Source organism: Kitasatospora sp. NPDC048286, assembly GCF_043201735.1.
Classification (GTDB): domain Bacteria; phylum Actinomycetota; class Actinomycetes; order Streptomycetales; family Streptomycetaceae; genus Kitasatospora.
Genome location: NZ_JBICZE010000004.1, coordinates 1 through 57,671, shown reverse-complemented (window position 1 = coordinate 57,671; position 57,671 = coordinate 1). Strand labels below are relative to the sequence as shown.

The 57,671-nt window shown below is 73.7% G+C and carries 37 protein-coding genes; 27 read left to right on the top strand and 10 right to left on the bottom strand.

Features of this window, described 5'->3' with window-relative positions:
- The first annotated feature begins 134 nt into the window (after positions 1–134).
- A complete protein-coding gene (locus ACGF13_RS10890; RefSeq protein WP_392871800.1) occupies positions 135–2,000 on the top strand; it encodes an ABC transporter ATP-binding protein in 1,866 nt (621 codons plus the stop codon).
- 109 nt (positions 2,001–2,109) lie between these two features.
- On the opposite strand, the gene ACGF13_RS10885 is transcribed toward ACGF13_RS10890, so the two are convergent.
- A complete protein-coding gene (locus ACGF13_RS10885; protein WP_392871797.1) occupies positions 2,110–2,778 on the bottom strand; it encodes a lysophospholipid acyltransferase family protein in 669 nt (222 codons plus the stop codon).
- A 176-nt stretch (positions 2,779–2,954) separates the two neighbouring features.
- Between ACGF13_RS10885 and ACGF13_RS10880 the strand changes: the two genes are divergently transcribed.
- The gene (locus tag ACGF13_RS10880) at positions 2,955–3,167 is read left to right on the top strand and encodes an EF-hand domain-containing protein (RefSeq protein ID WP_392871794.1); all 213 of its coding nucleotides are present in this window, start codon (positions 2,955–2,957) and stop codon (positions 3,165–3,167) included.
- A gap of 137 nt (positions 3,168–3,304) precedes the next feature.
- On the opposite strand, the gene ACGF13_RS10875 is transcribed toward ACGF13_RS10880, so the two are convergent.
- On the bottom strand, positions 3,305–5,506 hold the full coding sequence (locus ACGF13_RS10875; protein ID WP_392871791.1) for a CDP-glycerol glycerophosphotransferase family protein: 2,202 nt from the start codon (positions 5,504–5,506) through the stop codon (positions 3,305–3,307).
- A 795-nt stretch (positions 5,507–6,301) separates the two neighbouring features.
- Here ACGF13_RS10875 and ACGF13_RS10870 point away from each other — a divergent pair.
- Positions 6,302–6,568: a hypothetical protein gene (locus tag ACGF13_RS10870; RefSeq protein WP_392871788.1), complete on the top strand. Its 267-nt coding sequence runs from the start codon at positions 6,302–6,304 to the stop codon at positions 6,566–6,568.
- Between the two features lie 265 nt (positions 6,569–6,833).
- On the top strand, positions 6,834–7,295 hold the full coding sequence (locus ACGF13_RS10865) for a YjbQ family protein (RefSeq protein WP_392871785.1): 462 nt from the start codon (positions 6,834–6,836) through the stop codon (positions 7,293–7,295).
- A gap of 39 nt (positions 7,296–7,334) precedes the next feature.
- Here ACGF13_RS10865 and ACGF13_RS10860 read toward each other — a convergent pair whose 3' ends face one another.
- Positions 7,335–7,889: a DUF1990 family protein gene (locus tag ACGF13_RS10860; RefSeq protein ID WP_392871782.1), complete on the bottom strand. Its 555-nt coding sequence runs from the start codon at positions 7,887–7,889 to the stop codon at positions 7,335–7,337.
- A 227-nt stretch (positions 7,890–8,116) separates the two neighbouring features.
- Between ACGF13_RS10860 and ACGF13_RS10855 the strand changes: the two genes are divergently transcribed.
- Both ACGF13_RS10855 and ACGF13_RS10850 read left to right on the top strand, forming a co-directional pair.
- The gene (locus tag ACGF13_RS10855) at positions 8,117–8,302 is read left to right on the top strand and encodes a hypothetical protein (RefSeq protein WP_392871779.1); all 186 of its coding nucleotides are present in this window, start codon (positions 8,117–8,119) and stop codon (positions 8,300–8,302) included.
- A gap of 81 nt (positions 8,303–8,383) precedes the next feature.
- Positions 8,384–8,539 (top strand): hypothetical protein, encoded by a 156-nt coding sequence (locus tag ACGF13_RS10850; protein WP_392871776.1) that lies wholly within the window; start codon positions 8,384–8,386, stop codon positions 8,537–8,539.
- Between the two features lie 97 nt (positions 8,540–8,636).
- Here ACGF13_RS10850 and ACGF13_RS10845 read toward each other — a convergent pair whose 3' ends face one another.
- Positions 8,637–9,077, bottom strand: a complete 441-nt coding sequence (locus tag ACGF13_RS10845) for a nitroreductase family deazaflavin-dependent oxidoreductase (protein WP_392871773.1) — start codon at positions 9,075–9,077, stop codon at positions 8,637–8,639.
- A 350-nt stretch (positions 9,078–9,427) separates the two neighbouring features.
- Positions 9,428–10,339, bottom strand: a complete 912-nt coding sequence (locus ACGF13_RS10840; RefSeq protein ID WP_392871770.1) for a hypothetical protein — start codon at positions 10,337–10,339, stop codon at positions 9,428–9,430.
- Positions 10,340–10,669: 330 nt separating this feature from the next.
- Between ACGF13_RS10840 and ACGF13_RS10835 the strand changes: the two genes are divergently transcribed.
- On the top strand, positions 10,670–12,970 hold the full coding sequence (locus tag ACGF13_RS10835) for a heavy metal translocating P-type ATPase (protein ID WP_392871767.1): 2,301 nt from the start codon (positions 10,670–10,672) through the stop codon (positions 12,968–12,970).
- A gap of 220 nt (positions 12,971–13,190) precedes the next feature.
- Positions 13,191–13,730, top strand: coding sequence for a hypothetical protein (locus tag ACGF13_RS10830; RefSeq protein WP_392871764.1), 540 nt, complete (start codon positions 13,191–13,193; stop codon positions 13,728–13,730).
- 73 nt (positions 13,731–13,803) lie between these two features.
- Here ACGF13_RS10830 and ACGF13_RS10825 read toward each other — a convergent pair whose 3' ends face one another.
- Positions 13,804–15,666 (bottom strand): hypothetical protein, encoded by a 1,863-nt coding sequence (locus ACGF13_RS10825; RefSeq protein ID WP_392871761.1) that lies wholly within the window; start codon positions 15,664–15,666, stop codon positions 13,804–13,806.
- A gap of 251 nt (positions 15,667–15,917) precedes the next feature.
- Here ACGF13_RS10825 and ACGF13_RS10820 point away from each other — a divergent pair, with 251 nt between their 5' ends.
- The 9 genes from ACGF13_RS10820 (at position 15,918) to ACGF13_RS10780 (ending at position 28,471) form a co-directional block, all read left to right on the top strand.
- Positions 15,918–20,015 (top strand): hypothetical protein, encoded by a 4,098-nt coding sequence (locus ACGF13_RS10820; RefSeq protein WP_392871758.1) that lies wholly within the window; start codon positions 15,918–15,920, stop codon positions 20,013–20,015.
- 128 nt (positions 20,016–20,143) lie between these two features.
- Positions 20,144–20,569, top strand: a complete 426-nt coding sequence (locus ACGF13_RS10815; protein WP_392871755.1) for a hypothetical protein — start codon at positions 20,144–20,146, stop codon at positions 20,567–20,569.
- Complete coding sequence (locus ACGF13_RS10810; RefSeq protein ID WP_392871752.1) at positions 20,566–21,384, top strand: nucleotide exchange factor GrpE; 819 nt, start codon at positions 20,566–20,568, stop codon at positions 21,382–21,384. The genes ACGF13_RS10815 and ACGF13_RS10810 overlap by 4 nt, the downstream gene beginning before the upstream one ends.
- A gap of 37 nt (positions 21,385–21,421) precedes the next feature.
- A complete protein-coding gene (locus ACGF13_RS10805; protein ID WP_392871749.1) occupies positions 21,422–24,034 on the top strand; it encodes an Hsp70 family protein in 2,613 nt (870 codons plus the stop codon).
- Positions 24,031–24,390 carry a hypothetical protein gene (locus tag ACGF13_RS10800; RefSeq protein ID WP_392871746.1) on the top strand — a complete coding sequence of 120 codons (360 nt, stop codon included), beginning with the start codon at positions 24,031–24,033 and terminating at the stop codon, positions 24,388–24,390. Before ACGF13_RS10805 ends, ACGF13_RS10800 begins: the two co-directional genes overlap by 4 nt.
- Before the next feature lie 98 nt (positions 24,391–24,488).
- On the top strand, positions 24,489–24,728 hold the full coding sequence (locus ACGF13_RS10795; protein ID WP_392871743.1) for a chaplin: 240 nt from the start codon (positions 24,489–24,491) through the stop codon (positions 24,726–24,728).
- Positions 24,729–24,869: 141 nt separating this feature from the next.
- On the top strand, positions 24,870–26,501 hold the full coding sequence (locus ACGF13_RS10790) for an AMP-binding protein (RefSeq protein WP_392871740.1): 1,632 nt from the start codon (positions 24,870–24,872) through the stop codon (positions 26,499–26,501).
- Between the two features lie 103 nt (positions 26,502–26,604).
- Entirely contained in the window at positions 26,605–27,036 is a 432-nt protein-coding gene (locus tag ACGF13_RS10785) for an SRPBCC family protein (RefSeq protein ID WP_392871737.1), read from the top strand.
- Positions 27,037–27,202: 166 nt separating this feature from the next.
- On the top strand, positions 27,203–28,471 hold the full coding sequence (locus ACGF13_RS10780) for an APC family permease (RefSeq protein ID WP_392871734.1): 1,269 nt from the start codon (positions 27,203–27,205) through the stop codon (positions 28,469–28,471).
- A 62-nt stretch (positions 28,472–28,533) separates the two neighbouring features.
- On the opposite strand, the gene ACGF13_RS10775 is transcribed toward ACGF13_RS10780, so the two are convergent.
- The 4 genes from ACGF13_RS10775 to ACGF13_RS10760 form a co-directional block, all read right to left on the bottom strand.
- Positions 28,534–28,824, bottom strand: coding sequence for a YccF domain-containing protein (locus ACGF13_RS10775; RefSeq protein WP_392872742.1), 291 nt, complete (start codon positions 28,822–28,824; stop codon positions 28,534–28,536).
- Between the two features lie 249 nt (positions 28,825–29,073).
- Complete coding sequence (locus ACGF13_RS10770; protein ID WP_392871731.1) at positions 29,074–29,265, bottom strand: ferredoxin; 192 nt, start codon at positions 29,263–29,265, stop codon at positions 29,074–29,076.
- 62 nt (positions 29,266–29,327) lie between these two features.
- Positions 29,328–30,548, bottom strand: coding sequence for a cytochrome P450 (locus ACGF13_RS10765; protein WP_380458473.1), 1,221 nt, complete (start codon positions 30,546–30,548; stop codon positions 29,328–29,330).
- Positions 30,549–30,596: 48 nt separating this feature from the next.
- Entirely contained in the window at positions 30,597–31,826 is a 1,230-nt protein-coding gene (locus ACGF13_RS10760; RefSeq protein WP_392871727.1) for a cytochrome P450, read from the bottom strand.
- A 444-nt stretch (positions 31,827–32,270) separates the two neighbouring features.
- Between ACGF13_RS10760 and ACGF13_RS10755 the strand changes: the two genes are divergently transcribed.
- The 10 genes from ACGF13_RS10755 to ACGF13_RS10710 form a co-directional block, all read left to right on the top strand.
- Positions 32,271–33,194 (top strand): proline iminopeptidase-family hydrolase, encoded by a 924-nt coding sequence (locus ACGF13_RS10755; protein WP_392871724.1) that lies wholly within the window; start codon positions 32,271–32,273, stop codon positions 33,192–33,194.
- Positions 33,191–34,126 (top strand): ACP S-malonyltransferase, encoded by a 936-nt coding sequence (locus ACGF13_RS10750; RefSeq protein WP_392871721.1) that lies wholly within the window; start codon positions 33,191–33,193, stop codon positions 34,124–34,126. Before ACGF13_RS10755 ends, ACGF13_RS10750 begins: the two co-directional genes overlap by 4 nt.
- A 141-nt stretch (positions 34,127–34,267) precedes the next feature.
- Positions 34,268–34,519 (top strand): phosphopantetheine-binding protein, encoded by a 252-nt coding sequence (locus ACGF13_RS10745; protein ID WP_380458481.1) that lies wholly within the window; start codon positions 34,268–34,270, stop codon positions 34,517–34,519.
- Between the two features lie 33 nt (positions 34,520–34,552).
- Entirely contained in the window at positions 34,553–36,079 is a 1,527-nt protein-coding gene (locus ACGF13_RS10740; RefSeq protein WP_392871718.1) for an AMP-binding protein, read from the top strand.
- A 30-nt stretch (positions 36,080–36,109) separates the two neighbouring features.
- Positions 36,110–37,639: an AMP-binding protein gene (locus tag ACGF13_RS10735; protein WP_380458485.1), complete on the top strand. Its 1,530-nt coding sequence runs from the start codon at positions 36,110–36,112 to the stop codon at positions 37,637–37,639.
- Complete coding sequence (locus ACGF13_RS10730; protein WP_392871715.1) at positions 37,636–38,874, top strand: type III PLP-dependent enzyme; 1,239 nt, start codon at positions 37,636–37,638, stop codon at positions 38,872–38,874. Before ACGF13_RS10735 ends, ACGF13_RS10730 begins: the two co-directional genes overlap by 4 nt.
- Entirely contained in the window at positions 38,874–39,362 is a 489-nt protein-coding gene (locus ACGF13_RS10725) for a cobalamin B12-binding domain-containing protein (RefSeq protein ID WP_392871712.1), read from the top strand. The genes ACGF13_RS10730 and ACGF13_RS10725 overlap by 1 nt, the downstream gene beginning before the upstream one ends.
- Positions 39,359–40,744 (top strand): methylaspartate mutase, encoded by a 1,386-nt coding sequence (locus ACGF13_RS10720; RefSeq protein WP_392871709.1) that lies wholly within the window; start codon positions 39,359–39,361, stop codon positions 40,742–40,744. The genes ACGF13_RS10725 and ACGF13_RS10720 overlap by 4 nt, the downstream gene beginning before the upstream one ends.
- Before the next feature lie 95 nt (positions 40,745–40,839).
- Positions 40,840–51,606: an SDR family NAD(P)-dependent oxidoreductase gene (locus tag ACGF13_RS10715; RefSeq protein WP_392871706.1), complete on the top strand. Its 10,767-nt coding sequence runs from the start codon at positions 40,840–40,842 to the stop codon at positions 51,604–51,606.
- Positions 51,607–51,625: 19 nt separating this feature from the next.
- Positions 51,626–57,671 (top strand): SDR family NAD(P)-dependent oxidoreductase (locus ACGF13_RS10710; RefSeq protein ID WP_392871703.1); only part of this gene is annotated, 6,046 nt, incomplete at its 3' end.

The following is a 57,671-nucleotide window of genomic DNA, read 5'->3' as shown; positions in this document are numbered from 1 at the left end:
GGTCGATGGCCGAGGGGTGAGGGGCGAGGAATAGAGTCGCCCTCACTATTAGCTTGTCTAACTATGAGCTATCCTCGCTATGTCGACCCCAGCCCGCCCGTCCGCCCGACCGCCCCACCCAGGGAGGCCCGTCCTTGAGGCCCACCGCCATCGACTGGACCCCGCCCGAGCGCGCCGAGGGCGAGCCCCGCCCGCCCGCGCAGTGGCGCCGCATCCTCGCCCTCTTCCGCCCGTACCGGGGCCGCCTGGCCGTGGTCGGGCTGCTGGTCGCGGCGTCCGCCGTGGTCTCGGTCGTGTCGCCGTTCCTGCTGCGGGCCGTCCTGGACACCGCGATCCCGCAGGGCCGCACCGGGCTGCTCAGCCTGCTCGCGCTCGGGATGATCCTCACCGCCGTGGTGAACAGCGTCTTCAACGTCCTCCAGACGCTGATCTCCACCACCGTCGGCCAGCGCGTGATGCACGACCTGCGCACGGCCGTCTACGGTCACCTCCAGCGGCAGTCGCTGGCCTTCTTCACCCGCACCCGCACCGGCGAGGTCCAGTCCCGGATCGCCAACGACATCGGCGGCATGCAGTCCACGGTGACCTCCACCGCGACCAGCCTGGTCTCCAACCTGACCGCGGTGGTCGCCTCCGTCGTCGCCATGGTCGCCCTCGACTGGCGGCTGACCGTCGTCTCGTTGCTGCTGCTCCCGCTCTTCGTCTGGATCAGCCGCAGGGTCGGCCAGGAACGCAAGAAGATCACCACCGAGCGGCAGAAGCAGCTGGCCGAGATGAGCTCGGCGGTCCAGGAGTCGCTCTCGGTCAGCGGCATCCTGCTCGGCCGCACGATGGGCCGCTCCGACTCGCTCGCCCGGGAGTTCACCGGGCAGTCCGACCAGCTCGCCGACCTGGAGGTGCGGGCCAGCATGGCCGGGCGCTGGCGGATGAACACCATCCAGATCGTGATGGCCGCGATGCCCGCGCTGATCTACTGGGCGGCCGGGCTGACCTCCGCCGCCGGCGCGCCGATCGTCTCGGTCGGCACCCTGGTCGCCTTCGTCACCCTCCAGCAGGGCCTCTTCCGCCCGACCGTCAGCCTGCTCTCCACCGGCGTGGACGTGCAGACCTCGCTCGCGCTCTTCCAGCGCATCTTCGAGTACCTCGACCTGCCGGTGGAGATCGACGAGCCGGCCGACCCGATCACCCTGACCGACATCCGCGGCGAGGTCCGCTTCAAGGACGTCGACTTCCGCTACGACCCGACGCAGGAGCGGCCGACCCTGTCCGGCGTCGACCTGACGGTCCCGGCCGGGAGTTCGCTGGCCGTGGTCGGCGAGACCGGCTCGGGCAAGACCACCCTCAGCTACCTCGTCCCGCGGCTGTACGACGTGACCGGCGGACAGGTCAGTCTGGACGGCGTGGACGTGCGCGAACTGTCCTTCGACACGCTGTCCCGCGCGGTCGGCGTGGTCTCCCAGGAGACCTACCTCTTCCACGCCTCGGTCGCCGAGAACCTGCGCTTCGCCAAGCCCGGCGCCGACGACGCCGAACTGGTCGAGGCCGCCCGGGCCGCGCAGGTCCACGACACCATCGCCGCCCTCCCGGACGGCTACGACACCCTGGTCGGCGAGCGCGGCTACCGCTTCTCCGGCGGCGAGAAGCAGCGCCTCGCACTCGCCCGGACGATCCTGCGCAATCCACCGGTGCTGATCCTCGACGAGGCCACCAGCGCGCTCGACAACCGCACCGAGCGGGCTGTCCAGCAGGCCGTGGACACCCTGGCCGCCGGCCGCACCACCATCACCATCGCGCACCGGCTCTCCACCGTCCGCGCCGCCGACCAGATCGCCGTCCTGGACCGCGGTGAGGTGGTCGAACTGGGCACCCATGACGAGCTGGTGGCGCTGGACGGCCGGTACGCGGCGCTGCTGCGCCGGGAGGCGCCGGAGGCCGCCGGCCGGGCCGACGCGCCGGAGCCCGCCGGGCAGCACGAAGCGGCCGCGCCGGAGCCCGTGTGACGGACCGGCCACACCGCCGACGCCGCCGACGGACCGGCCAGGCCGACGACCCCGCCGACGGACCGGCCAGGCCGACGACGGACCGACGCCGCCGACGAGCGGCCGCCGGTCAGGCCGCCTTCGGGACCTCGTTGTAGCTCCCGGCGACCTCCTGGCCGGAGAGCCGCTGGATCGCCGCCATCACCTCGTCGGTCACCTGCCGACGGGCCTTCAGCGAGCGGGCCTGCCCGTGCAGCTCGTCGAAGTGCAGCGGCTCGCCGAAGCGCACCGTCACCTTCTTCAGCCGCGGCACCCGCTTGCCCACCGGCAGGATCTGCTCCGGACCCTCCAGGGCCACCGGTACCACCGGCACGCCCGCGGTCAGCGCGAGCCAGGCGACGCCCGTCTTGCCCCGGTAGAGGCGGCCGTCCAGCGAGCGGGTGCCCTCGGGGTAGATGCCGAAGGCCTTGCCGTCCTCCAGGATCTCCAGCGCCGACTCCAGCGAGGCCTGGGCGGAACGGTAGGTGCCGCGCTCGACCGGCACGGCGCCGATGGCCTCGAAGAAGCCCTTGGAGAGCCGGCCCTTGAGCCCGGTGCCGGTGAAGTACTCGGCCTTGGCCAGGAAGTGGACCCGGCGCGGGGCGGTCAGCGGGATCACCACGCTGTCGATGAAGGACAGGTGGTTGCTGGCGAGGATCACCCCGCCCTTGCGCGGCACGTTCTCGATTCCCTCGATGGCCGGCCGCCAGATCCCCCGTGAGACCGGTTTCAGCACCAACTTGGTGACGAGGTCGAGCACGATTCCCTCCCAGAACGAACGACCGCCCGGGAGGAGCCCGGGCCTGCAATCAGATCCGCAGACTACGACACCCACCCCCGCGCGCGTCCACTCCCGGCGACCGTGGCGCGCACCACGGCCGGGTAGGGTACGGCCGTCCGAACAGAGCAACACCGCGCAGTACCCAGGAGGGCACGATGGAGACCACCGAGGCGATCAAGGCCTTTTTCGACCGCTTCGACAAGGACGGCGACGGCAAGATCACGGCGGCCGAGTACGCCCTGGCCGCCAACGAGATGGGCGACCACGACGTCACCCTCTCGATGGCCGAGGCGCTGATCCACAGCATGGACACCAACCACGACGGTGTCCTGACCTTCGAGGAGTTCCTGGCCGCCCGCCGGCGCTGAGCCCGCGCCGACGGGGCCGGTCGCCGTACCGGCGGCACCGGCCCCGTCCGGAGGCCCGTCCTCGCGTGGGCCTACAGCTCCTCCGCCGCGAGCCGCTGCCCCTCCGCCGCGAACGGCTGCCCCTCCACCGCGAACCGCTACTTCTCCACCGGGAACACCCGGCGCACCACCCGCTCCGCGGCCCCGCCGTCGTCCCAGACGCAGAACCTCTCCCGGAACCGCGCCCGCGCGGCCGCCTCCGGGTCGCCCGCCAGCAGCGCCCGCGCCAGTCCGTCCGCGTCCACCGTGACCGCGCCCGGCGGCTCCGCGAACAGGTCGAAGTAGACGCCGCGCTCCCGCTGGTACTCCTCCCAGTCCGGGGCGAAGATCACCACCGGCCGGTCCAGCACCGCGTAGTCGAACATCATCGACGAGTAGTCCGTCACCAGCACGTCCGCCGCGAGGTAGAGGTCCTCGACGGTGGGGTGCGCCGAGACGTCCACGATCCGCGCCGACTCCGCCCCGGCCTCCGCCAGGTCGCCCGGACCACCGGTGTGGAAGTAGTGGGTGCGCACCAGCAGCGTGAAGTCCGGGCCCAGCCGCCGGGCCAGCTCCGCCACGTCCAGCAGCGGTACGTAGCCGCCCTTGCTGCCGCGGTGGGTCGGCGCGTACAGCACCGTTCGGGTGCCCGGCCGCAGTCCGAGCAGTTCGCGCATCGCCCGGACCTCGTCCGAAGTGGCGTTCGCCAGCCGGTCGTTGCGCGGGTAGCCGGTGTCCAGCATCTCGTACCGGCCGGGGAAGGCGCGGGCGAAGTGCCCGCTGGTGTGCGGGTTGGGGGAGACCAGGAAGTCCCAGCGGTCGACGGCCTCCTGGAGCGCCTCGAAGTCCATTCCCTCGGCCGCCGCCGGGTGGTCGCGCAGGTCCATGCCCATCGCCTTGAGCGGGGTGCCGTGCTGGGTCTGGACGTGCACCGTGCCCCGCCGCTTCGTCATGGTGCGGGGGAAGTTGACGTTGTTGACGAAGTACTTGGCGGTCGCCATCGCCTTGAGGTAGGCGGGGGTGTTGACGATCACGTACGGCACCCCGGGCGGCAGCGTGGCGGCCTGGGCGCGGTTCTCCACCACCCACACGCCCCGGATCCGCGGCGCGAGTTCCTTCGCCTTCTCGTAGATCGCCGCCGGGCTGCACGCGTAACCCCGGTGCCAGTACGCGGCGTAGACCGCGAGGTTCTCGTCCAGCGGCAGTCGGCGGAACGCGTTGTACGCGGTGAACCGGGCGCTGCTGCGCATCCCCTTCTTCACCGCGGGCGCCACCGCCCTCGCCCCGCGCTTGAGTTCGCGCGGCAGCCGGCCGGTGCGGCGCAGTTCGGCGTAGGCGATCCGGGCGCCGCGGGCGGCCAGCCGGTACTGCACGCCGCGCACCCCGCCGGGGAAGCGGTAGTCGGCCGGGCGGTGGCGGTCGAAGTGCCGGGCGATCCGCTGGAAGAAGTCCTTGCGCAGGTCGGTGGGGACCAGCCCGGGGGTGTCGTAGACGTTCAGCGCCTGGCGGACGGTCCGGTCGAAGACCAGGGTGCGCAGCGAGTCCGGGACGGGCCGGCCGGGACGGTCCGGGCGGTCCAGGAAGGCGAAGATCGCGTCGTACTGGGCGAACACGTCGGCGTGCTTGGGGGAGGCGGTGGCGGTGATCGCGCCGTCCCGGCCGCGCCGGTAGAAGTAGCAGGGGCGGTCGACGTAGCGCAGCCGCTCGGCGGCCAGCAGCGCCGGGTAGGTGACCGAGATGTCCTCGTAGTAGCCGCGGCCGAAGGAGACGCCGAGGCCGTCCAGGAACGCGCGGCGGAACAGCTTGTTCCACACCGACATCACGGTCTGGAACAGTGCCGGGTGCTCGGCCAGGGTGCAGCCCTCGACCAGCGGGGAGCCGGTCAGCACGTGGCGCCAGGGGTTGGGCTCGGTCCCGCCGTCCGGGTAGACGTGGGTGAAGTCGGTGATCAGCACGTCGGCGGGGGTGTCCCGGCGGCTCTCCTGCGTCAGCTCGTCCAGGAGGGCGCCGACCGTCCCCTCGGGCACCCAGTCGTCGCTGTCCACGAACCAGACGTACTCGCCGCGGGCCTGCGGCAGGGCGGCGGTGCGGGCGCCGCCGAGGCCCTGGTTCTCGGTGAGGTGCAGGACCCGCAGGCGGCTGTCGCGGGCCGCGTAGGCGTCCAGGATCGCGCCGGAGCCGTCGGGGGAGAGGTCGTCGACCGCGATCACCTCGAAACGGGTCTCGGCGGCGGGGGTGTCGCCGAGGATCGAGTCGAGGCAGCGCGGGAGGTACCGCTCCACGCCGTGGACCGGGAGCACGATGCTGAGGAGGAGGGACACGCTGGCCGAGTGTACCGATCCACCGGGTGCGACCTGCGCGGACGGCCGGTGTGGGCGCTGTGGGGCCCTGGAGGCCGGTGCGGGCGCGGTGGGAACCAGCGGTCGTGGCGGGTGTCCGTGGCTGGTGTCCGGGGGCGGGCGTCCGTGGTGGACCCGGAACCGCCGGTGCCGGGCCCCGTGCGGGGCGGCACCGGCAGTCAGGTGGCGGTCCGGCCGACCCTCTACGGCCGACCGCCGGTCCGGGCACCGCGCGAGCCTGGCCGCCGCAGCGTCGAGGCGGCCGGGCAGTGGCTCGCGGGAGCCGGAGTTCTTCACCACTCGAACACGCGCTTGAGTGCGGTGCGGGCACCGGCGCGTGCATCAGAATACTGCTTGGAGGTTTGACGGGAGTCAATCCCTCGAATGTGTTCACTTCCTGAAGTCGGACGGTCATGGGCCGATGACCGCCCGCCGGGCGGGCCCCGCGCCGCTCGGCGGGCGCCTCGGTGATCGCTTTGTCGATGTGGCGGCTGTCCCCTAATACGGAGACGCGGGTGGAGGTGTGGGCCGAGGGGCGGCGCCGGGCGGGGGTCGTGCGCGGCGTCGCCGCAGCCGGATCGGCCGTCCCTGGTGACGGGCGGCTGGTCGTGCACCATCATTGATGCCTAGTCGTGATCGGCCGGGTGGCCCCTGGTGCTTCGTCAGTTGACGCCGCACGGTACGGTGGCACAACACCAAGGACGGTTGCGCGAAGGCCGTCCGTCACGGATAGTCTTCGCCTCACGGCCCTGGCGCCTCGTAGGGGTGGGAAAACTGATGGAACACATGCAAGTGCGGACTCGGCCCCGTGTGCCGGCGATCCAGTGCGGTGTCGGCACGACCGGCCGCCGGATCGACCGACACCTGGCCGTGCTCGGCGCGCCCGCACTCCCGGCGGTGGACACCGCCGAGGCGCTCGGGCTGATAAGGGAACTCACGCCGCGCGGCGCCGAGGCCCCGACGATCCGCCGTCGCCACACCAGGATCTCGCTGCTGACGCCGCTGCGTCGGCTGCGCCGGAGCCTCTTCGGCGGGCGCGGCTAGAGCCTGGTCCGGCCGGCGGTACGGGTCCCTCCCCGCCGCCCGGTCGGCAACCGACCCGGTGGACCATTCGGTCCGCCGGGTCTTCGGTGTGCCCGGGGCGTGCCCTGGCCCTGTCCGGACCCCGCCCTGGCCGTGCCCGGGTGAGTCCCCCCGGCGACCGGGGTGCTGTGGTCTGAACCTTTCACCCTACGCGAGTTCGCCCCTCCGGCACGGCGAGACGGCGAGGGAGTACGCCCGGTCCGCTGACCTGGGACAGGATGGCGCCATGGCGGACAACAACCACTCCACCCAGCCCGGCCCGTACCCGACGACCACCTTCCAGAGCAGCACCTTCGAGATCACCACCGGCGCCCGCGAGGTCGCGCTCGACATCACCGACCGCTGCGCCGCGTTCCTCGACGAACGGGCCGTCGGGCGCGACGGCCTGCTCAACATCTTCGTCCCGCACGCCACCGCGGGGATCGCGGTGTTGGAGACCGGATCCGGCAGCGACGACGACTTCCTCGCCGTCCTGCGCGACCTGCTCCCGGCCGACGACCGCTGGCGCCACCGGCACGGCAGCCCGGGGCACGGCCGGGACCACGTGGTGCCCGGGCTGGTCGCCCCGCACGCCACCCTGCCGGTGCTCGGCGGCCAACTGGCGCTCGGCGTCTGGCAGTCGGTGGTGCTGGTCGACACCAACGGGGACAACCCGCGCCGGACCGTCCGGCTGTCCTTCCTCGGCTGACGCCCGAGCGGCGCGGCTGACGCCGCCCGAGCGGCGGACTCAGCGGACGTGCGCGGCCACCGCGGCGAGGTAGCGCTCGATCGCCAGGTGCTGGCAGAGCAGGGCCACCGGGCGGCCCAACCGGGCGTACCAGGCGGACAGCCGGGAGAACGCGGTGACCTCGAACCACACCTCGCCGGCGGCGTCCATCGACACCAGGAACGCCTCCTCCCCGCACTCCGGGTGCCCCGGGAGGGTTCCGTACCCGTACCCGATCCGGTCCGGCTCGTCCACCGTCCACACCACCCGGCACGGGATCACCAGCCGCGGCCGCCGGATCCCCGGCAGGTTCAGCCGCAGCAGTACCGTTTCGCCGTCCCGGGCGGGGCCGGCCGGGAACACCGCGAAGCCGGTGCCCAGCTGGCTACCCCAGCCGAGCACGTACCTCCCGGCCCGCTCAAGAACCTCCCGCCCGTGCCCGAGGTGGACCCGCCGCCGCAGGTGGGCGTAGCCGTCCGGCAGTCTCCCGCCCCCGTTCAGGGTGGCGCCCACCTCGGGGTACGAGGGGCTGGTGGCGCGGGCGGCGAGCAGGCGGCTGTGCGGGTCGGTGGGCATGCCGGTCACGGTAGCCGCCGGGTGGGAGGGGGCCGGCGCCGGGGCGGACGGGTTGGGTGAACGGATCCCCCCGGCGTCCCGACGGATACCCCCTACCCCCATCACTCCAGAATCCCTTGCCGGCGTCCGTTGACTGACTCTTACCCCCCTGGGGTATGTTCTGACTGGTCCTCGTTGGGGTCGTCGATGCCGGCTACCAGGTCGGTTCGGCGCTCGGCCCGGCCGCGATGACCGCACTGGCCGGCGCCCGCACCCCGGACGCCACCGTCCAGAGCCTGACCTCGGGCTTCTCCGCCGCCTTCATCGGCTCCGCGGCGATCGCGGTGGTCGGCGGCCTGCTCGCGGTGGCCACCCTGCGCACCCCGCGCCCCGAGGGCGGGGCCCGCGAGGCGCGGTCCGCGACGGCCCTGTGAGGCCGCGCACTCGCTCCACCGGGGGTCGGGTCAACCGACGCGGCCCCGTCGGCCGTGCCCCACACCAGAAGGAGCCCCCCGATGACGCCCCGCGAAGCCACGCCCGCCCTGCTGCGCGCCGTACGCCACCCCGTCACCCGTTGCCTGCTCGCCTGCCTGGCCACCGCCGTCGCGGCCGCCGCTGCCGCCGACCCGGCCCGGAGCACCGCCGGGCCCGGCTGCCCGGGGCGCCGCTGACCGCGTGAGAAGTCGGCCAGGCCGACTTCTCACGCTGGACGACTCCGGACGAGCGGAGGTGCCGGGCGATCCCGCATGGACCGCCCGGCACCTGCCGCTAGCTGGGTTCGAGCACGAAGACCGGGATCACGCGCTGGGTCTTCTCCTGGTACTCGGCGTACGGCGGATACGCGGCGACCGCGCGCTGCCACCACTGGGCCCGCTCGTCCCCGGCGAGCTCACGCGCCGTCATGGCCCGGCGGTCGTGGCCGTCCTGGAGCTCCACCCGCGGGTCGGCCTTGAGGTTGAAGTACCAGGACGGGTTCTGCGGGAAGCCGCCCTTCGAGGCCACCGCCGCGTACCGGCCCTCGTGTTCCACGCGCATCAGCGGAATCTTGCGGATCTTGCCGCTCTGCGCGCCGAGCATCGTGACGATGACGACCGGCAGGCCCGTCTCCCCCAGCGTCGTGCCCTGGGTGCCGCCCGAACTCTCGTACAGCTCGACCTGTTCGCGTACCCACTGTGCCGTACTGGGCTCGTACTCGCCTTCAAGGGGCATCGCCTTCACCTCATCGCCGTGTACGGATCGTGCCGGGACGGTCCGGCGCAGTCCCCGCGCGACGGGGAGGCGCCGTTCCCGCTCCGTCGACAGCTTCAAGTGTGACGGCGAGGTTCGGGTGCCGCACCCGGCTTCGTGCCTCACCGGGGCTCGGTCGGCGGCGTCGCCGCCGGCACGGCGCCGACCCGGCGAGTTCGCAGGCGGCGGTGGGGCCGTACTCGTTGCCGTAGAGGCAGCGGGCGAGGTCGGTCAGGGTGCTGTGCACGCCGGGACCCTACACGCGTGGGAACACCGGAGTGCCGGGCGATCCGTGGTGGGATCGCCCGGCACATCTCTGTGTGGCGGGGCGGTCAGTGCTGGTGGGCGCCCGCCTCCTCGGCGTGCTCGGTGGCGGCGGCGGTGGTGGTCAGGGTGAAGGCCGCCGTGTGGACGGTGTCCTGGTGCTTGAAGTCCAGGAAGAGCCGGTAGTCGCCGGTGCTGGGGGCGGTGGTGGTGAAGCCGATCTCCGGGCCCGGGGCGCTGGTGTCCGGGTGGACGTGGAGGTAGGCGAGGTCGCCGGCGCGCAGGGCGACGAGGTGGCCGTACGCGCCGAGGTAGGGCTGGAGGTCGGTGACCGGCCTGCCGTCCTTGCTGACGCCGAGGGTGAGCCGGCCGCTGCGCCCGGGGGTGAGGTCGCCGCCCAGGGAGACGGTGTAGCCGTCGACGGTGACGGTCCGGCCGGTCTCCGGTAGCGGGGCGGGGCGCAGGTCGCCCGCGGCGTGCAGGTCGGCGCCGAGGGTGAGGCCCTCACTGGCCCCGGCCGGGGTGAAGTCCGCGAAGACCCGGTACTCGCCGGCGGCGGGGACGGCGGTGGGGGCGCTCCAGGTGCCGTCGGCGGTCAGCGTCGGGTGCAGGTGCTGGAAGGTGGACAGGTCGCGCGGGGCGACGATCAGGTGCAGTTCCTTCTCGTGCTGTGGCTGGTAGGCGGTGACGGGCTTGCCATCCGTGCCGAGGATGCGAAAGCGCAGGTCGGTGGGGGAGCCGGCGGTCACGAAGGGGTTGTCGACGCTGAGCGTGTAGCCGCGTTCGGAGACCTGCAGCCCGCCGGGCAGGTGCTCGGTGCCGCCGCCGTCCGCCTTCTCCTCGTGTCCCCCGTGCCCCGCGTGTGCCGCGGCGGGCTTGGGCGCGGGGCCGCTGCCGGTGGCGTGGCCGACCCCGAGGGCGAGGCCGAAGGCGGCGGCGAGTCCGCCCGTGAAGGCGGTGATGCGCAGGGCGGTGTTCATGGCGGGGTTCCCCTCGGAAGGACGTGCGGATCGGATGGGCGTACGGAGTGGTGGGGCGGGCTCGGGCCCGCATGAGCCGGGCGATGGCCTGCGAGGCTCCGGCGATCTCGGCGGGCGCGCCCTTCGGCTCGATGCCCACGAGTGAATACCCCATAGGGGTATCAAGTCAACCGGGTCGGGGGTCCGAAAAATACCTGCCAGGGGTATGGCCAAGCCTTGCGGCTGATACCCCTCGGGGGTATAAATGAACCCGGCGCCGCCCGATACCCCATCCGGGTATGACGGCCCGGCCGCCGAACGTACCGCACGACGACGTCACGAGGAGCGACGATGACTACGCAGGCACCCGCCTCCGCGGAGGTGGAACTCTCGATCGGCGGAATGACGTGCGCCTCCTGCGCGGCCCGCATCGAGAAGAAGCTCAACCGGATGGACGGGGTCACCGCCAGCGTCAACTACGCCACCGAGAAGGCGAAGGTCTCCTTCGAGGGCGGAGTCGAGGTCGCCGACCTGATCGCCACCGTCGAGGCCACCGGCTACACCGCCGCGCTGCCCAAGCCCCCGGCCGCCGAGGGCGCGGGCGGCACCGGGCAGGCCGAGCCCGCCGACGAACTGGCCCCGCTGCGCCAGCGGCTGTTCACCGCGGTGGCGCTCGCGGTGCCGGTGATCGCGATGGCGATGGTGCCGGCCCTGCAGTTCGACAACTGGCAGTGGCTCTCGCTGACCCTCGCCGCGCCGGTCGTCACCTACGCCGCCTGGCCGTTCCACCGGGCCGCGTTCACCAATGCCCGGCACGGCGCCGCGACGATGGACACCCTGGTCTCGCTCGGCACCCTCGCCGCGTTCCTCTGGTCGCTGTGGGCGCTGTTCCTCGGCGACGCCGGGATGCCGGGCATGCGGCACGGCTTCGAGTTCACCATCGCCCGCACCGACGGCTCGTCCAACATCTACCTGGAGGCGGCGGCCGGCGTCACCGCCTTCATCCTGGCCGGCCGCTACTTCGAGGCGCGCTCCAAGCGCACCGCAGGGGCCGCGCTCAAGGCCCTGCTGGAACTGGGCGCCAAGGACGTGACGGTGCTGCGCAACGAGGGGGGCGGACGCGAAGCGTCCTCGGACAAGGGTGGTGGTGGGCGAGGGGCAGGCACCGAGGTGCGCATCCCGATCGCGGACCTCGCCGTGGGCGACCGCTTCGTGGTCCGCCCCGGCGAGAAGATCGCCACCGACGGCACGGTGGTCGAGGGCGCCTCGGCGGTGGACGCCTCGATGCTGACCGGCGAGTCCGTCCCGGTCGAGGTCGGGGTCGGGGACGGCGTCACCGGCGCCACCGTCAACGCGGGCGGCCGGCTGGTGGTCGAGGCCACCCGGGTCGGCGCGGACACCCAGCTGTCCCGGATGGCCAAGCTGGTCGAGGACGCGCAGAACGGCAAGGCCGCCGCCCAGCGCCTCGCGGACCGGATCTCCGCGGTCTTCGTACCGATCGTGATCACCCTCGCGGTGGCGACCCTCGGCTACTGGCTGGGCACCGGCGAGGGATGGACCGCCGCCTTCACGGCCGCCGTCGCCGTGCTGATCATCGCCTGCCCGTGCGCCCTCGGCCTGGCCACCCCGACCGCCCTGCTCGTCGGCACCGGCCGCGGCGCCCAGCTCGGCGTCCTGATCAAGGGCCCGGAGGTCCTGGAGTCCACCCGCAAGGTCGACACCATCGTCCTGGACAAGACCGGCACCGTCACCACCGGCCAGATGACCCTGCTCGCGGTGCACACCGCCGAGGGCGTGGACCAGGCCGAGGCGCTGCGCCTGGCCGGGGCCCTGGAGCACGCCTCCGAGCACCCGATCGCCCGGGCGATCGCCGGCGCCGCCGCCAAGGCCGGCGAGCTGCCCGCCGTCGAGGGCTTCGAGAACGTCCCGGGCCTGGGCGTCCAGGGCGTGGTGGCCGGCCACGCCGTGGTGGCCGGCCGGGAGGCCCTGCTCAGCGAGTGGTCGCAGCAGCTGCCCGAGGCGCTGGCCGAGGCCAAGCGCACCGCCGAGGCGGCCGGCCGCACCGCGATCGCGGTCGGCTGGGACGGCGAGGCCCGGGCCGTGCTGGAGGTCGCCGACGCGGTCAAGCCGACCAGCGCCGAGGCCGTCCGCAAGCTGCGCGCACTGGGCCTGACCCCGGTGCTGCTCACCGGCGACAACCGGCTGGTCGCCGAGGCCGTGGCGGCCGAGGTCGGCATCGCGCCGGAGCACGTGATCGCCGAGGTCATGCCGCAGGACAAGGTCGACACCGTCAAGCGGCTGCAGGCCGAGGGTCGGGTCGTGGCGATGGTCGGCGACGGCGTCAACGACGCGGCCGCGCTCGCCCAGGCCGACCTGGGCCTGGCGATGGGCACCGGCACCGACGCCGCCATCGAGGCCGGCGACCTCACCCTGGTCCGCGGCGACCTGCTGGCCGCGGCGGACGCCATCCGGCTCTCCCGCAAGACCCTGGGCACCATCAAGAGCAACCTGTTCTGGGCCTTCGGCTACAACGTCGCCGCCCTGCCGCTGGCCGCGGCCGGACTGCTCAACCCGATGATCGCCGGGGCGGCGATGGCCTTCTCCTCGGTCTTCGTGGTCGGCAACAGCCTGCGGCTGCGCCGCTTCCGCTGAGCCGTCGGGGTGAGGGCGCTCAGCGGGCCCGAACAGCTCAGCGGGCCCGAACATCCGAGCCACTCTCCACCGCCGGGTCGAGGCCCCGGAACCCCGCCAGGGTTCCGGGGCCTCGGCGCTGCTCCGGCCCTGTCGCGGACGACGCCCGCACGAGGACCCTCCGCCAGGGAGGGACCCCTTGCCGACCAGCGCCGACCCGCCGGGAGCTAGAGTCCGACCCATGGACGAAGACACCGTGCTCTGGGCCCGGATCGCCGACCTCCTGCCGGACGACGCCGCCCGGGAGGTCAAGGACTGCTGGGCGATCGGGGAGCAGGAGAGCGGGCTCGCTCTGCTGGTCGAGGGCCTGCTGGCCCGCCAGATCCCGATCAGCGGCACGGACCGCGCCCAGATCTCCGTGCTCGCCGAGGAGTGGGGAGAGCGCGAGCGGCTCACCCCCGGCCTCCTGCGCTGCCCGGGCGACGGCGCGCCCGCCCCGGTGCGGCTGCTGGACGGCGAGCGCGACGAGGTCGAGGTGGTGACGGGCTGGAGCGAGCCGGAGCTGGCCGACCTGGTGCTGGTGCCGTGGATCGGCTGCACCCGCTGCGGCCGGACCCTGCTGCGCGCCCACCGCTGGGAGCCCTGGGACGACTTCTCGTACCACGCCGAGCACTACGTGATCAGCACGCCGGACGGCGTCCGGGCGCAGCGGATCCTCCCGCGGGACGCCGCCGCAGCGGCCTTCGCCGAACTGCTCCACGGCTGCCCGGCGGAGGGCTGACCCGGCGCAGGACCGACCCGGCGCAGGGCTGGCCGGCGCAGGGCCGACCCGGCAAGGAACCAGGAGCAAGGCCCTAACGCTCCTCCGGCAGCTCCACCGCCTGCCAGCGGTACGCCGCGTCCTCCTGCCACACCTGCAACTCGCCCTCCACCACCGCCGCCAGGCACAGCCGCCAGTCCTCGCCCATGGCCAGCGCGACGCGGGTCGCCGGGCGCAGCGTGGGCCGCCACCAGCGCGGTCGGCGCGAGGCGCCGCCGGCCGGCAGCCGCAGCCGTACGCCGCCCGCGCCGGCCAGCGCGACGGTCGGGCCGCCGCGGTGGCCCACCATGGCGATCCCGAGCGAGGGCTCACCGTCGCCGATCTCCGTTCCCGCCCCGGCCCTGCCGAGGGTGTGCAGCTGGACCGAGCCGTCCGGCCGCAGCGTGGCGGCCTGCGGTCCGGCGGAGGTACGGGCCAGCGCTCCGGCGTGCAGCGGGCCGGCCGGGCCCACCGGGACGGGCGGCTGCGCGGTGCCGGGCCGCCAGCTCAGCACCCGCTCGCGGTGCTCGACCAGCAGCAGCCAGGAGCCGGGCCGCTCCTCGGTGGCGGCGAGCACCCGGTCGGCCGGGCAGCCGGGGTGTTCCTGGCCGGTGAGGGTGCGGCCGGGGGCCCAGCGGTAGGAGCGCAGCGCGCCGCCGGCCGCCGTCCAGACCGTCATCTCCCCGGCCGAGCCGGCTGAGCCGAACGAACCGCCGGAGCCGAACGAGCCGCCCGAGCCGCCCGGACCACCCCACCCGCCCGAACCGACCCCGCCCGCCAGCCCGTTGACCCCGCGCGCCGCCTCCCACCAGCCCGCCGCCGTACCGACCCACAGGGTGCCGCCGCGGTCCTCCGCGCAGACCACCAGCTCGCCCGGCTGCCCGGCCCAGCCGGCCGCCAACTCCCGTACGGCGGACGGTCCCTGCCCCGCCGGAAGCCGTCGGCCGAGGGCGCCGGGGCCGGCCAGCGCGGTGCCGTCGGCGCCGCCGGTGGCCACCAGCGGCCGCCCGTCCGGGTCGGGCAGCACGGCCAGGCCCGCGGTGCGGGCCACCGGCCGGTGGGCGCGCAGCAGTTCACGGCCCCGGGCGGCCCACGGGCCGAGCGGGGAGGGGCGGCGGTCCGGGTCGCGGGCCAGCGGTTCGCAGGCCCAGCGCGCCAACTCCTCGCCGTAGCCCGCCGCGAGGAACTCGGCGCGGGCCTGCTCGGCGGCCAGCCGGTGGTCGAGGCGGCCGTGGTCGGGCAACAGCAGGGTTCGGGCGAGGGTGCCGACCGCGAACAGGTCCTTGGCGGTGGTCGGGAAGCCGCCGACCTGCTCGGCCTCCGGCGGGACGTGCCCGGGGGTGAACACCGCGACGGTCAGGGCGTGGTCCAGCGGGGCGAGGAAGGTCAGGTCGATCAGCTTGACCTGCCCCTGGCCGTCCACCAGGACGTTGGCGGGGGAGATGTCGCGGTGCACCCAGCGCTTGCGGTGCAGCTCGTCGACGATCCGGCAGAGCCGGGCCAGCACCTCGGCGACCGCCGACGGGCCGCCGTGCCGGCCGCGCGCCCAGGTGTGCAGCGGCACGCCCTCGACCCAGGGCGAGATCTGGTAGCCGAGCAGCGCGGCGCCGGGCGGGCTGCCGGGCCGGTGCGGGGAGGGGCCGAGCAGGAAGCTGGGCACCACCAGGTCGGTGACGCCCAGTCGGTGCGCGTTGTGCGAGACGTCGTCCCAGCGGCCGAGCCAGCGCCGCACCTCGGTCGGGTCGCGCTCCAGCATGATCTTCGCGGCGACCAGTTCCTTGCGCCCGTTGTGGCCGGTGCGAACCGCCCGCCACACCTCGGCCTCGCCGCCCCGGTGGTGGAACTCCAGGAGCTCGTACTGCTCCGGGTCGAACTCCGGCCCGAACCGGAGCCCGGGCACCCAACGCGACTGCGACACCCGACCCCCGACGCTACTGACTGCTGCCGACCGCTGTGGACGCGCTGTTGGCGCGCTGCTGTTGAGCTGTTGCTGTGCTCTCGTCCCACTGGTGATGTGATGCCCAGGATAGTGCTCCTTCCTGTTCGTCCGTCCGATCGAGGGCCTATTCTGATGGCACTCGAGCAACATCGCGACACGACGTCAAAACACGACCACCCCAGGGCAGTTGATCATCAGGGTGGACGGTACTCGAACCAGGGGGACGGTGCATGGCGCTGTTAGCGGTGCTGCTGGTCGTGGTGGCACTGGCCGGTGCGGCCGCCGTCGTCCTGGCCCGGCGCCGACGGGCCACGGACGCCGCGGCGGTGGCGAAGGCCCTGGCCGCGGCCGCCGAACGGCTCGCCGCCGGCCGGCCCGCCCAGGCCCGCCGTCGCTACGCCCGGCTGGCCCGCCGACTCGCCGACGCGCCCGAGGAGTTGCGCCCGCAGCGCGGCCTCGCCCTGCTCGGCCAGGCCGAGGCCACCATCCCCACCGGCGACCAGCAGGCCACCCTCGCCCTGCACCGCGAGGCCTACCCGCTGCTCGCCGACCCGGCCCGGCAGCTGCCCCGGTGGAGCCTGCGCAGCCTCGCCGAGGAACGGATGCGGGCCCCCGACGGCGACCTCGGCCCGCTGCTCGCCTTCCTCCAGGCCACCGCCGCCGGCGCCGAGCCCGGCGAGGAGGCCGAGGCCGCCGCCCGCGCCCTGGACTGGCTGCAGCGCCGCTGCCGGGAGGGCGCCGTCGAGCAGCGCGAGGACGCCACCGCCCGCGCCCTCGCCGCCCTGCCGGGCCGGGACTGGCCGGTGCTCGCCCGCGCCGCCCTGCTGACCGCCACCGGCCGGGCCGTCGAGGCCGAGGGCCTGGTCGCCGAAGCGGCCCCCGGCGGCAGCGGCGAACTCTGGTTCCGCTGGGGCGTACAGCTGTACGCCCGGCACCAGGACGGGCCCGCCGTCGCCGCCTTCGACGAGGCGCTGCACTTCGGCCCCGGCGAGCCCTCCCCGTGGGGGCGCGGCCAGGCCCTGCGCACCGACGCACTGCTCTTCCGCGGCCTCGCCAGGCAGCGGGCCGGCAACACCCAGCGGGCCTGGGGCGACCTCGCGGCCGCCGCCGTGGAGAGCCCGACCGACCCCCGCCCCCGCTACGCCCTCGGCCGGCTCGCCCTGCTGCTCGGCGCCGACGAGCAGGCCCGGGAGGAGTTCACCGCCGCCCTGACCCTCCGACCGGACTTCGCCCCCGCCCGGTTCGGCCTCGCCCTGGTGCACGAGCGGGCCGACCGCCCCGCCGAGGCCGCCGCCGACTACCGGGCCGGCCTCGGCACGGCCCCCGACTGGCGCCCCGCCCGGGTCCGGCTCGGCGCCGCCCTGCTCGCCGCCGGTCAGGCCGGACCGGCCGAGCCGATCCTGCGCGCCGAGGCCGACACCGAACCGGGCAGCCGCTGGAGCGCCATCGCCGCCTTCCACCACGGCCTCGCCCTCGCCCGCACCGACGACCAGGCCGGCGCCCTCGCCCGCTGGGAGCGACTCGACGACGAGGACCTCCACCCCCGCCGCGCCCTGGCCCGCGACCGGCTCGCCCGCACCCGGCTGGCCACCGACCCTACGGCCGCCCGCGAACTCTGGCAGCAGGCCGCCGCCGAGCACCCCGCCGCCCCCGGCTACCGGGCCGCGCTGCGCGAAGCCGCCCTACGCGAGGCCGCCCACCTGCTGGTCACCGGCCGCGACCGGGCCGAACCACGCGGCCGCGCCGCCGCCGCGCTCGCCCTCGCCGATTCCCTGCCCGGCGCCCTCACCCACCGCCAGGCCCGGCTGCGCGCCGCGCTCGCCCTGGCCGAGGGCACCCCGGAGCCGGTCACCGCGCTGCTCGACGCAGCCAGCGGCCTGCGCGACCGCTACCACCTGGCCGCCGTCGCCCTGCTGGCGGGCCGTCCGGCCCGGACGATCGCCCTGCTCGGCCCGCCCGACCCGGCCGGCGACCCGGCGATCGCCCGGCTGCGCGCCCTGCTCGCCGAACGGGCCGGCAACTGGGCCGCCGCACTGGACTGGTACCGGCACTTCCTGGCCTCGGGCGCAGCGGCCGGCCGGGCGCCGACCGGCGACTGCGCGCTTTGCGACCGCCCCGCCGCCGACACCTGCGGCGGCTGCGGCCGCGAGGCCTGCACCGACCACCAGCACACCCCGCGCGATGCCGCCTCGCCCCGCTGCGTGCGCTGCACCGCCCCCGCCCTGCGCGCCGTCCTCGACTGCGCCCGCCGAGCCGGCACCCCCGAACAGGCCGAACCCGTGCTCGCCCGCTGGGCCGAGGCGCTCGGCGACGGCACGGTCGCCGCACCCGTCCGGCTCGACCTCGCCCTGCTGCGCGCCGAACTCGGCCGACCGGACGAAGCCCTGGCCGGTCTGCCCGAGGACGCCACGACGGCCCGCGCGGCCGTCCTGGTCCGCCGGGCCGGCGCCGCCCTCGCGGCCGACCGGCCGGGCGCGGCCGCCGTCGACCTGCGCCAGGCGCTCCGGCTCGCCCCCGAACACCCGCAGGCGGCGGGCGCACTCGTCCTGCTCGCCGAGCACGAGGCGCACCAGGCCGCCCTCGACGGCCGCCACCGGGAGGCCTGGGAGGCCTACCGGGAACTGCTGCGCGAGGACCCGGCCCACCCCCGGCTGCTGCACGCGCTCGGGCTGGCCGGCTACCGGCTCGCCGCCGGCATCCCCGACCAGGAGCCGGTCGAGGAGCTCTGGGCCTGGACGCTCGGCTGCCTGGTCGCCGCCCTCCACCAGCCCGAGTTGTGGGCCGAGTCCGCCAGGACCACCGGCCGCACCGCCGAACCCCAGCGGCTCGCCGCCGCCCGCACCGGCCTGCTCGACCGCCTCCGCGAGGACCTGCGCGCCCTGGACCGGGCCGCCGGGCGCGGCGGCGACGAGGTCACCGCCTGGACGTTGCGCCTCGGCATGGAGGCGTACTGCGCGGACGCCCTCGCCCAGGAGGACGTCCGGATCGCCCTGCCCGGCCGCCCGGCCCGCCGCCTCGCGCTCGGCCCCGCCCTGGAGCGGCTGCTCCGCGCCGATCCCGAACTCGCAGGCTGGGACGAGGCGTTCGAGCAGGCCGTCCGGCCCTGGCAGCGGCCCGCCGGCCCCGACGCGCCCGCGCCCACCCGCGCCCTCGGCCTGTTCGGGGAGCTCGGCGCGCAGCGCTACCTGCAGCTCCAGGGCAGGCAGGCCGCCGCCGTCGCCGCCCTGGACGCGGTGCCCGAACAGCGGCGAGGCGAGGACTGGCAGGCACTGCTCGGCGAGTCCCTGGTCAGCCAGGCCCGCGAGCACCACCGCAACCAGGACTGGAGCGAGGCGCTGGACAGCCTCACCCGCGCGCGGTCCGTCCCCGGCGCCCGGCTGCCCGCCGACGCCGCCGCGATCGCCGCCGAGTCCGGCGTCCGGGCCGCCCGCGCGTTGCTCAAGAACAGCCTGGACGACCAGGCCGGAGCCGCCGAACTCCTGGAGAGGGCACTGGCGTTGGCCCCCGAAGACCCCGAGGTGCGGGGCGACCTCGGCGCCACCTACGCCCAGTGGGCACGCAAGATCAACAACGAGGACAAGGACTACCCCCGCGCCCTCGCCCTGCTGGAGAAGAGCCTGGACCTGGTCCCCGGCGACCCGACCGCCCGGCACTTCCTGGAGGCCGCCCTCGGCAACCGGGCCGGCCAGCTCAGCCGCCCCGACGCCACCGACGCGGAACTGGAGGAGGCCGCCGACGCCTGGCGGGCGCTGATCGAGCTCAACCCCGACCCGGACCACCGGATCGGCCTCGCCTTCGTACTGCGCCAGCTCTCCCGCTCGGCCGCCTTCGCCGACGACCACCGGCGCGCCGTCGAGCGGATGGCCGAGGCACTGCGTGCCGACCCGGACTGGGAGGGCGGGGTCGAGCACGAGGCCCCGCGCCGGGTCTCGGTGATGCTCGCCAACCACGTGGTGGACGCCATGCAGGACCAGTCGTTCACCGCCCAGGCCGCGATGCTGCAGAAGGCCAAGTCCTACGACGACTCGCCCGACATCCGCCGGCTGATGGTCAGCCTCTGGCGCGGCGAGGCCATCGGCCACTACGAGGCCCGCCGCTACCTCGAGGCGATCCGGCTGCTGGAGGAGGCCCTCGGCCTGTCCCGCACCCCGGAGGACACCGAGAAGCTGCACCGCGAACTCGGCATCGTCTACGGTTCGTTCGCCGTCCAGCGGGCCAACGCCCGGCAGCTGCGCGAGGCCCGCGACCTGGCCCGCAAGGCCGTCGAGCACAATCCGGACGACCTCGAGCTGCGAGCCATGCAGATGCGGATCAACTCGCTCTACTGACGGCAACCGTACGGTAGTTGGACGGCTTCACAGACCGTACGCCGCAGCCGAACCGCCACCCGGACCGCCGACCGGGCCGGCACTCGAGTTACCCGCCCCGGCCACTGTGAGGAGAGGGACCGCCCGCCATGCCACTGCACGAACCGTCGCCGTACGAGGTCCTGGGCATCCCGCTCACGGCCGGCGTGCGCGAGATCAACCTCGCCGTCGGACCGGCGATGCGGGCCGGCCGCTACAGCCGCCAACAGATCCAGGAGGCCGCCGCGTTGCTGCGCAACCCGGACCGGCGCCTGGAGGCGGACCTCCAACAGCCGCTCCCGCCGGAACCGGTGGACCAGGCCGCCGAACTGCTCGCCCCCGCGCTCGCCGAACCGCTGCTGGTGATCGAGCGCGCGCCGCTGCCGCCCGTCGCCACCCTGCCCGCCCTCCACCGGGCCGAGCTGGCCGCCGACTTCGCCGAGCTCGCCCCCGGCGGCGCCGACCCCGAACCGCCCGTCCCCGCCCGCTACGCGGCGGACCTGTCCGTGCTGCCGCAGATCGAGGTACCCGAATGACCGACGCACCCACTGACATACCCGCCGGCGCATCGACCGCTGAACTGCTCGGCAGTCACCGGCCGTTGGAGATCCCGCCCGGCGTCGAGGAGGTCGACCTGGAGGCGGCGTTCGGCCGGCTGCTCTTCCGGGCCTCGCTGCTGGGGAGCAAGCTGGCGGAGCAGAAGCAGGCGGCCCGGGCCGAGCAGCGCGAACTCCTGGGCATCCTGGTCGAGGTGGACGACGCGCTCGCCGCCCTCGGCCTGGACCGCGAACTGGTGGCGCTCGGGCGCGGCGCCGGCCTGGAGGCCACCCGGAGGCGGCTGCTCGGGCAGCTGGCCAAGGCCAAGGTGCGGCCGATGCGGCTGGAGGGCATGACGGCCGACCCGGACCTGACCGAGATCGTGGGCACCGAGGCCCGGCCCGGGGCGGCGCCGGAGACGGTGGTGCGGACGGTGGTGACCGGGTTCTTCTGGGAGGACGAGGTGCTGCGCCGGGCCCAGGTGGTGGTCGCCGCGTCGGAGCCGGACCCGGAGCCGGACCCGGAGCCCGAAAGGGCGCTGGAGCCGTCCGAGGTCACCGACGCCGTCGAAGCCGAGGCGCCCGAGGCCACCGAAGCCGTCGGACCCGAGGTGTCGGAGACGCCCGAGGCGCCGGAGACACCCGAGGCACCGGAGAAACCTGAGGCCACCGCCACCGTCGCCACCGCGCCGGTCATCCGCGTCCAGCCCAAGGCAGCCCCGCCCCGGGCCCGCCGCCGGGCCAAGGCCGTGGCCCAACAGGCCCAACAGGCCCAACAGGCCCAACAGGCCCAACAGGCCAAGCGCAAGAACTAGCCAGGACCAGGACCACGAGGGGCAAGAGGGGAACGACATGTACCGCACACTCGGCATCGACCTGGGCACCACCAACTCCGTGGTCGCCCACCTGCGCCGGGGCGAGCCGGAGATCATCTTCAACCGCCAGAACCAGGAGGCCACGCCCTCCGTGGTCGGCAGCGGCCGCAAGGGCGAGCTGCTGGTCGGCTCCACCGCGCGCAGCCGGATCGCCATCGACGGCGCCAACGTGATCCGCTCGGTCAAGCGCTTCATGGGCCGCAAGTTCAAGGACCCGCAGGTCCAGGCGGCCCTGAAGGAGGTGGACTACAAGGTCACCGCGGGCACCGACGGAGACGTCAACGTCTGGTTCAACGGCCGCTCGTACACCCCGATCGAGATCTCCGCGATCATCCTGCACCGCCTCAAGGAGGACGCCGAGCAGCGCTTCGGCGAGCCCTTCCACCGGGCCGTCATCACCGTCCCGGCGTACTTCGGCGAGCGGCAGGTCGCGGCCACCCAGGAGGCGGGCCGGATGGCCGGCCTGCACGTGCTGCGGATCATCAACGAGCCGACGGCTGCCGCCCTCGCGTACGGCATCACCTCCGAGGCGGGCGACGAGGGGAAGACCGTCCTGGTCTACGACCTCGGTGGCGGCACCTTCGACATCTCCATCCTGCTGCTGGTGCCTGGCTCGGTCTCGGTGCTCGGCATCGAGGGTGACAACCTGCTCGGCGGCGACGACTTCGACCGCGGGATCACCACCGCGCTGCTGGAGGACATCCGCGAGGAGTACGGCGCGGAGTACCAGCCCGACCTGCGCGACCGCCCGAAGATCGCCGCCACCGCCGAGACCATCAAGATCGAGCTCTCCAACCAGGAGTCCTCCGAGGTCATCCTGCCGGGCCTGGGCGCCGGGCAGCTGGTGCTGGAGACGGAGTTCGAGCGGGCCCGGTTCGAGGAGCTGATCGAGGGCCGGATCGAGCGGACCATCGAGCTGACCCACAAGGCCATCATGCAGGCCAACCTGACCGTCGGGGACATCGACGAGGTGGTGCTGGTCGGCGGCTCGACCGCGATCCCGCTGGTCGCCCGCCGGCTCGGCGAGGTCTTCGGCCCGCGCCGGATCAGGCGCGGCGTCAACCCGATGCAGTGCGTGGCGCTCGGCGCGGCCGTGCAGTCCGCGCTGGTCGGCGAGGTGGAGTGCCCCGAGTGCCGGGCCCCCGGCGACCTGTCCGCCTCCAACTGCGCCAACTGCGCCACCACTCTGCTCGGCGGCGCCCGGGTCTCCTGCCCGACGTGTCACATCCCGGTCGACGCCGACGCCGCCGCCTGCCCCAAGTGCGAGCAGGCGCTGGACGGTTCGGGGGCCAACGGTGCCACGGGAACCACCGGAACCGGCCCCGGCGGCCCGGGCGGCACGACGGCCCCGCAGCGGACCGGGGCCACCACCGTGGTGCACGGCGGCAACTGCCCGCGCTGCGGCACCCCGGCCGCCCCCGGGGTCACCGCCTGCGAACTGTGCGGTGAGCCGCTCAACTCGGCCGCCCCCGGCCGGACCAGGGTGGCCACCACCGCCGCCGAGGACGTCGGTCTGCGCTGCGCCTCCTGCGGGGTGGTCAACCCGCCCGGCTGCGAGGTCTGCCCGGGCTGTGGCGAACTGGCGCAGGTCACCAACCCGTTCGACATCACCCCGAAGAACCTCGGCATCGAGCTGAACGACGGCCGCCTCGCCGTCATCATCCCCAAGAACAGCAGCTACCCGACGAGTTCGCCGGTCAGCCGGGAGTTCGTGGCCTCCGGCAGCGGGCGCCAGCGGCTGGAGATCGCGGTCTACGAGGGCGAGCACGAGATCGCCCAGCAGAACGAGCTGATCGGCCACCTCACCCTGCGGCTGCCCGAGGGCCTGGGCGGCCGCACCCCGGTGGAGGTCTCCTTCGGCCTCGACCGGGACCGCACCATCACCCTGTCGGTGCGGATCCAGGGCGGCGCGGAGAAGACCGTCAAGCTGGAGCGGGTCACCCTCGACCCCGAGCTGAAGGTGCAGGTCGAGGAACAGCAGCGGCAGATCGAGTCCTTCACCGACCGCTGGGGCAGCGAGCTGACCGAGGCCGAGCGGCGCGAGGCACAGCGGCTGATGGACACCCTGGACGACCTGGCGGCCGGGCAGACCCGCGGCCAGTCGGTGGACGCGGCGCTGGAGCGGGCCCAGCAGCAGCTCAAGGCCCAGCGCTGGGTGCGCGGCTCCGAGGCGTACCTGAGCCTGTTCATCCACTACTGCGAGAAGCACCTCGACCCGAGCGACCTGGACCGGCTGCGCTCGGTGGCTGCCGAGCTGCGGCTGCGCCGCGAGGCCGCCGACTGGGAGGGCGCGGTGCGCGCGGCCCGGAAGGCGGACGAGCTGTGCGACTCGCTCGGGCACACCATGCGGATGATCACCATGTGCAACGTCTACGTGACCCAGAACATGGTCTCGCCGGCCCTGGCCCAGCTGATCATGGCCGAGCTGCGCGGCCTGGACGCGGCCGTGGAGGCGCCGAACATGGCGGAGGTCAACACCCACATGTCGAACCTGCTGGCCCTGTACGCGCAGGCGCAGCGGGAGCTGGGCAGCGAGCCGGCCCCGGAGTCGCTCGGCCCGGTCCGCCCGGAGGAGGCGGGGCCGCGATGAGCGCCGCGGACGCGCCGGAGGCCCCGGGCGCCCTGGGCGCGCTGGACGCCCTGGACGTGCCGTGCCCGCTGTGCAGGGTGCCGGCGGACCGGCAGACCCTGCGCTGCCCCTCCTGCCGGGAGGACCTGTCGGTGCTGTTCCGGCTGCGTTACGCCGGTCGGATCGACTACAACCGGGCGCTGGCAGCCCTGGCGGCGGGGGAGGAGGCGCTCGCGCTGGGGCTGCTGCACCGGGCGGTGGCGGCCGATCCCGGGCTGCGTCCGGCCCGGGAGCTGCTGGGATCACTGAGCGTGGCCGGTCGCGGGGGCGCGGCGCCGGCGGGGCGGGAGGCGGGGCCGGAGGGCGGCACGCCCTAGGACGGGTCAATCCGGCGTGCGGCGGGGTGGATCGCTTGTGATCGTGGGCGGGTGTGATCGTCACACTTCGAACCTCCGTGCTCACAAGGAGCGACGCAATGCGTATGCGTACCACCCTCGCTGCCACCGCCCTCGCCGCGGTGACGGTCCTCGCCGGCGCCGGGACCGCCTCCGCCGGCGACGCCACCGCCTTCGGCATCGCCACCAACAGCCCCGGCGTCCTGTCCGGCAACCAGATCCAGATCCCGATCAACGCCGAGCTCAACGTCTGCGGGAACTCGATCGACGTCATCGGCCTGCTCAACCCGGCCTTCGGCGGCCTCTGCGTCAACAAGTAACACCCCGCGCGCTGGGGCCGTCCGTCGAACCCGACGGACGGCCCCAGCGCCGTGTCCGCACCCCCGTTCGGGGGTAGCGGCGCGCGGCCGGGACGGCGAGCATGGTCCCTGACCCGCACCGCCGTCCCCGGGAGCCAGCCCGTGCCGACCACGCCGACCCCACGCAGCTACGCCTCCGGCACCGCGGACGTCCCGCTGCTCGGTGACACCATCGGGGAGAACCTCGACCGCGCGGTGCGCGCCTTCCCCGAGCGCGATGCCCTGGTCGACCGGGCCACCGCCCGCCGCTGGACGTACGCCGAACTCGCCGCCGACGTCGACACCCTGGCACTCGGCCTGCTGGAACTCGGGATCGCCAAGGGGGACCGGGTCGGCATCTGGGCCCCCAACTGCGCCGAGTGGACGCTCACCCAGTACGCCACCGCCAAACTCGGAGCGATCCTGGTGACGGTCAACCCGGCTTACCGGGCCCACGAGTTGGAGTACGTGCTGAACCAGGCCGGCATCCGGATGCTGGTCGCCGTCGAGCGCTTCAAGACCTCCGACTACGCCGGAATGATCGAGGAAGTCAGGCCCCGCTGCCCGGAGTTGGAGCGCGTCCTGCTGATCGGGGGTGCGGAATGGGAGGCCGTGACCGCCGCCGGGAGGCACGCCGACCCAGCCCGACTCGCCGAGCGCCAGGGCGAGTTGGCCCCCGACGACCCGATCAACATCCAGTACACCTCCGGGACGACCGGCTTCCCCAAGGGTGCGACGCTCTCGCACCACAACATCCTCAACAACGGCTACTTCGTCGGCGAGCTGCTCGACTACACCGAGCAGGACCGGATCTGCGTCCCGGTGCCCTTCTACCACTGCTTCGGCATGGTGATGGGAAACCTCGCCGCCACCTCGCACGGCGCCTGCATGGTCATCCCCGCCCCGTCCTTCGAGCCCGGCGCGACCCTCGCCGCCGTCGCCGCCGAGCGCTGCACCTCGCTGTACGGCGTGCCGACCATGTTCATCGCCGAACTGGCCGACCCGGACTTCGACCGCTACGACCTCACCAGCCTGCGCACCGGCGTCATGGCCGGCTCGCCCTGCCCGAGCGAGGTGATGAAGGAGGTCATCGGGCGGATGGGCATGGCGCAGGTCTCCATCTGCTACGGCATGACCGAGACCTCACCGGTCTCCACCCAGACCCGGGTCGACGACCCGGTCGAGCGCCGGGTCACCACGGTGGGCCGGGTCGGCCCGCACCTGGAGGTCAAGGTGGTCGACCCGGTCACCGGCCGTACCGTCCCGCGCGGCGAACCCGGCGAGCTGTGCACCCGCGGCTACTCCGTCATGCTCGGCTACTGGGGCGAGCCCGAACGCACCGCCGAGGCCGTCGACGCCGCCCGCTGGATGCACACCGGGGACCTCGCGGTGATGGACGAGGACGGCTACCTCGCCATCACCGGCCGGATCAAGGACATGGTGATCCGCGGCGGCGAGAACCTCTACCCGCGCGAGATCGAGGAGTTCCTCCACGCCCACCCGGACATCCTGGACGTCCAGGTCATCGGCGTCCCCGACGCCAAGTACGGCGAGGAGCTGATGGCCTGGATCCGGATGCGGGAGGGTGCCGAACCGCTCACCGACGAGGCCGTCCGCGCGTACTGCGCCGGCCGGCTCGCCCACTTCAAGATCCCGCGCTACGTGCACGTGGTCGAGGAGTTCCCGATGACGGTCACCGGGAAGATCCGCAAGGTCGAGATGCGGGCACAGGCCCAGCGGATCCTGGGGCTCTGATCACGGGGCCCTGATCCCGGGGCGCCGGCGGATCCACCTGTTCGGCCCTTCCCCCGGGCGGGTCCAGGGAGCGCGGTGGCCCGCCCGGCGGGAGAGTGTGATCATGCCCCTCGACGTCACAGTGGAACGCCTGATCCCCCTCCCGCCGGCCACCGTCGCCGCCTACGCGATGGACTGGCGTCACGACTCCGAGTGGACCAGGGGCATCCGCACCGCGGCCCTCACCCGGGAGGCCGACACCGGCGGCTTCGGCGTGGGCGCCGAGGTCACCCGGACCGCGCACTTCCTCGGCAGGTCCTTCCGGTACGTGCTGCGCGTGGCACGCCACCGCCCGCCGACGGTGCTCGACATGGTCTCCGTCGCCGGGCCGATGCCCATGCGCGTCACCTACACCTTCGAACCCACCCAGGCCGGCACCTTCGCCCGCATCCGCGTCCGCGGCGGCCCCCTCCTGGTCGGCCCGCTGATGTCCTGCCAGGTGCGCGCCGCCCTCACCGCGGACCTGCGCGCCCTGGAGGCCCGGCTCAGCCGCTGACCTGGGGTCTCCTCGGCGCCCCGACACCCTGGCCCCTTCCGCCCCACCTCCCCCCTCGACCCCCGCTGACCAGCGGTTTCCTCGGCACCCCGGCCCCGCACCCCCTGTTCCCCTCCCTCCGGTAGGGTGCGCCGACACCACAGCCGGATCGAGAGAGGTGCAGCGCATGAGTTCGTCGCCGACGGCGGCCGCCCCGGGGGAGCTGCGGCGGCACCTGGGGGTGTTCGACGCCGTGGTCATCGGGCTGGGCTCGATGATCGGCGCGGGCGTCTTCGCCGCGCTGGCGCCCGCCGCCGGGGCGGCGGGCTCCGGACTGCTGGTGGGGCTGGCGCTGGCCGGCGTGGTCGCGTACTGCAACGCCACCTCCTCGGCCAGGCTCGCCGCCCGCTACCCGCAGTCCGGCGGCACGTACGTCTACGGCCGCGAGCGGCTCGGCGACTTCTGGGGCTACCTGGCCGGCTGGGGCTTCGTCGTCGGCAAGACCGCCTCCTGCGCCGCGATGGCCCTCACCGTCGGCTCCTACGTCTGGCCCGCCCAGGCCCACGCCGTCGCGGTCGCCGCCGTGGCGGCGCTGACCGCCGTCAACTACGTGGGCGTGCAGAAGGCCGCCTGGCTGACCCGGGCGATCGTGGCCGTCGTCCTGGCGGTGCTCGCCGCCGTGGTCACCGCCTGCCTGTCCGGCGGCGCGGCCGACACCGGCCACTGGGCCGTCGGTGCGGACGCCGGCTTCCACGGCGTGCTCCAGGCCGCCGGATTGCTGTTCTTCGCCTTCGCGGGGTACGCCCGGATCGCCACCCTCGGCGAGGAGGTCCGCGACCCCCGGCGCACCATCCCCCGGGCGATCCCGCTCGCCCTCGGCATCACCCTGGTCGTCTACGCTGCCGTCGCCCTCGCCGTCCTGGCCGTCCTCGGCCCCGACCGCCTCGCCCACAGCACCGCTCCGCTGGCCGACGCCGTCCGGGCCGCCGGAGCGCCCGCCCTCGTCCCGGTGGTGCGCGCGGGCGCGGCGGTCGCCGCCCTGGGCTCGCTGCTCGCCCTGATCCTCGGCGTCTCCCGCACCACCCTGGCGATGGCCCGCGACCGCCACCTCCCGCACCCCCTCGCCGCCGTCCACCCCCGCTTCGGCGTCCCGCACCGCGCCGAGCTGGCCGTCGGCGCGGTGCTGGCCCTCGCCGCGGCCCTCGGCGACATCCGCGGCGCGATCGGCTTCTCCTCCTTCGGCGTCCTCGCCTACTACGCCGTCGCCAACGCCTCCGCCTGGACCCTCACCCCCGCCGAGGGTCGCCCCCCGCGGGCCGTTCCCGTCCTCGGCACGGCCGGCTGCCTCGTCCTCGCCTTCGCCCTCCCCGCCGGCTCCGTCCTCTGGGGCGCCGCGGTCCTCGCCCTCGGCGCCGCCGCCTACGCGGCGCGCAAGGCCCTCACCCGCCGCCCCTGACCCCCGGAAACGCGAACGGCCGGCGAGGGCTTGCTGCCCTCGCCGGCCGTCTCCGTCCGTGCTTAGCGTGCGCCCCACTCCTGGTCGGTCGGCACGATCTCGCGGCCGAGCGGCATCAGCGAGACCGGGATCATCTTCAGGTTGGCCCACCCGAAGGGGATGCCGATGATCGACAGGAACAGCGGGATGCTCGTGATCAGGTGCCCGAGAGCCAGCCACCAGCCGGCGAACACCAGCCAGATGACGTTCCCCACGCAGGACGCCGGCCCCGCGTCGGGCCGCTCCACCGCCGTCTGCCCGAACGGCCACAGGATGAACCCGGCCAGCCGGAACGACGCGGTGCCGAACGGGATCGTTGCCGGGCGCTCCGGTTCGCGCGGCGAGCGTGCTGCGGTTCCGGCTTCCGACCGGGGTGGGAGCGGCGCAGTCGACGGAGCTCTCCCGGGACCGGGACGCTGCGGTGAGCGGCGTGGTCGGGGCCCCGACCACGCCGGAGAGCGGCGAACGCCGGCCCGGTCCAGGGAGCGGGGCCCCGCAAACGCGCCACGCCCCGCCGGGCGTGTGCGGCGATCGGTGGGGGTGTTCGCTCAGCCGTCCTTCGGCTACTCGGTGATCTGGATGAGCCGCACCGGGCAGAGCGAGGCGGTCTGCCTGACCAGTTTGTGCAGCTCCGCGGGCGGCTCCTCCTGGAGCAGCGTCACGATGCCGTCGTCGTCCTGGTCGAAGACGTCGGGGGCGCGCATGACGCACTGGCCGGCCGACACACACCGGTCGGGGTCGACGCTGACACGCATAGTGGTTGTACCTCGCTCTGTGGGGTGAACTTCGGTGGAGTGGACCTCTGTGGGCTGAACGGTCACCAGGTGACGGGGAGCTCGTGGACGCCGTAGACCAGGGCCTCGTCCTTGAACTTGAGCTCGGACACCGGGACGGCCAGCTTGAGGCCGGGGATGCGCCGGAACAGGGTGCCGAAGACGACTTCGAGTTCGATCCGGGCGAGGTTCTGGCCGATGCACTGGTGGATGCCGTAGCCGAAGGCGAGGTGGCTGCGGGCCTCCTCGCGGCGGATGTCGAGGGTGTCGGCGTCGGGGAAGACGCTCTCGTCGTGGTTGGCGGAGTTGTTGAGCGGCAGGATGCCCTCGCCCGCCTTGATGACGGTGCCGTCGATCTCGATGTCCTCCAGTGCGACCCGGGCGGTGCCGGAGTCGGAGATGCTGAAGAACCGCAGCAGTTCCTCCACCGCGCCGGGCAGCAGCTCGTGGTCGGCCTTGACGGCGTCGAGCTGCTCGGGGTGCTCCAGCAGGCCGAGCACGCCGAGCGAGATCATGTTGGCGGTGGTCTCGTGCCCGCCGACCAGCATCAGCCGGGCCATGGTGACGATGTCGGTGTGGTCGGCGATCGGCTCTTCGCGGTTCTTCTCGATGAACCGGCTGATCAGGTCGTCGCCGGGTTCGGCCTCCTTGGCGGTGATCAGCCTGTCCAGGTACATGTCCAGGCCGACGACCGCGGCGCCGTACTCCTCCGGGCTGATGTCGTGGTTCATCATCAGCGCCGACCACTCCTCGAACTGCGGGTGGTCCTCGTACGGGACGCCGAGCAGCTCGCAGATCACCAGCGAGGGCACCGCCAGCGAGAGTGCGGCCACCAGGTCGACCGGTCCGCCGGCCGCGAGCATCGCGTCGATCCGGGCGTCCACGATCTCCTGGATCCGGGGGCGCAGCGCGCGCATCCGGCGGGCGGTGAACTCGGGGATCAGGTAGCGGCGCTGGGCGGTGTGCTCCGGCGGGTCCATGGAGAGCAGCATGAGGCGGACCTCGCGGAGCATCTCCTCGGGGATGTGGAACTGGTGCGGGTAGCCGGGCAGTTTGAGGTTGGAGCTCACGCGGGAGTCGCCGAGCACCGTCTTGACGTGCTCGTGCGTGGTGACCAGCCAGGCCGGCTTGCCGGTGACCTTGAGTACCGCCTGGGAGATCGGCTCGTTCTCACGGAGCTTGGCGTACTGCGCCGGCGGGCTGAACGGACAGGTGCGGGTCATCGGGAAGTTCGGCAGTTCGGTCGCCAGGTGGTCCTGGGTCATGGTGCCCTCTCGGAGTCGGGTTCGACTGGTCGGATCGATCCGCCTGGGTCACCAGGTGACGGGCAGTTCGTACATGCCGTAGACGATGGCGTCGTCCTTGAACTTGAGCTCGGACATCGGGACGGTGAGCCTGAGGCCGGGGATGCGCCGGAACAGGGTCTCGTAGACCATTTCGAGTTCGATCCGGGCGAGGTTCTGGCCGATGCACTGGTGGATGCCGTAGCCGAAGGCGAGGTGGCTGCGGGCCTCGCGCCGGATGTCGAGGGTGTCGGCGTCGGGGAAGACGCTCTCGTCGTGGTTGGCGGAGTTGTTGAGCGGCAGGATGCCCTCGCCTGCCTTGATGACGACTCCGTCGATCTCGATGTCCTCCAGTGCGACCCGGGCGGTGCCGGCGTCGGAGATGCTGAAGAACCGAAGCAACTCCTCGACGGCCTTGGGCAGCAGGGTGGAGTCGGCCTTGACCGCGGCGAGCTGGTCGGGGTGTTCCAGCAGGGCCAGAGTGCCCAGCGCGATCATGTTGGCGGTGGTCTCGTGGCCGGTGACCAGCATCAGCCGGGCCATGCTCACGATGTCGGCGTGCTCGACGGAGGGCTCGGCGCGGTTGGCCGCGATCAGCCGGCTGATCATGTCGTCGCCCGGCGTGGTCTCCTTGTTGGTGACCAACTGGTCGACGTACTGGTCGAGTTCGTAGTGCGCCAGGCCGCGCTCCGCGTCGCTGATGTCATGGTTCATGATCTGGCCGGCCCAGTGCTCGAAGCGCGGGTGGTCCTCGTAGGGGACGCCGAGCAGCTCGCAGATCACCAGCGAGGGCACCGGCAGTGCGAGTGCGGCCACCAGGTCCAGCGGGCCGCCCTCGGCCAGCATCGCATCGATCCGGGCATCCACGATCTGCTGGATCCGGGGGCGCAGCGCGCGAATCTGGCGCAGGCTGAACTCGGGCGCCAGCAGCCGGCGCTGGACGGTGTGTTCGGGCTGGTCCATGGAGAGGAAGGTGAGCGGGACGGCCTGCAGCATCTCCTCGGGCACCGGCACCTGCAGCGGGTAGCCGGGCAGCTTGAGGTTGGCGCTCACCCGGGAGTCGCCGAGGATCTTCTTCATGCTCTCGTAGGTGCTGACCAGCCAGGTGGGCTTGCCGTTGACCTTGAGGACCGCCCGAGAGACCGGCTCGCTCTCACGGAGCTTGGCGTACTGCGCCGGCGGGCTGAAAGGGCAGGAACGCGGCATCGGGAAGGCCGGCGGCTGGGTGGCCGGACGGTCTTGGTCGGCAGTCTGGGTCATGGTGCCCTCTCGAACTCACTGGAACGAACTCATTCGAACCCGCATACGTCGGAACTCGCGTGCGTCGCATGCGTGAGCACGCTGATCCGGGCACGCTGATCCCGGTGTGAGGAAGGCCCCGGCGCGAAGAAGCCCTCCGCCCCTCCGCGCGAGGAAGGCCCCGGCGCGAGGAGGACCCCGGCGCGAGGAGGACCCGGGCGCGTGGAGCGGCCATCCGTACGGCGCATTCGACCGCTGTTCGCACGTTAGGCGGCCCGATCACCGCACCACACCCCCTGCCGACCCCTACCGCGTGGCCTGTGTCGCGACCCGGGCCGATCCGGCTCGCGCCCCTGCTGGGCTAGGGGCCGCTAGGGGTCCAGTCGGGCCGTCGCAGCGCGTTAGCGTCGGGACCGGATCACTTTCCATGCACCCCGAACACGTCTGTCGACTGAGGTGGTTACCGTGCCCCTGGAGCCCAGCGCTAAGGGAACCGTCCCGTTCGGGGAGTACCGAACCTGGTACCGGGTCACCGGCGACCTCCGAGCGGAGAAACCGGCCGTGGTGGTGGTGCACGGCGGTCCCGGCAGCACCCACGACTACCTGCTGCAGCTGACCGAACTCGCCGAGCAGGGCTGGCCGGTGGTGCACTACGACCAGCTCGGCAACGGTGGCTCGACCCATCTGCCCGACAAGGGCGCCGACTTCTGGAAGACCGACCTCTTCGCCGCCGAACTGACCAACCTGCTGAGCGAACTGGGCATCGCCGACAACTACGTGCTGTTCGGCCAGTCCTGGGGCGGCCTGCTCGCCGCGAAGCACGCGATGACCCGGCCGGCCGGACTGCGCGGCTTGGTGGTGGCCAACTCGCCCGCCTCCTACCCGCTGTGGCTCAGTGAGATGGCCGTGCTGCGCGCGCAGCTGCCGCCGGACGTGCAGGAGACCCTGCTGCGGCACGAGGCGGCCGAGACCTTCGAGTCGCCCGAGTACCTGGCCGCCATGCGGGTCTTCTACGACCGTCACGTGTGCCGGATCCTGCCCTGGCCGAAGGACTTCCTCTCCTCCTTCATGGAGATCTACAACGACCCGACCGTGTACTACACGATGAACGGGCCCAACGAGTTCCACGTGATCGGCACCCTCAAGGACTGGTCGATCATCGACGAACTGGACGCGATCCGGACGCCGACGCTGCTGATCAGCGGCAGGTACGACGAGGCCACCCCGGTGACGATGCAGCCCTACTTCGACCGCATCCCCAACGTGCGTTGGGAGATCTTCGAGAACTCAAGCCACTGCCCGCACCTGGAGGAGTCGGATCGCTTCACCGAGGTGATGGTGGGCTTCCTGAAGGAGCTGGCGCAGCCGGTGAGGGAGAGCCGGTCATGACGAAGCGAACAGCGATGGTCTTCCCCGGTATGGGCCCGGCCACCTTCGACGACGTCGGCCGGTTCATGGTGGCCAACCGCTTCGCCAGGGAACTGGTCACGGTCGCCGACGAGGTCCTCGGCTACTCCCTGGTGGACGCCTTCCGCGAGGCCGAGGGCGACTACTCCGAGGCAGCCCAGGTGGCCTTCCTGGTCAACTGCCTGGCCAGCGCCGACTGGGCGCAGGATGCCCTCGGCGTCGAAGCCGAGGCCGTCCTCGGCCCCAGCTTCGGCGAGAAGGCGGCGGTCGCCTTCGCCCAGTCGCTCTCGATGCCCGAGGCCGTGCGGATGACCGCGGAACTCGCGCGCTGCATGGACGAGTACTTCAGCCAGGAGCACACCGACATCGTGGTGCTCTCCTTCGTCCGTACTCCCGAGGAGAAACTGGGCGAGATCCTCGCCGAGCTGGACGAGCAGGGCGAGTGGCACGACATTTCCTGCTACATCGACGAGGGCTTCTACATGCTCTCGCTGCGCGAGTCCCGGGTGGAGTGGATGCAGCAGCGGCTGCGCGCGATCGGTGGGATGCCGCTCTACACCATGCGTCCGCCGCTGCACTCGGGCGCCTTCGCCGGGCTGCGGGACAAGGCCGAGCGCGAGGTGCTGTCCACCCTGCACTTCACCGATCCGAAGCTGCCGGTGGTGGCCGACCAGGACGGCGCGCTGCTCACCACGGCCGAGCAGGTGCGCACGATGCTGCTGGACAGCATCGTGCGTCCGCTGCGCTGGCCGGACGCGGTGGCCGGTCTCAAGCGGCTCGGCGTCGAGCGGGTCTGTGTCGCGGGCCCTGACAGCCTGTTCGGCCGAGTCCCGTGCACCACGGGGAACTTCGAGGTCGTGCCGGCCAACCCCCGGCTGGCGATGACCCCCAGGCGCCGGTCCGCCGTCGGCTGAGCGCCGAGGCGAGGGTCCGGCCCCTCCTGGAACGCACCTGGCAGAACGCGCCGACGCCGGTCGGCGCCGCCCGAGCACACCGGCGCCGCTTCGGCGCCGTCCGAGCACATTACGACGAGCAACGACAGTGATGGAGTGACCATGTGGGACGAGAAGTTCGAAGAGACCCTGCGCCGCTTCCTGCCCTTCCTGCCCCCGGGCGAGCAGTTGGAGAGCGACACCCCGCTGCGTGAGCTGGGCCTGGACTCGCTCGGCACCGTGGAGCTCCTGGGCAACCTGGAGGCGGCCTACGACGTCCGCTTCCTGGACGACGCGCTGACCCCGGAGACCTTCGAGACCCCCGCCGTGCTCTGGAAGGCCATGGCGGGCATGCTGATCGGCACCGAGGCCTGACGGGGCGGGGAGGGGCACGAAAGGGCCACCACGATGGATGACACCGTGGACCTCGCGCTGTCCGGGCGTTTCCTGCGCGGACTCGCCAAGTCGGCGGACCGCCCCGCAGTGCTGGCAGGCGGGACCAGCCTGACCTACCGGGAGCTGCACGAGCGCGCGCTGCTGCTGGCCGGTTCGCTGCTGGCCCACCTGCCGTCGCGGCCGGCGGCGATCGGCGTGCTGGCGGGCAAGGGCCCCTCGGCGTACGCGTCGATCCTGGCCGGCCTGTACACCGGGATCACCGTGGTCCCGCTGCAACCGGCCTTCCCCGCCGCCCGCACCCGGCAGATGATCGAGGCGAGCGGAGTCGGTGCGCTCATCGCCGACGACGACTCGCTGCCGGCCCTGGTCGGGCTGCGGGCGGAGGGCGTCGACCTCCCGGTGCTCTTCGCCCCCGGCGGTCAGCCGCAGCCGGCCGTACCGCTGGCGGCGGGCAGCGCGCTGTCCGCGCCGATGCCGGTGCGCGGCGAGGACACCGCGTACGTCCTGTTCACCTCGGGCTCGACGGGCCGGCCCAAGGGCGTTCCGGTCACCCACACCAACACCCATCACTACTTCGGCCTGCTCGACGAGCGGTACGACTTCGGTCCCGAGGACGTCTTCTCGCAGAACTTCGACCTCAACTTCGACTGCGCGATGTTCGACCTGTTCTGCGCCTGGGGAGCCGGTGGCACGCTGGTCGTTCCGCCGCCGCAGGCCTACCGGGACATGCCGCGGTTCATCGCGGACAACGGCCTGACCGTCTGCTTCTCCACCCCCAGCGCGATCGCGCTGGTGCGGCGGATGGGGGGTCTCGGGCCCGCCAGCATGCCCTCGCTGCGCTGGAGCTTCTTCGCCGGAGAGGCGCTGAGCTGCCAGGATGCGGGCGACTGGCTGGCGGCGGCGCCGGATTCGACGCTGGAGAACCTCTACGGGCCGACCGAGCTGACCATCACCGTCGCCGCCCACCGCTGGGCGGGCGAGGACGCGCTCAACGGCATGGTGCCGATCGGTTCGGTGCACGGCGGACACCAGGTCCTGCTGCTCGGCCCCAGCGGCGAGGACGATGCCGTCGAGGGAGAACTGTGCATTGCCGGACCACAGTTGACTGCCGGATACCTCGATCCCGGCGACGACGTGGGGCGGTTCTTCGACCGCAACGGCCGGCGCTTCTACCGCACCGGGGACCGGGTTCGCCGGGCGGACGGTGGTGAGCTGCTCTACCTGGGCCGGGACGACGCGCAGGTGCAGGTGCTCGGGGTGCGGGTGGAGCTGGCCGAGGTGGACGCCGCGGTGCGCAGCTGCCCCGGCGTGCAGGACGCGGTCACCGTGGCGATCGCGGCTCAGGGCTCGGTGGAGCTGGTGGTCTTCTACACCGGCGAGGTCGTGCCGCCGGCTCAACTCGCCCGTGACCTGCGCAAGGTGCTGCCGGTGGCGATCGTCCCCAAGCGCTACCGGCACCTGGCCGAGTTCCCGCTGAACTCGAACCGAAAGATCGACCGCAAGCAGCTCGCACTCCACGCCGCGACGACATCCGATTGAGGCTCACGATGGAGAGGACGGACACACGCCGTGAGTGGTGACGCGATACCGCAGGCCGCGCCCGCCGTGCTGGTGCACGGTGTGCTCGACGAGGCGACGGCAGACGTCGCGCCCGGTGCCGTCGCGGTCAGCGACCGGGACGGGCGATGGACCTACCAGGAGCTCGGCGAGTACAGCCACGCGGTCGACGCGTGGCTGGAGTCGCGCGACGTGCGCCCCGGTGACCGGGTGCTGGTCCAACTGCCGAGCAACCGGGCGCTGGTGGCGCTGTTCTACGGCACGGCCCGGCGCGGTGCGGTGCTGGTGCCGCTGAACCCGGGCATGAAGGAGTACCACCTGCGTTCGGTGCTCGCCAACGCCGAACCCCGGCTGGTGATCGTCGCCGACACCGCGGTGGACCGGATCTCCGGGCTCTCGCCGGTCGAGGTGCTGGGCTTCGGCGAGGTCTGGCCCGAGGTGACGGCTCTGCACGGTGCCGGCGCGCGGGCCTCGGTCCAGGAGGTCGACGCCGACGCGGTCGCCGTCCTGGTCTACACCTCCGGCAGTACCGCCGCGCCCAAGGGTGTGATCTGCCCCCACCGTCAGATGGTCTTCGCCTCCAGGGCGATCAACCAGGAACTCGGCTACCGCCCCGACGACGTGGTGTTCTGCCGGTTCCCGATCTCCTGGGACTACGGGCTCTACAAGATCCTGCTCGCCGCGCTCGGCCGCTCGGAACTGGTGCTGGCCGACACCGACTCGGACCTGGTGCTGCTCAAGCGGATCCGTGAGAGCGGCGCGACCGTGGTGCCGATCGTGCCCTCGCTGGCGGCGATGATCTGCTCCCTCGCCGAGCGCGACCCGGGCGGCGAGTCCAAGGTGCGACTGTTCACCAACACCGGCGCCGCGCTGCCGAAGACCACGGTGGACGCGCTGCGCACGGCCTTCCCCGGCGTCGAGGTGGTCCGCCAGTTCGGCCAGACCGAGTGCAAGCGCATCTCGGTGCTGCCGCCCGAGTTCGAGGACGCCAAGCCCACCTCGGTGGGCCGTCCGCTGCCGGGCACCAGGGTGCTGATCCTCGACGAGGACGGCAATGAGGTGCCCACCGGCGTGGCCGGCGAGATCGTGGTCGAGGGCCCGCACGTGATGCCCGGCTACTGGCGGGCGCCCGAGCTCACCGCCAAGGCCTTCCGTACCGACCCGGTCAGTGGGCAACGGCGCCTGCACACCGGTGACTTCGGCAGTGTGGACGAGGACGGGTTCCTCTACTACGAGGGCCGTCGGGACGACATGTTCAAGCGCAAGGGCGTGCGGATGAGCACGATCGAGATCGAGGCGGCCGCGATGGACATCCCCGGTGTCCGGGCCGCAGCGGTGCTGCCGCCGACCGAGGACCGCGACCTCGCGGTCTGCGTGGTGGGCGACCTGGCGCCGCACACCGTGCTGCGAGAGCTGTCGCTGCGCCTGGAACCGGCCAAGGTGCCGGGCCTGTGCCGGATGGTCGAGGAGCTGCCGCTCACGCTGCACGGCAAGCACGATCGCAGGAAGCTCGCTCTACTCTTCGAAGGGGCCACCCCGTGACCGGCTACGCCGAGCTTGCCAAGCGCTTCGGTACTCCGTCGTACGTCTACGACCTGGACCGCGTCGCGGCCGCCCGACGCGACCTGTTCGCCGCGCTGCCCGAGGAGGTCGAGCTCTTCTACGCGGCGAAGGCGAACCCGCACCCCGAGCTGCTGCGCGAGATGCGCGCCGGCGAGGGCCGGCGCTGCCGGGCGGAGATCAGCTCCACCGGTGAGCTCGCCGCGGTGCTGAGCGCGGGCTTCCAGGGCAGCGAGATCCTCTACACCGGCCCCGGCAAGACCGAGGGGGAACTGACCGAGGCGCTGAGCGCCGGGGTGCGGCTCTTCTCGGTCGAGTCGCTGGGTGATCTGCGCAACGTCGGCGCGGTCGCCACCCGGCTGGGCGTGGTCGCCACCTGCCTGCTGCGGGTCAACAGCGCCAGTGCCAGCGCCACGTCCAGCATCCGGATGACCGGGGTGCCCTCCCAGTTCGGCTTCGACAGCGAGACACTGCCCGAGCTGCGCGAGCAGGTCTTCGACGTGCCGGGCACGGACGTGGCGGGCGCGCACTTCTTCCCGCTCAGCAACGCCAAGGACGAGGCGAGCCTGATCGGGGAGTTCCAGCACACCATCGCGGTGGCCGCCCGAGTGCAGGACGAGCTCGGCACGCGCTTTCGTTTCGTCGACATCGGCGGCGGCTTCTCGGTGCCGTACGCGGTCCGCGGCGAGCGGCCGGTGTACGGCAACCTGCGTGAGGCGATGGCGATTTCGCTGGACGAGTCGTTCCCCGGCTGGCGCAGCGGCGAGGTGAGGATCGCGGTCGAGTCCGGGCGCTACCTGGTCGGTGACAGCGGCACTCTGATGGTTGGCGTGGTCAACCTCAAGGAGAGCCGCGGCCGGCGCTTCGTGATCCTGGACGGCGGGATCAACACCTTCGGCGGCATGTCCGGGCTGGGCCGGATCATGCCGGTCTCGGTGCGCCTGGACGACGAGGGGGTCCCGCTCGACCAGATCGCCAGCCTGGTCGGACCGCTCTGCACTCCGGGCGATGTGCTCGGCCGCGACATCGAGCTGCCCGCCTTGGCGCCCGGGGACGTGGTGAGCATCCCCAACGCCGGCGCCTACGGTCCGACGGCCAGCCTGCTGATGTTCCTCGGACGCCCGGCACCGACCGAGATCCTGGTCCGCGGCGAGGAGTTGGTCTCGGTGTCGCGGATCGAGCACGTCCGTGCCTACGAGCTCGGCCAGGAGCTGTGATGTCGCTGCCCGCAGAGCAGAACAAGGCCGTCGCCGCCGCGCAGAACCTTCCCGCCGTGGTCAAGCGGGACGCGACGGTGATCGTCGCGGGCGGCACCTCCGACTCGCACACCTGGAACCTGGTCTTCCTGCAGCTGCTGCTGGAGGAGATGGGGTTCGACGTGGTGAACCTGGGCCCCTGCGTGCCCACCGACCTGCTGGTGAGCGAGAGCCTGGCCCGCCGTCCGGCGCTGCTGGTGGTCAGCAGCGTCAACGGGCACGGCTTCCAGGACGGCATCCGGATGATCGGCAAGGTGCGCGAGCGCGACGAGCTGAGCGCCGTCCCGGCGGTGATCGGCGGCAAGTTGGGCATCGCGGGCGCCCAGAGCGCCGAGCAGCTGGCCGAGCTGATCGCGGCCGGCTACGACGCGGTCTTCGACGACGGGGCGGAGGGGATCGCCTCCTTCCGGCGGCTGCTCGACTCGCTCCCGCAGCGGGTGTTGACGTGATCGGGGGCGAGGTCGGCGGGCTCGGCGGCTTCGGCGAGGTCGCCGGGTTCGGCGGCTTCGGCGAGGTCGCCGGGTTCGGCGGCTTCGGCGAGGTCGCCGGGTTCGGCGGCTTCGGCGCGTTCGTCCGCCGGGCGCACCGGGCAGGTGAACTCGTGGTGCAGCCCCGGATGGGGATGAGCGACCCGGAGCTGATGCGGGCCGGACTGCTGGCCACCAAGGGCGCCGCCGGCCGTACGGTCGGCACCGTCACCCTGGACAGCTACACCCGCGTGAACGACCTGGAGTCCGCCGAACTCGCCCTGCTGGAAGGTGTATCACTCAACGGCTACCCGATCGTCAGCCATGATCCGGAGACCACCAGGAGGGTGCTGGACGGGATCCACGGCGCGGACTTCCCGGTGCAGGTCCGGCACGGCTCGGCCGCGCCGCTGGACATCTTCCGGGCGCTGATGACGGTGGGACTGGACGCCTCGGAAGGCGGTCCGGTCTCCTACTGCCTTCCGTACGGGCGCATCCCGCTGCGCGAGTCGGTGGAGAACTGGTCGCGCTCCTGCGACCTCTTCAGCCGGCTGCGCGAACTCGGGCGGGATCCGCACCTGGAGACCTTCGGCGGCTGCATGCTCGGCCAACTCTGCCCGCCCAGCCAACTGGTGGCGATCAGCGCGCTCGAAGCGCTGTTCTTCTACCAGCACGGGCTGCGCTCGATCTCGGCCAGCTACGCCCAGCAGACGCACCAAGGCCAGGACACGGAGGCCGTGTTCGCGCTGCGCCGGCTCTGCGCCGAGCTGCTGCCCGAGGCGGACTGGCATGTCGTCATCTACGCCTACATGGGCGTCTACCCCACCACGCCGCACGGGGCGCTGACCCTGCTCGGCGACGCGGCCGAGCTGGCCGCCTCCACCGGTTCGGAGCGGCTGATCGTGAAGACCGTCGCCGAGTCCGTGCGGATCCCGACGGTGGCGGAGAACGTCAGCGCGCTGGAGCACGCGGCCGCGCGCGCGGCCCGCACCGAGCGGGTCGCCGATGACGGCGCCGACTCGCAGACCTACGCGGAGGCCGCGGCGCTGGTCTCCGCGGTGCTGAACCTGGACCCGGACGTCGGGCGGGCGATGCTGCTGGCGTTCCAGCGCGGGTACCTGGACATCCCCTACTGCCTGCACCCCGACAACCAGGGGCGCACCCGCAGCTACCTGGACGGGGAGGGGCGGCTGCGCTGGGCGAGCATCGGCAGGCTGCCGCTGGCCGGGGTGGTGGAGGCCGGCGAGTCCCACACCGTCACCTCCGGCGAGCTGCTGGGGGCACTGTCCTACATCCGCTGGAAGTTCGACGACGAGGCGATTGCCGCCGGGCAGGGCCATGCGCTCGCCGGCGGTGCCGGCTGAGCCGGTGTGACGGGGGCGAGTCCCGGCTGGGCGCGGCCGTCCCCGTGTAACTGTTCGTTTGCTAAACGGTCTTGGCCGAATGTGGAGATGCGCGGATGAATGAGTCCAGGTCCGATTCAGTACTGGCCCGGCTGCTGGCCGATGCCGCGCCGTCGGAGCACCGGAGGTTGGTTCTCGACCTCGTGAGCCGCACCGCGGTGGCGGCGCTGAAGGCGGCACGCCCGGAGGCGGCCGACACCTTGGACACCGCGCTCGCCTTCCGGGAGCTGGGCTTCGACTCGCTGGCCTCGGTCGACCTCCAGGCCCGCCTGGTCGCGGCCACCGGCCTCGACCTGCCGGTCACCGTGGTCTACGAGTGCCCGACCCCGGCCGCGCTGGTCGACCGGCTGCTCGCCGAGGTGCTCGGCGCCGCCGCCCCCGAGCCGGCCCCGACCGCCAACCTCGGCGCGGCGGACGAGCCGGTCGCGATCGTCGGCATCGGCTGCCGCTTCGCCGGCGGGGTGGACTCCCCGGACGGGCTGTGGCAGCTGCTGCGCGACGGCGGCGAGGTGCTCTCCGATTTCCCCACCGACCGCGGCTGGGACCTGGACCGGCTGTTCGACGAGGACCCGGAGACCCCCGGCAGCAGCTACGTCCGCGCCGGCGGCTTCATCGACACCGCCATCGAGTTCGACGCCGACTTCTTCGGCATCAGCCCGCGCGAGGCGCTGGGCATGGACCCGCAGCAGCGGCTCGTCCTGGAGACCGCCTGGCAGGCCCTGGAGCACGCCGGGGTCGACCCGCTGGCGCTGCGCGGCACCGAGGCCGGCATGTTCTTCGGCGCCGAGGTGCAGGAGTACGGCCCGCGGCTGCACGAGGCCCCCGACGGCCTGGACGCCTACCTGCTGACCGGCAACGCCCCCAGCGTCATCTCCGGACGGGTGGCCTACGTGCTCGGCGCGCTGGGTCCCGCCGTCACCGTGGACACCGCCTGCTCGGCCTCGCTGGTCGCGATCCACCTGGCCTGCCAGTCGCTGCGCGCGGGGGAGTCCTCGCTGGCGCTGGCCGGCGGCGTCGCCGTGATGGGCGGCCCGGGCGTCTTCACCGCCTTCAGCCGCCAGCGCGGCCTGGCCCCCGACGGCCGCTGCAAGGCCTTCGCCGCCGCCGCGGACGGCACCGGCTTCGCCGAGGGCGTCGGCGTCCTGGTGCTGGAGCGGCTCTCCGATGCCCGGCGCAACGGGCACCGGGTGCTGGCCGTGGTCCGCGGCTCGGCCGTCAACCAGGACGGCGCCTCCAACGGGCTCACCGCCCCCAGCGGCACCTCCCAGCAGCGGGTGATCCGCCAGGCCCTGGCCAACGCCGGCCTGAGCGCCGCCGAGGTGGACGCCGTCGACGCGCACGGCACCGGCACCACGCTCGGCGACCCGATCGAGGCCACCGCGCTGCTCGCCACCTACGGGCAGGACCGGCCCGAGGACGCACCGCTGCTGATCGGCTCGGCCAAGTCGAACCTGGGCCACACCCAGGGCGCCGCCGGCGTGGCCGGCGTGATCAAGATGGTGCTGAGCATGCGCAACGGCTACCTGCCGAAGAGCCTGCACATCGACGCCCCGAGCCCGCATGTCAACTGGTCGGCCGGCGCGGTCGAACTGCTCACCGAGGGCCGGCCGTGGCCCGAGACCGGCGCGCCGCGCCGCGCCGGCGTCTCCTCCTTCGGCGTCAGCGGCACCAACGCCCACGTCGTGCTGGAGCACGACACTGAGGCCGAGCAGCCGCTCTTGGAAGAGCCTGCCGCCGACTCCGGGGTGCTGCCGTACGTGCTGTCGGCGCGCGGCGAGCAGGCCCTGCGCGAGCGCGCCGCAGGCCTGCTCCCGCTGCTGGACGGCGAGGAGCTCCGGCTCGCCGACCTCGCCCACTCGCTGGCCACCACCCGGGCCGGCCTGGCGGACCGCGCCGCGATCGTCGCCGAGAGCCGCGAGGAGCTGCGCGCCGCCCTCACCGCGATCGCCTCCGGCACGGCCCCCACCACCGTCGCCGGCCCCGGCAGGCTCGCCTTCCTGTTCACCGGGCAGGGCAGCCAGCGCCTGGCCATGGGCCGCGAACTGGGCGCCGAATTCCCGGTGTTCGCCGACGCCCTGGAGAAGGTCTGCGGCTACCTGGACCTCCAGCTGGACCTGCCGCTCACCGAGGTGCTGTTCGCGGCCGAGGGCTCGGCCGAGGCCGAGCTGCTGCACCGTACCGAGTACGCCCAGCCGGCCCTGTTCGCGATCGAGGTCGCGCTGTTCCGGCTGGCCGAGAGCTGGGGTCTGCGCCCCGACTACCTGGCCGGGCACTCCATCGGCGAGCTGGCCGCCGCGCACGTCGCCGGGGTGCTCACCCTGGAGGACGCCGCCATCCTGGTCGCCGCGCGCGGCCGGCTGATGCAGGCGCTGCCGGCCGGCGGCGCGATGGTCGCGGTGCAGGCCACCGAGGCCGAGGTGGCGCCGCTGCTCACCGAGCGGGTCGGCCTCGCGGCGGTCAACGGCCCCCGCGCGGTGGTGCTCTCCGGCGACGAGCGGGAGGTGCTGCGGATCGCCGAGGAGCTGGCCGCGGCCGGGCACCGGACCAAGCGGCTGCGGGTGAGCCACGCCTTCCACTCGCCGCTGATGGAGCCGATGCTCACCGAGTTCCGTCGGATCGCCAACGTGCTGACGTACACCGCGCCGAAGATCCCGATGGTCTCCACGGTCACCGGCGAGCTGTGCACCGAGGCGGTGGCGACGCCCGAGTACTGGGTCGAGCACGTGGCCGCCCAGGTGCGGTTCGCCTCCGCCATGGACTGGCTGGCGGCCGCCGGGGTCGACACCTTCCTGGAGATCGGCCCGGACGGCGTGCTCTGCGCCATGGGCCAGGAGTGCCTGGACGGCTCCCCGGCCGTCTTCGCCCCGCTGCTGCGCCGCGAGCACCCCGAGCCCCGGCAGGCCGTGCTGGCCTTGGCGGCGGCCTACACCGCCGGTGTCCCGGTGGACTGGGCCCGCTTCCACGCCGGCCGTGACGGGCGCCGGATCGACCTGCCCAACTACCCCTTCCAGCGCAAGCGGTTCTGGCTGGAGCCCGGCTCGGCCCACGCCGACCTCGCGGACATCGGCCAACTACCCGCCGGACACCCGCTGCTGAGCGCGGTGGTGGCCGTCGGCGCGGACGGCGTGGTGCTCACCGGACACCTCTCGCTGCGCGCCCAGCCGTGGCTGGGCGACCACGTCATCGCCGGGCGGGTGCTCTTCCCCGGCACCGCCTTCGTGGAGCTGGCTGTGCGCGCGGGCGACCACGTGGGCGCGGGCGCGATCGAGGAACTCACCCTGGGCGCCCCGCTGGTGCTGCCGGCCGAGGGCGGCGCGGGCATCCAGGTCGCGGTGGGCGAGCCGGACGAGAACGGGCGCCGACAGCTGACCATCCACTCCAGGGCGGACGGCGCGGACGCCGGGCAGTGGACCCAGCACGCCGGTGGTGTGCTGGCACCCGCCGCCGAGCCGCTGCCGCAGCCGCTGGACAGCTGGCCGCCGCAGGGCGCCGAGGCGATCGACCTCACGGGTGTCTACCAGACCCTGGCGGCCCAGGGCTACGGCTACGGACCGGCCTTCCAGGGCCTGCGGGCGGCCTGGCGGCACGGTGGCGAGGTCTTCGCCGAGGTGGAGCTGCCCGCCGAACTCGTTGCCGACGCGGCCGAGTTCGGCCTGCACCCGGCACTGCTGGACGCCGCCCTGCACGCCGCCGACCTGGGCGCCGAGCCCCGCGCCGAGGTGCTGGTGCCGTTTGCCTGGACCGGGGTGTCGCTGCACGCCGCCGGTGCCGCCTCGGTGCGGGTGCGGATCTCCCACTCCGGCAAGGACACCCTGGCGCTCGAGTTCGCCGACGCCACCGGCGCGCCGCTGGCCACCGTGCGGGGCCTGGTCTCCCGCCCGGTGTCGGACGACGAAGTCCTCTACGTCGTACGGCAGTCGCCGCTGGCCGTGCCGGCCGAGCCGCAGCCGCTGCGGATCGCGGTGCTGGACGGCGAACTCGCCGACCTGACCACGTTGACCGACCCGCTGCCGCAGGCCGTCGTGCTGCCCGCGGTGGCCGGCGCCGAGGAGCTGCCGCTCGCGGCGAGGAGCGCCACCGCCCGGGTGCTGCGGGTGCTCCAGGCCTGGCTGTCCGACGACCGCTTCGCCGGCTCCACGCTGGTGGTGATCACTTCGCCCGCGCTCGCCCAGGCGCCCGTCCGCGGCCTGGTCCGCTCGGCGCAGGCGGAGAACCCCGGCCGGTTCGTCCTGATCGAGCACCCCGGCCTGCCCGCCGAGGCCGAGGTGTCCGCCGCGCTCGCCACCGGTGAGCCGGAACTGTCGCTGCTGGAGGGCGAGTTCACCGCACCCCGGCTGGCCGTACTGCCCGCCGCGGCGGCCGAGACCCCCGAGTGGGGCCGGGTCCTGATCACCGGCGGTACCGGCGGCCTGGGCGGCCTGCTGGCCCGCCACCTGGTCACCGAGCACGGCGTGCGCAGCCTGGTGCTGGCCGGGCGCCGCGGCTCCGCCCCCGAACTCCAGGCCGAACTCGAAGAGTTGGGCGCCGATGTGGCCGTGGTCGGCTGCGACGTGGGTGACCGCGCCGCGGTGGCCGCACTACTGTCCGCCCACCCGGTCGACTCGGTGGTCCACGCCGCCGGCACGGTGCGCGACGGCGTGATCGGCTCGCTCACCGAGGAGGCGCTGGCCGAGGTCTTCCGCGCCAAGGTGGACGGCGCCTGCCACCTGCACGAGCTCACCGCCGAGCTGGACCTCAAGGCCTTCGTGCTCTTCTCCTCGCTCGCCGCCGTCCTCGACGGCGCCGGGCAGGCCAACTACGCGGCGGCCAACGCCTTCCTGGACGCCCTGGCCGAGCACCGCGCCGAGCTGGGCCTGCCCGCCACCGCCCTCGCCTGGGGCCTGTGGACCGGCGAGGCCGGCATGGGCGCCGCGCTCGACGAGGCGACGCTGGCCCGGATCGCCCGCTACGGACTGCCCGGACTGGACGCGGCGCACTCGCTGCGGCTGTTCGACGCCGCCGTGCGCACCGACGCCGCTCGGGTCGTCCCGGTCGAGGTGGACACCGCCGCCGTGCGCCGCCGTACGGACGGCATCCCCGCGCTGCTCAGCGGCCTGGTGCGGCCGGTCAACCGCCGGGCGTCGGCCGCCCGCGGCACCCGCGCCCAGGACGGCGGCAACGCGCTGAGCGCCCTGCCCGCCGCCGAGCGGGACCGTACCCTGCTGGAGCTGGTCCGCACCGAGGTGGCGGCCGTGCTGCGGCACGAGAGCGCGGCGGCGATCAGCCCGACCCGGGCGTTCACCGAGATCGGCTTCGACTCGCTGGCCGCCGTGGAGCTGCGCAACCGCCTCAACTCGGCGACCGGGCTGCGGCTTCCGGCCACGCTGGTCTTCGACTACCCGGCGCCGAAGGCGCTGGCCGAGCACATCCGCGACACCCTGTTCGGCGGCGAGCCCGAGGCCCCGGCCGCGCCGGTGGCGGCGGCCGTCGGCCTGGCCGAAGATCCGATCGTGATCGTCGGGATGAGCTGCCGCTACCCCGGCGGCGTGGAGTCCCCCGAGGACCTGTGGCGCCTGGTCGCCGACGGCGTCGACACCATCGCGGACTTCCCGGCCGACCGCGGCTGGGACACCGAGGGGATCTACGACCCGCAGCCGGGCACGCCCGGCAAGACCTACTCCCGCGAGGGCGGATTCCTCTACCGGGCCGCGGAGTTCGACGCCGACTTCTTCGGCATCAGCCCGCGCGAGGCGGTCGCGATGGACCCGCAGCAGCGCCTGCTCCTCGAGGTCTCCTGGGAGGCGTTCGAGCGCGCGGGCATCGATCCGGCGACGGTCCGCGGCACCGCCACCGGCGTGTTCGCCGGCGTGATGTACCACGACTACGGCAGCTGGCTCACCGACGCCCCCGAGGAGGTGGCCGCCTACTTCGGCAACGGCACCCTCGGCAGTGTGCTCTCCGGGCGCGTCTCCTACGCGCTCGGCCTCGAAGGGCCGGCCGTCACCGTCGACACCGCCTGCTCCTCCTCGCTGGTCACCCTGCACCTGGCCGCGCAGGCGCTGCGCGGCGGCGAGTGCACGCTCGCCCTGGCCGGCGGTGTCACCGTGATGTCCACCCCGGACACCTTCATCGACTTCAGCCGCCAGCGCGGCCAGGCCGCCGACGGGCGCTGCAAGTCCTTCGCGGCCGCGGCGGACGGCACCGGCTGGGGCGAGGGCGTCGGCATGCTGGTGCTGGAGCGCCTCTCCGACGCCGAGCGCAACGGGCACCGGGTGCTCGCCGTGCTGCGGGGCAGCGCGATCAACCAGGACGGCGCCTCCAACGGCCTGACCGCCCCCAACGGCCCCTCCCAGCAGCGGGTGATCCGCCAGGCGCTGGCCAGCGCCGGGCTGTCGGCCGCCGAGGTCGACGTGGTCGAGGCGCACGGCACCGGCACCACGCTGGGCGACCCGATCGAGGCCCAGGCGCTGCTGGCCACCTACGGCCAGGAGCACACCGAGGAGCGCCCGCTCTGGCTCGGCTCGATCAAGTCCAACATCGGCCACACCCAGGCCGCCGCGGGCGTGGCCGGCGTGATCAAGATGGTCGAGGCGATGCGCCACGGCGTGCTGCCCAAGACCCTGCACGTGGACGCCCCCTCGGACCAGGTGGACTGGACGGCGGGCGCCGTCGAACTGCTCACCGAGTCCCGGGACTGGCCCGAGGCCGGGCACCCGCGCCGCGCCGCCGTCTCCTCCTTCGGCATCAGCGGCACCAACGCCCATGTGATCCTCGAAGCGGCGCCGTTCACCGAGGACGCCCCGGCCACCGGTACCCCGCCCACCCTGGTGGCGCTGCCGGTCTCCGGCCGCAGCCCCGAGGCGCTGGCCGCCCAGGCCGAGAAGCTGGCCGCCACCGGCGACGTGGACCTCGCCGACCTGGGCCTCGCGCTGGCCACCACCCGCAGCGCCCACCCGTACCGCGCCGTGGTGCTGGCCGCCGAGCGCGCCGAACTCGACGCCGCCCTGGCCGCGTTGAGCGCCGGCACCGAGGCGCCCGGGCTGGTCACCGGCACCGTCGACGAGGGCGGCCTGGCGTTCCTCTTCTCCGGCCAGGGCTCGCAGCGCCCCGGCATGGGACGCGAGTGGTACGAGGCCTTCCCGGTCTTCGCCGAGCACTTCGACCAGGCCGCCGCCCACCTGGACGGCGCCCTGGAGCGCCCGCTGGCAGAGGTGGTCTTCGGTGACGACGCCGAACTGCTGGGCCGGACGGCCTACACCCAGGCCGCGCTCTTCGCCACCGAGGTGGCGCTGTTCCGGCTGCTGGAGTCCCTCGGCCTGCGCCCGGACTTCCTGGCCGGCCACTCGATCGGCGAGTTGGCCGCCGCGCACGTCAGCGGCGTCTGGTCGCTGGCGGACGCGGCCAAGGCGGTCGCCGCCCGGGGCCGGCTGATGCAGGCGCTGCCCGAGGGCGGGGCGATGGTCGCGGTGCGGGCGAGCGAGGCCGAGGTGCTGCCGCTGCTGGACGAGCGGGTCGGCATCGCGGCGGTCAACGGGCCGCGCTCCGTGGTGCTCTCCGGCGACACCGAGGCGGTGCAGGAACTGGCGGCCCGCTTCGAGCGGTCCAAGCGGCTGACCGTCTCGCACGCCTTCCACTCGCCCCGGATGGACGGCATGCTGGCCGAGTTCGGTGCGGTGCTGGCCGAACTCGACTACGCCGAGCCGAGCATCCCGATCGTCTCCACCCTGACCGGCCGGCCGGCGAGCCCGGCGGAGCTGTGCACGCCCGAGTACTGGGTCAGGCATGTCAGGGAGAGCGTGCGCTTCGCCGACGGCATCGCCGCGCTGGCCGACCAGGGGGTCACCACCTTCCTGGAGCTGGGCCCGGACGCCGTGCTGAGCGCGCTGGGCCCGGAGTGCGTGGCCGACGACGCGCAGGCGGTCTTCGCCTCGGTCGCCCGCAAGAACAAGCCCGAGGTGTCGGAGCTGCTGGGCGCCCTCGCGCTGGCGCACACCCGCGGCGCCGCACTGAACTGGCCCTCGATCTACGGCGACTACACCGCTCGGGCGGTCGAGCTGCCGACCTACGCCTTCCAGCATCGGCGGTTCTGGCTGGACGCCCCGGCCGCCAAGGGCGACGCGGGCAGCCTGGGCCAGGCGCCGGTGGACCACCCGCTGGTCGGTGCCGAGATCCGGCTGGCCGCCTCCGACGAGGTGGTGCTGACCGGGCGGGTGTCGCGAGCCACCCACCCGATGCTCGCCGAGCACGCCGTCCTCGGCACGGTCCTGCTGCCGGGAACCGCGCTGGTCGATCTGGCGATTCGGGCCGGCGACCTGCTCGGCCTGCCGGTCCTGGAGGAGCTCACGCTCCAGGCGCCGCTGCTGCTGCCGGAGTCGACCGCCGTGCAGCTCCAGGTCGTGGCCGGGCGCGGCGGAGCCGTGCAGATCTTCTCCCGCCCGGCGGGATCCGAGGAGGCCGGCTGGACCGTCAACGCCACCGGCCTGCTCGCGGAGCGAGGCACCGCCCGCCCGGAGCCGTTCACCCAGTGGCCGCCGGCCGGCGCGACCGAGGTCGACGTCACCGGCCTCTACGAGCGGATGCGCGCCGAGGGCTACGAGTACGGCCCGGTCTTCCAGGGCGTCAAGGCCGCCTGGCGGCGCGGCGAGGAGGTCTTCACCGAGCTCGAACTCCCCGCCGCCGAACGGCCCGACGCCGCCCGCTTCGGCCTGCACCCCGCGCTGCTGGACGCCGCCCTGCACGCCACCGCCCTGCTGGACGAGGAGGGTGAGGAGGCACCGGCGGAGGGCAAGGTGCTGCTCCCGTTCGCCTGGAACGGGGTGGAACTGCACACCGGCGGCGCCTCGGTGGCCCGGGTGCGGCTGACCCGCCAGGACGGCGACGGCATCCGGATCGAGCTGGCCGACGGCGCCGGGACCCCTCTCGCCTCGGTCTCCTCCTTCGTGACCCGGCCGGTGGCGGCCGGCCAACTCGGCCCCCAGCGGGATTCGCTGTTCACTGTGGAGCTGACGCCCCGCCCTGAGCTGACCGCCCAGGGCGTGGGCAACCGGCAGTTCGCGGTGCTCGGTACCGGCGACCTCGGCCTCGACGTGCCCGTCCACCCGGACCTGACCACGCTCGGCGACGCCGTCCCGGACGTGGTGCTGCTGCCGGTGCCGACGGTTGCCGGCGACCAGGTGCCGACGGCAGTGCGCTCCGCCCTGCACGCCGTGCTCGGCCCCGTCCAGGAGTGGCTGCGCGAGGACCGGTACGCCAAGGCGACGCTGGTGGTGCTGACCGCCCAGGGCCTGGCGGATGCCGCCGTGCGCGGCCTGGTCCGCGCGGCGCAGGCCGAGGACCCGGGCCGGATCGTCCTGGTGGACTCCGCGGGCCTGGGGGAGGACCCGCTCACGCTGACGCTGCTGGCCGCCGCCCTCGACTCGGGCGAGCCCGAACTGGTGCTGCGCGAGGACGCGATCCTGGTGCCGCGTCTGGCCAGGGTCCAGCTGCCGCAGGCCGACCAGGACGGCCCCGACTGGGGCACCGTGCTGATCACCGGCGGCACCGGCGGCCTGGGCGCGCTGGTGGCCAGGCACCTGGTGCGGCAGCACGCGGTCACCAGCCTGGTGCTGGCCGGACGCCGGGGCCTGCAGGCGCCCGAGGCACGGGAGCTGAAGGCTGAGCTGACCGAACTGGGCGCCCAGGTGGCGGTGGTGGCCTGCGACGTCGCCGACCGGGCGGCGCTGGCCGATGTGCTCGCCGAGCACCCGGTGCGCAGCGTCGTGCACACCGCGGGCGTCCTGGACGACGCCCTGATCGGCTCGCTGACCCCCGAGCGGATCGACGCGGTGCTGCGGCCCAAGGTCGACGGCGCCTGGAACCTGCACGAGCTGACCCTGGACCGGGAGATCAGCAGGTTCGTCCTGTTCTCCTCGGCGGCCGGAACCCTGGACGCCACCGGGCAGGGCAACTACGCGGCCGCCAACGTCTTCCTGGACGCGCTGGCCGAGCACCGGGTCGCGGCCGGCCTGCCGGCCACCGCGCTGGCCTGGGGCCTGTGGGCGGGAGCCGGCGGGATGGGCGGCCAGCTCGCCGAGGCCGACCTGGAGCGGATCGAGCGTTCCGGCATCGGCGCGCTGGACCCGGCCGAGGGGCTGGCCCTGTTCGACGCAGCCCTGCGCGCCGAGCGTGCCACCCTGGTGCCGGCGCGTCTGGACCTGGCGGCGCTGCGCGAGCGCAGCGAGTCCCTCCCCGCCGTGCTGCGCGCTCTGGTGCGGCCCACCGTCCGCCGGGACGCGGCCACCGGCGCCGGCGGTTCCAGCGGTGCGGCCTCGCTGGCCCAGCGCCTGAGCACGTTGCCGGCCGCCGACCACGAGCACGCGGTGCTGGAGGCGGTTCGCTCGCAGGTGGCCGCCGTGCTCGGGCACGACGGTCCGGCATCCGTCCAACCCAGGCGTGCCTTCAGCGAGTTGGGTTTCGACTCGCTCGCCGCGGTGGAGCTGCGCAACAAGTTGAACGCGGTCAGCGGGCTGCGCCTGCCGTCCACGATGATCTTCGACTACGCCACCCCGGCGGCGCTCGCCGCGTACCTGCTGGACAGGTTGCGCCCGGAGCGGACCGAGCCGGCGGCCGAGGCGCCCGATGACGCCCGGGTGGCCGAGCTGCTGGCCGGCATCCCGGTGGCCAGGCTCCGCGAGTCGGGTCTGCTGGAGCGGCTGCTGAAACTCTCCGAGACCGCCCCCGCCGACCCGAAGCCGGCCGCGCCCGGCGCACCGGCCGAGTCCGGGGCCGACCGGACCTCGGCCATCAAGAACATGGACATCTCCGATCTCATCCGCACTGCGCTCGACCGTAGCGACGCCAAGTAATCAGGGAGCGACACCGACCGTGGATACACCTGTCGAGCAGATAGTCGAGGCGCTGCGCGAGTCGCTGCTGGAGAACGAACGACTGCGCCAGCAGAACACGCGGATCGAGGCCGCGGCGCAGGAGCCGATCGCGATCGTGGCGATGAGCTGCCGCTACCCCGGCGGCGTCAGCTCGCCCGAGCAGTTGTGGCAGCTGGTCGACCAGGGCGTGGACGCGGTGGGGGACTTCCCCGCCGACCGCGACTGGGACGTCGAGGGGCTCTACGACCCGGACCCGGACGCGCCGGGCAAGACCCACGTCCGTGAGGGCGGCTTCCTCTACGACGCACCGCGCTTCGACGCCGCGTTCTTCGGCATCTCACCGCGCGAGGCGATCGCGATGGACCCGCAGCAGCGCCTGCTCCTGGAGGTTTCCTGGGAGGCGTTCGAGCGGGCCAACATCGACCCGCACACCCTGCGCGGCAGCCGGACCGGCATCTTCGCCGGGGTGATGTACCACGACTACGGCAGTTGGCTGGCCGAGGTGCCCGAGGGCGTCGAGGGCTATCTCGGCAACGGAAACCTGGGCAGTGTCGCATCGGGCCGGGTCTCCTACACGCTGGGCCTGGAGGGGCCCGCCGTCACCGTGGACACCGCCTGCTCCTCCTCGCTGGTCGCGCTGCACCTGGCGGTCCAGGCGCTGCGCACCGGTGAGTGCGCCTACGCGCTGGCCGGCGGTGTCACCGTGATGTCCACCCCGGACACCTTCGTGGACTTCAGCCGCCAGCGCGGGCTCTCGCTGGACGGCCGGTGCAAGTCCTTCGCCGCCTCGGCGGACGGCACCGGCTGGGGCGAGGGCGTCGGCATGGTGCTGCTGGAGCGGCTGTCGGACGCCGAGCGCAACGGGCACCGGGTGCTGGCCGTGGTCCGCGGCAGCGCGATCAACCAGGACGGCGCCTCCAACGGCCTGACAGCCCCCAACGGGCCGTCCCAGCAGCGGGTGATCCGCCAGGCCCTGGCCAACGCCAGGCTCAGTGCCGATCAGGTGCACCTGGTGGAGGCACACGGCACCGGCACCCCGCTGGGCGACCCGATCGAGGCGCAGGCGCTGCTCGCGACCTACGGGCAGGAGCGCGCCGGCGGTGAGCCGCTCTGGCTCGGCTCGATCAAGTCGAACATCGGCCACACCCAGGCGGCCGCGGGCGTCGCCGGGGTGATCAAGCTGGTGATGGCGATGCGCCACGGCCGGATGCCGAAGACGCTGCACGTCAACGAGCCCACCCCGCAGGTGGACTGGACCGATGGCGCGGTCGAACTGCTCACCGAGGCCAGGGACTGGCCCGAGCGCGGCGAGGTCCGGCGGGCCGCGGTCTCCTCTTTCGGCATCAGCGGCACCAACGCCCACGTGATCCTGGAGAGCGTGCCCGAGCCCGAAGTGCCCCAGCGTGCCACCGAACCGACCGGACCGCTGCCGCTGGTGCTCTCCGGAAAGGGTGAGCAGGGCCTGGCCGCCCAGGCGCAGCGGCTGCTCGACCACCTGGACAGCGCCCCGCTGCCCGACCTCGCCTGGACCCTGGCCACCTCCCGGGCCGCCCTCGGTGACCGCGCGGTGGTGATCGGCGCGGACCGCTCCGCGCTGGCCGCCGGGCTGAGGGAGCTCGCCGCCGGACGCGCCGCGGCGGGCGTGGTTCAGGGCGGGCGCCAGAGCGAGTCCCGGATCGCCTTCGTCTTCCCCGGACAGGGCTCGCAGTGGATCGGCATGGCGGCCGAACTGCTGGACACGGCCCCGGTGTTCGCCGCCAGGATGACCGAGTGTGCCCAGGCGCTGGCCCCGCACGTGGGCTGGGACCTGCTGGAGGTCATCCGCGGCGCGGACTCGCTGGAGCGGGTGGACGTGGTGCAGCCCGTGCTCTGGGCGGTCATGGTGTCGCTGGCCGAGCTGTGGATCTCCTACGGGGTGCGCCCGGCCGCCGTGATCGGGCACTCGCAGGGCGAGATCGCGGCCGCCTGCGTGGCCGGGGCGCTCTCGCTGGCCGACGGCGCCAAGGTGGTGGCCCTGCGCAGCCTGGCCATCGCGGACGACCTGTCCGCGCGCGGCGGCATGATGTCGGTGGCGCTGGCGGCGGAGCAGGTCCGTGCGCGGCTCGCCGAGTACGAAGGGCGGCTCTCGGTGGCCGCCGTCAACGGCGCGGCCTCGGTGGTGGTCTCCGGCGACGCCGACGCCTTGGACCAGCTGCACGCCGGGCTGCGCGCGGAGGGCGTGCGGGCCAAACGGCTGCCGGTGGACTACGCCTCGCACTCGGCCCAGGTCGAGTCGATCCGCGAGCGGCTGCTGAAGGAGCTTTCCGGGCTGAGCCCGCGCTCCGTCGACGTGCCGTTCTACTCCACGGTGACCGGCGAACTGTTCGACACCGCGGGCCTGGACGCCGACTACTGGTACACCAACCTGCGCCAGAGCGTGCTCTTCGAGGGCGCCACCCGGCTGCTGCTCGACAGTGGCTACGGCGTCTTCGTCGAGTGCAGCCCGCACCCGGTGCTGCTGCACAGCGTGGAGGAGACGGCGGAGGCGCTGAACGCCGAGGTCGTCGGGATCGGCTCGCTGCGCCGCGACGAGGGCGGCCCGGAGCGCTTCCTGACATCGCTGGCCGAGGCGCACGTGCACGGCGTCGCCCTCGACTGGGCGGCGGTCTTCGCCGGGACGTCCGTGCGCAAGGTGGACCTGCCCACCTACGCCTTCCAGCGCGAGCGGTTCTGGCTCGGCAGCTCCCAGGCGGTGGGCGATGTGACCGCGGCCGGTCTGGTCGCCGCCGGACACCCGTTGCTCGGCGCCTCGGTCACGGTCGCCGACGGCGGCGGCATGCTCTTCACCGGCCGGCTCGCCACCGCCACCGCGCCCTGGCTGGCCGACCACGCGGTGGGCGGCACGGTCCTGCTGCCGGGTACCGCGTTCGTGGAGTTGGCCGTCAAGGCCGGCGACGAGGTCGGCTGCGGCCGGGTGTCGGAACTGACCTTGGAGGTGCCGCTGCTGCTGCCCGAGCGCGGCGCGGTCCAACTTCAGCTCCACCTCGGCGAGCCGGACGACTCGGGCCGACGCCCGCTGACCGTGCACTCGCGCCCCGAGGGCGGCGAAGGCGAGTGGACCAGGCACGCCAGCGGCCTGCTGGAGCCGGACACCGCCGAGGCCGGCTTCGACTTGGCGGCCTGGCCCCCGGCCGGTGCGCAGCCGGTCCCGGTGGACGGCGTGTACGAGGGGCTGGCCGAGCAGGGCTACCACTACGGCCCCGCCTTCCAGGGGCTCAAGGCGGCCTGGCGGCGTGGCGAGGAGGTCTTCGCTGAGGTCGAACTCCCGGTGGAGGATCAGGGGTTCGCCCTGCACCCGGCGCTCTTCGACGCGGCCCTGCACGCCGCGGACCTCGGCGGTGGCCAGGAGCCGGGCCAGGCCCGGCTGCCCTTCGTCTGGAACGGCGTCTCGCTGTACGCCTCGGGAGCCAGGGCGCTGCGCCTGCGGATCACCGGCACCGACGCACTGACCGTCCAGCTCGCCGATACCACCGGCTCCCCGGTGGCCTCGGTGGACGCGCTGACCACCCGCGCGGCCGACCCCGCCGCGCTCGGGGCGGCCACCCGTTCCGACGCCCTGTTCCGGCTCGACTGGCCGGTCCTCGCGGTGGAGGGACCCGCACCCGATCACGTGGTGCTCGGCGAGGGCGGCCTGGCGGAGCTGGCGACCGTACCGGAGCTGGTGGTCCTGCCGGTGCGGCAGGGCGAGGATCCCGTCACCGGCACCCGGGCCGTCTCCGTCCAGGTGCTTGAGACCCTGCGGCAGTGGCTGGACAGCGAGAAGGTCGCCGCCTCCCGCCTGGTGGTGCTCACCAGGGGAGCGGTGGCGGTGGGCGCCGAGGGCGTCCAGGACCTCGCCGCGGCCGCCGTCTGGGGCCTGACCCGCGCCGCCCAGGGCGAGAACCCCGAGCAGTTCGTCCTGGTGGACGCCGACCAGGACACCACCGTCGAGCAGGCCCTGGCGGCGGTCGCCGCCTCGGGCGAGCCACAACTCGCCGTGCGCGACGGCAGGGTGCACGTGCCCCGGCTGGTCAGGAGCGCACCGGATGGCACCGTCAGCCCCCTCGATGCCGAGGGCACTGTGCTGATCACCGGCGGCACCGGCGTGCTGGGCGCGCTGGTGGCCCGGCACCTGGTGGCCGAGCACGGTGTGCGTCACCTGCTGCTGGCCGGGCGCAGCGGCGTCGCCCAGGACGACTTCGCCGACCTGGACGCGGAGATCACCGTGGCCAAGTGCGACGCGGCCGACCGCGAGCAGCTCGCCGACCTGCTCGCCACCGTCCCCGTCGACCGCCCGCTGACCGCCGTGCTGCACCTGGCCGGCGCGCTGGACGACGGCTTGGTCACCGCGCTCACCGCTGAGCGGCTGGACGCGGTGCTGCGCCCCAAGGTGGACGCGGCCTGGCATCTGCACGAGCTCACCGCCGGTCTCGACCTCAAGGCGTTCGTGCTCTTCTCCTCGGCCGCCGGCACCGTGGACGGTGCGGGCCAGTCCGCCTACGCGGCGGCCAACGCCTTCCTCGACGGCCTGGCCCAGCACCGCCAGGCGCTCGGCCTGCCCGGCCTCTCGCTGGCCTGGGGCTTCTGGGAGCAGCGCACCGGGATGACCGCCCACCTGAGCGAGGCGGACGTGGTGCGGATGGCCAGGTCCGGGGTGCGTCCGATCGCCACCGCCGAGGGCCTGGCGCTCTTCGACCTCGCGTTGGCCGGGGACCGGGCGCTGCTGGTGCCGATCGGCCTGGACCTGCCCGCGCTGCGTTCGGCGGGCACGCTCTCCCCGGTGCTGCGCGGCCTGCTCCGTCCGGCCGCCCGGCGCACGGCGGCAGCGGCACCCGCGGCACCGGGCAGCGCGCTGGACAAGCTGGCCGCCCTCGGACGGGCCGAGCGCGACACGGCCCTCCTCGAGCTGGTCCGCACCCATGTCGCCGCCGTGCTCGGCCACGACTCGGACATGGTGCTCGACCCGCGACGGGCCTTCAGGGACTGGGGCTTCGACTCGCTGACCGCGGTGGAACTGCGCAACCGGCTGGGCCTGGCTGTCGGGCTGCGGCTGCCGGCCACCCTGGTCTTCGACTACCCGGACCCCACCGCCCTGGTCGGCCACCTCAGGACCGAACTCTTCGGCTCCGCCGAGCCGGTCCCCGAACCCGCCGCCGGCGCGCGGCAGGCCGGCGACGAGCCGATCGCGATCGTGGCGATGGCCTGCCGCTTCCCCGGTGGTGTCAGCACCCCCGAGGAGCTGTGGCAGCTGCTGGCGGACGGCGGTGACGGCATCTCGCAGTTCCCGGCCGACCGTGGCTGGGACATCGAGGGACTCTACGACCCGGAGCCGGGCAAGGCTGGCCGGACGTACTCCCGCGAGGGCGGGTTCCTGCACGACGCCGCCGACTTCGAGCCGGACTTCTTCGGCATCTCGCCGCGCGAGGCGATCGCGATGGACCCGCAGCAGCGCCTGCTCCTGGAGACCTCCTGGGAGGCGCTGGAGCGCGCCGGCATCGACCCGTACTCGGTGCGGGGCAGTGCCACCGGCGTGTTCGCCGGGGTGATGTACCACGACTACGGCAGCAGGCTCAGCAACGCGCCGGAGGACGTGCGGGACTACCTGGGCAACGGCAGCCTCGGCAGCGTGGCCTCGGGCCGGGTCGCCTACACCCTCGGCCTGGAGGGTCCCACCCTCTCGGTGGACACCGCCTGCTCCTCCTCGCTGGTGGCCCTGCACCTGGCGGCGCAGTCGCTGCGCGGCGGCGAGTGCACGCTCGCCCTGGCCGGCGGCGTCTCGGTGATGTCCACCGTGGACACGTTCGTGGACTTCAGCAGGCAGCGCAATCTCGCCGCCGACGGCCGGGCGAAGTCCTTCGCCGACGGCGCGGACGGCACCACGCTCTCCGAGGGCGCCGGGATGCTGCTGCTGGAGCGGCTCTCGGACGCCCGGCGCAACGGGCACCAGGTGCTGGCCGTCATCCGTGGCTCCGCGGTGAACCAGGACGGTGCCTCCAACGGGCTGACCGCGCCCAACGGGCCGTCCC

Bases quoted from the DNA above. Each gene is read 5' to 3' on its own strand.
- ACGF13_RS10880 (WP_392871794.1), top strand. From the start codon at position 2,955: ATGGAGACCACCGAGGCGATCAAGGCCTTTTTCGACCGCTTCGACAAG.
- ACGF13_RS10870 (WP_392871788.1), top strand. From the start codon at position 6,302: ATGGAACACATGCAAGTGCGGACTCGGCCCCGTGTGCCGGCGATCCAG.
- ACGF13_RS10865 (WP_392871785.1), top strand. From the start codon at position 6,834: ATGGCGGACAACAACCACTCCACCCAGCCCGGCCCGTACCCGACGACC.
- ACGF13_RS10860 (WP_392871782.1), bottom strand. From the start codon at position 7,889: ATGCCCACCGACCCGCACAGCCGCCTGCTCGCCGCCCGCGCCACCAGC.
- ACGF13_RS10855 (WP_392871779.1), top strand. From the start codon at position 8,117: ATGACCGCACTGGCCGGCGCCCGCACCCCGGACGCCACCGTCCAGAGC.
- ACGF13_RS10850 (WP_392871776.1), top strand. From the start codon at position 8,384: ATGACGCCCCGCGAAGCCACGCCCGCCCTGCTGCGCGCCGTACGCCAC.
- ACGF13_RS10845 (WP_392871773.1), bottom strand. From the start codon at position 9,077: ATGCCCCTTGAAGGCGAGTACGAGCCCAGTACGGCACAGTGGGTACGC.
- ACGF13_RS10840 (WP_392871770.1), bottom strand. From the start codon at position 10,339: ATGAACACCGCCCTGCGCATCACCGCCTTCACGGGCGGACTCGCCGCC.
- ACGF13_RS10835 (WP_392871767.1), top strand. From the start codon at position 10,670: ATGACTACGCAGGCACCCGCCTCCGCGGAGGTGGAACTCTCGATCGGC.
- ACGF13_RS10830 (WP_392871764.1), top strand. From the start codon at position 13,191: ATGGACGAAGACACCGTGCTCTGGGCCCGGATCGCCGACCTCCTGCCG.
- ACGF13_RS10820 (WP_392871758.1), top strand. From the start codon at position 15,918: ATGGCGCTGTTAGCGGTGCTGCTGGTCGTGGTGGCACTGGCCGGTGCG.
- ACGF13_RS10815 (WP_392871755.1), top strand. From the start codon at position 20,144: ATGCCACTGCACGAACCGTCGCCGTACGAGGTCCTGGGCATCCCGCTC.
- ACGF13_RS10810 (WP_392871752.1), top strand. From the start codon at position 20,566: ATGACCGACGCACCCACTGACATACCCGCCGGCGCATCGACCGCTGAA.
- ACGF13_RS10805 (WP_392871749.1), top strand. From the start codon at position 21,422: ATGTACCGCACACTCGGCATCGACCTGGGCACCACCAACTCCGTGGTC.
- ACGF13_RS10800 (WP_392871746.1), top strand. From the start codon at position 24,031: ATGAGCGCCGCGGACGCGCCGGAGGCCCCGGGCGCCCTGGGCGCGCTG.
- ACGF13_RS10795 (WP_392871743.1), top strand. From the start codon at position 24,489: ATGCGTATGCGTACCACCCTCGCTGCCACCGCCCTCGCCGCGGTGACG.
- ACGF13_RS10785 (WP_392871737.1), top strand. From the start codon at position 26,605: ATGCCCCTCGACGTCACAGTGGAACGCCTGATCCCCCTCCCGCCGGCC.
- ACGF13_RS10780 (WP_392871734.1), top strand. From the start codon at position 27,203: ATGAGTTCGTCGCCGACGGCGGCCGCCCCGGGGGAGCTGCGGCGGCAC.
- ACGF13_RS10770 (WP_392871731.1), bottom strand. From the start codon at position 29,265: ATGCGTGTCAGCGTCGACCCCGACCGGTGTGTGTCGGCCGGCCAGTGC.
- ACGF13_RS10765 (WP_380458473.1), bottom strand. From the start codon at position 30,548: ATGACCCAGGACCACCTGGCGACCGAACTGCCGAACTTCCCGATGACC.
- ACGF13_RS10760 (WP_392871727.1), bottom strand. From the start codon at position 31,826: ATGACCCAGACTGCCGACCAAGACCGTCCGGCCACCCAGCCGCCGGCC.
- ACGF13_RS10750 (WP_392871721.1), top strand. From the start codon at position 33,191: ATGACGAAGCGAACAGCGATGGTCTTCCCCGGTATGGGCCCGGCCACC.
- ACGF13_RS10745 (WP_380458481.1), top strand. From the start codon at position 34,268: ATGTGGGACGAGAAGTTCGAAGAGACCCTGCGCCGCTTCCTGCCCTTC.
- ACGF13_RS10740 (WP_392871718.1), top strand. From the start codon at position 34,553: ATGGATGACACCGTGGACCTCGCGCTGTCCGGGCGTTTCCTGCGCGGA.
- ACGF13_RS10725 (WP_392871712.1), top strand. From the start codon at position 38,874: ATGTCGCTGCCCGCAGAGCAGAACAAGGCCGTCGCCGCCGCGCAGAAC.
- ACGF13_RS10715 (WP_392871706.1), top strand. From the start codon at position 40,840: ATGAATGAGTCCAGGTCCGATTCAGTACTGGCCCGGCTGCTGGCCGAT.